The sequence below is a fragment of the Patescibacteria group bacterium genome (genome assembly GCA_024238995.1).
Lineage (GTDB): Bacteria > Patescibacteriota > Minisyncoccia > Minisyncoccales > JANBVM01 > JANBVL01.
The window spans coordinates 1-53,257 of sequence record JANBVL010000004.1 but is presented as its reverse complement, the minus strand read 5'-3'; the positions used below and the strand labels follow the sequence as shown (position 1 = coordinate 53,257).

52 protein-coding genes, 16 tRNA genes and 1 pseudogene are annotated in these 53,257 nt (G+C 32.7%); 22 read left to right on the top strand and 47 right to left on the bottom strand.

The genetic code is table 11. The features are described 5' to 3' along the window. The 22 genes from KJI70_02240 to pilM all read right to left on the bottom strand — a co-directional run. Positions 1-3,180, bottom strand: a 3,180-nt coding sequence (locus KJI70_02240) for a hypothetical protein (GenBank protein ID MCP6718335.1), incomplete at its 3' end; no start/stop codon positions are given. Between the two features lie 229 nt (positions 3,181-3,409). Next, positions 3,410-4,510 carry a rod shape-determining protein RodA gene (locus tag KJI70_02235; GenBank protein MCP6718334.1) on the bottom strand — a complete coding sequence of 367 codons (1,101 nt, stop codon included), beginning with the start codon at positions 4,508-4,510 and terminating at the stop codon, positions 3,410-3,412. Between the two features lie 100 nt (positions 4,511-4,610). Continuing rightward, positions 4,611-6,647: an NAD-dependent DNA ligase LigA gene (gene ligA / locus KJI70_02230; GenBank protein MCP6718333.1), complete on the bottom strand. Its 2,037-nt coding sequence runs from the start codon at positions 6,645-6,647 to the stop codon at positions 4,611-4,613. Positions 6,648-6,759: 112 nt separating this feature from the next. After that, positions 6,760-7,113, bottom strand: coding sequence for a hypothetical protein (locus KJI70_02225; protein ID MCP6718332.1), 354 nt, complete (start codon positions 7,111-7,113; stop codon positions 6,760-6,762). Positions 7,114-7,140: 27 nt separating this feature from the next. Continuing rightward, the gene (locus tag KJI70_02220) at positions 7,141-7,743 is read right to left on the bottom strand and encodes a prepilin-type N-terminal cleavage/methylation domain-containing protein (GenBank protein ID MCP6718331.1); all 603 of its coding nucleotides are present in this window, start codon (positions 7,741-7,743) and stop codon (positions 7,141-7,143) included. 5 nt (positions 7,744-7,748) lie between these two features. Then, a complete protein-coding gene (locus KJI70_02215) occupies positions 7,749-8,336 on the bottom strand; it encodes a prepilin-type N-terminal cleavage/methylation domain-containing protein (protein ID MCP6718330.1) in 588 nt (195 codons plus the stop codon). Continuing rightward, positions 8,326-8,895: a prepilin-type N-terminal cleavage/methylation domain-containing protein gene (locus KJI70_02210; protein ID MCP6718329.1), complete on the bottom strand. Its 570-nt coding sequence runs from the start codon at positions 8,893-8,895 to the stop codon at positions 8,326-8,328. Before KJI70_02210 ends, KJI70_02215 begins: the two co-directional genes overlap by 11 nt. Positions 8,896-8,957: 62 nt before the next feature. Beyond that, positions 8,958-12,515: a PKD domain-containing protein gene (locus KJI70_02205; protein MCP6718328.1), complete on the bottom strand. Its 3,558-nt coding sequence runs from the start codon at positions 12,513-12,515 to the stop codon at positions 8,958-8,960. Between the two features lie 188 nt (positions 12,516-12,703). Next, on the bottom strand, positions 12,704-12,922 hold the full coding sequence (locus KJI70_02200) for a type II toxin-antitoxin system HicA family toxin (GenBank protein MCP6718327.1): 219 nt from the start codon (positions 12,920-12,922) through the stop codon (positions 12,704-12,706). Then, positions 12,915-13,160, bottom strand: coding sequence for a DUF1902 domain-containing protein (locus KJI70_02195; GenBank protein MCP6718326.1), 246 nt, complete (start codon positions 13,158-13,160; stop codon positions 12,915-12,917). Before KJI70_02195 ends, KJI70_02200 begins: the two co-directional genes overlap by 8 nt. 245 nt (positions 13,161-13,405) lie before the next feature. Continuing rightward, positions 13,406-13,705, bottom strand: coding sequence for a hypothetical protein (locus tag KJI70_02190; protein MCP6718325.1), 300 nt, complete (start codon positions 13,703-13,705; stop codon positions 13,406-13,408). Positions 13,706-13,722: 17 nt separating this feature from the next. Further along, positions 13,723-14,511, bottom strand: a complete 789-nt coding sequence (locus KJI70_02185) for a prepilin peptidase (GenBank protein MCP6718324.1) — start codon at positions 14,509-14,511, stop codon at positions 13,723-13,725. An 85-nt stretch (positions 14,512-14,596) separates the two neighbouring features. Further along, positions 14,597-15,085 (bottom strand): type II secretion system GspH family protein, encoded by a 489-nt coding sequence (locus KJI70_02180; GenBank protein MCP6718323.1) that lies wholly within the window; start codon positions 15,083-15,085, stop codon positions 14,597-14,599. A gap of 60 nt (positions 15,086-15,145) precedes the next feature. Then, the gene (locus tag KJI70_02175) at positions 15,146-15,610 is read right to left on the bottom strand and encodes a type II secretion system GspH family protein (GenBank protein MCP6718322.1); all 465 of its coding nucleotides are present in this window, start codon (positions 15,608-15,610) and stop codon (positions 15,146-15,148) included. A gap of 70 nt (positions 15,611-15,680) precedes the next feature. Next, a complete protein-coding gene (locus tag KJI70_02170) occupies positions 15,681-16,883 on the bottom strand; it encodes a type II secretion system F family protein (GenBank protein ID MCP6718321.1) in 1,203 nt (400 codons plus the stop codon). A 35-nt stretch (positions 16,884-16,918) separates the two neighbouring features. After that, positions 16,919-17,986 (bottom strand): type IV pilus twitching motility protein PilT, encoded by a 1,068-nt coding sequence (locus KJI70_02165; protein ID MCP6718320.1) that lies wholly within the window; start codon positions 17,984-17,986, stop codon positions 16,919-16,921. A gap of 31 nt (positions 17,987-18,017) precedes the next feature. Beyond that, positions 18,018-18,434, bottom strand: coding sequence for a response regulator (locus KJI70_02160; GenBank protein ID MCP6718319.1), 417 nt, complete (start codon positions 18,432-18,434; stop codon positions 18,018-18,020). A gap of 70 nt (positions 18,435-18,504) precedes the next feature. Beyond that, positions 18,505-20,217 (bottom strand): GspE/PulE family protein, encoded by a 1,713-nt coding sequence (locus KJI70_02155; GenBank protein ID MCP6718318.1) that lies wholly within the window; start codon positions 20,215-20,217, stop codon positions 18,505-18,507. Positions 20,218-20,219: 2 nt separating this feature from the next. Beyond that, positions 20,220-20,489 carry a hypothetical protein gene (locus KJI70_02150; GenBank protein MCP6718317.1) on the bottom strand — a complete coding sequence of 90 codons (270 nt, stop codon included), beginning with the start codon at positions 20,487-20,489 and terminating at the stop codon, positions 20,220-20,222. A gap of 2 nt (positions 20,490-20,491) precedes the next feature. Beyond that, positions 20,492-21,004, bottom strand: coding sequence for a type 4a pilus biogenesis protein PilO (gene pilO / locus KJI70_02145; GenBank protein ID MCP6718316.1), 513 nt, complete (start codon positions 21,002-21,004; stop codon positions 20,492-20,494). Between the two features lies 1 nt (position 21,005). Then, a complete protein-coding gene (locus KJI70_02140) occupies positions 21,006-21,533 on the bottom strand; it encodes a hypothetical protein (GenBank protein MCP6718315.1) in 528 nt (175 codons plus the stop codon). Positions 21,534-21,562: 29 nt separating this feature from the next. Further along, complete coding sequence (gene pilM, locus KJI70_02135) at positions 21,563-22,642, bottom strand: type IV pilus assembly protein PilM (GenBank protein ID MCP6718314.1); 1,080 nt, start codon at positions 22,640-22,642, stop codon at positions 21,563-21,565. A 19-nt stretch (positions 22,643-22,661) separates the two neighbouring features. Here pilM and KJI70_02130 point away from each other — a divergent pair, with 19 nt between their 5' ends. After that, positions 22,662-23,327 carry a ComF family protein gene (locus KJI70_02130; GenBank protein ID MCP6718313.1) on the top strand — a complete coding sequence of 222 codons (666 nt, stop codon included), beginning with the start codon at positions 22,662-22,664 and terminating at the stop codon, positions 23,325-23,327. Here KJI70_02130 and KJI70_02125 read toward each other — a convergent pair whose 3' ends face one another. From KJI70_02125 to KJI70_02110, 4 genes are all read right to left on the bottom strand, one after another. Continuing rightward, positions 23,328-24,005 carry an HD domain-containing protein gene (locus KJI70_02125; GenBank protein ID MCP6718312.1) on the bottom strand — a complete coding sequence of 226 codons (678 nt, stop codon included), beginning with the start codon at positions 24,003-24,005 and terminating at the stop codon, positions 23,328-23,330. 16 nt (positions 24,006-24,021) lie between these two features. Then, positions 24,022-24,107 (bottom strand) — tRNA-Ser (locus KJI70_02120). 55 nt (positions 24,108-24,162) lie between these two features. Further along, positions 24,163-24,248, bottom strand: a tRNA-Ser gene (locus tag KJI70_02115). 19 nt (positions 24,249-24,267) lie between these two features. Continuing rightward, positions 24,268-25,299, bottom strand: coding sequence for a hypothetical protein (locus KJI70_02110; protein ID MCP6718311.1), 1,032 nt, complete (start codon positions 25,297-25,299; stop codon positions 24,268-24,270). Between the two features lie 73 nt (positions 25,300-25,372). Here KJI70_02110 and KJI70_02105 point away from each other — a divergent pair. From KJI70_02105 to recG, 3 genes are all read left to right on the top strand, one after another. Beyond that, positions 25,373-25,444: transfer RNA gene (locus KJI70_02105), tRNA-Arg, on the top strand. Between the two features lie 21 nt (positions 25,445-25,465). Further along, entirely contained in the window at positions 25,466-25,942 is a 477-nt protein-coding gene (locus KJI70_02100) for an NUDIX hydrolase (protein ID MCP6718310.1), read from the top strand. 6 nt (positions 25,943-25,948) lie between these two features. After that, the gene (recG, locus tag KJI70_02095; protein MCP6718309.1) at positions 25,949-28,039 is read left to right on the top strand and encodes an ATP-dependent DNA helicase RecG; all 2,091 of its coding nucleotides are present in this window, start codon (positions 25,949-25,951) and stop codon (positions 28,037-28,039) included. Positions 28,040-28,075: 36 nt separating this feature from the next. On the opposite strand, the gene valS is transcribed toward recG, so the two are convergent. Continuing rightward, positions 28,076-30,187, bottom strand: a complete 2,112-nt coding sequence (gene valS / locus KJI70_02090; protein MCP6718308.1) for a valine--tRNA ligase — start codon at positions 30,185-30,187, stop codon at positions 28,076-28,078. Further along, the gene (gene tsaD / locus KJI70_02085) at positions 30,184-31,236 is read right to left on the bottom strand and encodes a tRNA (adenosine(37)-N6)-threonylcarbamoyltransferase complex transferase subunit TsaD (protein ID MCP6718307.1); all 1,053 of its coding nucleotides are present in this window, start codon (positions 31,234-31,236) and stop codon (positions 30,184-30,186) included. The genes valS and tsaD overlap by 4 nt, the downstream gene beginning before the upstream one ends. Before the next feature lie 92 nt (positions 31,237-31,328). On the opposite strand from tsaD, the gene KJI70_02080 reads away from it, so the two are divergent. From KJI70_02080 to KJI70_02060, 5 genes are all read left to right on the top strand, one after another. After that, positions 31,329-31,400, top strand: a tRNA-Glu gene (locus tag KJI70_02080). A gap of 14 nt (positions 31,401-31,414) precedes the next feature. Next, a complete protein-coding gene (locus tag KJI70_02075) occupies positions 31,415-32,089 on the top strand; it encodes a helix-turn-helix domain-containing protein (GenBank protein ID MCP6718306.1) in 675 nt (224 codons plus the stop codon). Continuing rightward, positions 32,086-33,618: a glycosyltransferase family 2 protein gene (locus KJI70_02070; protein MCP6718305.1), complete on the top strand. Its 1,533-nt coding sequence runs from the start codon at positions 32,086-32,088 to the stop codon at positions 33,616-33,618. The genes KJI70_02075 and KJI70_02070 overlap by 4 nt, the downstream gene beginning before the upstream one ends. Positions 33,619-33,665: 47 nt before the next feature. Beyond that, positions 33,666-34,391, top strand: coding sequence for a PrsW family intramembrane metalloprotease (locus KJI70_02065; GenBank protein ID MCP6718304.1), 726 nt, complete (start codon positions 33,666-33,668; stop codon positions 34,389-34,391). A 4-nt stretch (positions 34,392-34,395) separates the two neighbouring features. Then, positions 34,396-34,971 carry an Hsp20/alpha crystallin family protein gene (locus tag KJI70_02060; GenBank protein ID MCP6718303.1) on the top strand — a complete coding sequence of 192 codons (576 nt, stop codon included), beginning with the start codon at positions 34,396-34,398 and terminating at the stop codon, positions 34,969-34,971. A gap of 50 nt (positions 34,972-35,021) precedes the next feature. Here the strand turns inward: KJI70_02060 and KJI70_02055 are convergent. The 11 genes from KJI70_02055 to KJI70_02005 all read right to left on the bottom strand — a co-directional run bounded on the left by KJI70_02055 (position 35,022) and on the right by KJI70_02005 (position 43,680). After that, a tRNA-Leu gene (locus KJI70_02055) sits at positions 35,022-35,105 on the bottom strand. 85 nt (positions 35,106-35,190) lie between these two features. Continuing rightward, complete coding sequence (locus KJI70_02050; protein MCP6718302.1) at positions 35,191-35,595, bottom strand: hypothetical protein; 405 nt, start codon at positions 35,593-35,595, stop codon at positions 35,191-35,193. 74 nt (positions 35,596-35,669) lie between these two features. Further along, positions 35,670-36,017 (bottom strand): pilin, encoded by a 348-nt coding sequence (locus KJI70_02045; GenBank protein MCP6718301.1) that lies wholly within the window; start codon positions 36,015-36,017, stop codon positions 35,670-35,672. Positions 36,018-36,022: 5 nt separating this feature from the next. Then, positions 36,023-36,532 carry a class I SAM-dependent methyltransferase gene (locus tag KJI70_02040; protein MCP6718300.1) on the bottom strand — a complete coding sequence of 170 codons (510 nt, stop codon included), beginning with the start codon at positions 36,530-36,532 and terminating at the stop codon, positions 36,023-36,025. Between the two features lie 51 nt (positions 36,533-36,583). Further along, positions 36,584-39,067, bottom strand: a complete 2,484-nt coding sequence (gene gyrA, locus KJI70_02035; GenBank protein ID MCP6718299.1) for a DNA gyrase subunit A — start codon at positions 39,065-39,067, stop codon at positions 36,584-36,586. Between the two features lie 2 nt (positions 39,068-39,069). Then, positions 39,070-39,789 (bottom strand): RluA family pseudouridine synthase, encoded by a 720-nt coding sequence (locus tag KJI70_02030; GenBank protein MCP6718298.1) that lies wholly within the window; start codon positions 39,787-39,789, stop codon positions 39,070-39,072. Position 39,790: 1 nt separating this feature from the next. Further along, positions 39,791-39,864 (bottom strand) — tRNA-Val (locus KJI70_02025). 6 nt (positions 39,865-39,870) lie between these two features. Then, positions 39,871-39,943, bottom strand: a tRNA-Ile gene (locus tag KJI70_02020). 13 nt (positions 39,944-39,956) lie between these two features. After that, on the bottom strand, positions 39,957-40,619 hold the full coding sequence (locus KJI70_02015; protein MCP6718297.1) for a hypothetical protein: 663 nt from the start codon (positions 40,617-40,619) through the stop codon (positions 39,957-39,959). Between the two features lie 86 nt (positions 40,620-40,705). Continuing rightward, on the bottom strand, positions 40,706-42,595 hold the full coding sequence (gene ftsH / locus KJI70_02010) for an ATP-dependent zinc metalloprotease FtsH (protein ID MCP6718296.1): 1,890 nt from the start codon (positions 42,593-42,595) through the stop codon (positions 40,706-40,708). 14 nt (positions 42,596-42,609) lie between these two features. Continuing rightward, complete coding sequence (locus KJI70_02005; protein ID MCP6718295.1) at positions 42,610-43,680, bottom strand: S1 RNA-binding domain-containing protein; 1,071 nt, start codon at positions 43,678-43,680, stop codon at positions 42,610-42,612. Positions 43,681-43,778: 98 nt separating this feature from the next. On the opposite strand from KJI70_02005, the gene KJI70_02000 reads away from it, so the two are divergent. The 5 genes and pseudogenes from KJI70_02000 (at position 43,779) to KJI70_01980 (ending at position 45,807) form a co-directional block, all read left to right on the top strand. Beyond that, complete coding sequence (locus KJI70_02000; protein MCP6718294.1) at positions 43,779-44,432, top strand: MBL fold metallo-hydrolase; 654 nt, start codon at positions 43,779-43,781, stop codon at positions 44,430-44,432. Beyond that, a pseudogene (rplS, locus tag KJI70_01995) lies at positions 44,429-44,791 on the top strand (50S ribosomal protein L19). Before KJI70_02000 ends, rplS begins: the two are co-directional and overlap by 4 nt. Before the next feature lie 163 nt (positions 44,792-44,954). Beyond that, positions 44,955-45,653: a hypothetical protein gene (locus KJI70_01990; protein MCP6718293.1), complete on the top strand. Its 699-nt coding sequence runs from the start codon at positions 44,955-44,957 to the stop codon at positions 45,651-45,653. Continuing rightward, a tRNA-Leu gene (locus tag KJI70_01985) sits at positions 45,618-45,701 on the top strand. Before KJI70_01990 ends, KJI70_01985 begins: the two co-directional genes overlap by 36 nt. A 33-nt stretch (positions 45,702-45,734) precedes the next feature. Further along, positions 45,735-45,807: transfer RNA gene (locus KJI70_01980), tRNA-Val, on the top strand. Positions 45,808-45,830: 23 nt separating this feature from the next. Here KJI70_01980 and KJI70_01975 read toward each other — a convergent pair. Beyond that, positions 45,831-46,811 carry a hypothetical protein gene (locus tag KJI70_01975; protein ID MCP6718292.1) on the bottom strand — a complete coding sequence of 327 codons (981 nt, stop codon included), beginning with the start codon at positions 46,809-46,811 and terminating at the stop codon, positions 45,831-45,833. Positions 46,812-46,918: 107 nt separating this feature from the next. Between KJI70_01975 and KJI70_01970 the strand changes: the two genes are divergently transcribed. The 7 genes from KJI70_01970 (at position 46,919) to KJI70_01940 (ending at position 49,990) form a co-directional block, all read left to right on the top strand. Beyond that, a tRNA-Ser gene (locus KJI70_01970) sits at positions 46,919-47,002 on the top strand. Between the two features lie 32 nt (positions 47,003-47,034). Beyond that, positions 47,035-47,418, top strand: coding sequence for a DUF4446 family protein (locus KJI70_01965; protein ID MCP6718291.1), 384 nt, complete (start codon positions 47,035-47,037; stop codon positions 47,416-47,418). Next, positions 47,419-48,909, top strand: coding sequence for a translation initiation factor IF-2 (gene infB, locus KJI70_01960; GenBank protein ID MCP6718290.1), 1,491 nt, complete (start codon positions 47,419-47,421; stop codon positions 48,907-48,909). Next, positions 48,909-49,277, top strand: coding sequence for a ribosome-binding factor A (locus KJI70_01955; GenBank protein ID MCP6718289.1), 369 nt, complete (start codon positions 48,909-48,911; stop codon positions 49,275-49,277). Before infB ends, KJI70_01955 begins: the two co-directional genes overlap by 1 nt. 4 nt (positions 49,278-49,281) lie before the next feature. Next, positions 49,282-49,353, top strand: a tRNA-Cys gene (locus KJI70_01950). Between the two features lie 70 nt (positions 49,354-49,423). Next, complete coding sequence (locus KJI70_01945; protein ID MCP6718288.1) at positions 49,424-49,903, top strand: HNH endonuclease; 480 nt, start codon at positions 49,424-49,426, stop codon at positions 49,901-49,903. A gap of 4 nt (positions 49,904-49,907) precedes the next feature. Further along, positions 49,908-49,990 (top strand) — tRNA-Leu (locus KJI70_01940). Between the two features lie 57 nt (positions 49,991-50,047). On the opposite strand, the gene KJI70_01935 is transcribed toward KJI70_01940, so the two are convergent. The 5 genes from KJI70_01935 to KJI70_01915 form a co-directional block, all read right to left on the bottom strand. Further along, on the bottom strand, positions 50,048-50,563 hold the full coding sequence (locus tag KJI70_01935; protein ID MCP6718287.1) for a 3D domain-containing protein: 516 nt from the start codon (positions 50,561-50,563) through the stop codon (positions 50,048-50,050). A gap of 116 nt (positions 50,564-50,679) precedes the next feature. Next, a tRNA-Gly gene (locus KJI70_01930) sits at positions 50,680-50,754 on the bottom strand. A gap of 3 nt (positions 50,755-50,757) precedes the next feature. Beyond that, a tRNA-Phe gene (locus tag KJI70_01925) sits at positions 50,758-50,829 on the bottom strand. Between the two features lie 18 nt (positions 50,830-50,847). Next, positions 50,848-50,921: transfer RNA gene (locus tag KJI70_01920), tRNA-Ala, on the bottom strand. Between the two features lie 12 nt (positions 50,922-50,933). Beyond that, positions 50,934-51,005 (bottom strand) — tRNA-Arg (locus KJI70_01915). Positions 51,006-51,110: 105 nt separating this feature from the next. On the opposite strand from KJI70_01915, the gene KJI70_01910 reads away from it, so the two are divergent. Continuing rightward, positions 51,111-52,133, top strand: a complete 1,023-nt coding sequence (locus tag KJI70_01910) for a trypsin-like peptidase domain-containing protein (GenBank protein MCP6718286.1) — start codon at positions 51,111-51,113, stop codon at positions 52,131-52,133. A gap of 50 nt (positions 52,134-52,183) precedes the next feature. Here the strand turns inward: KJI70_01910 and KJI70_01905 are convergent, their stop codons facing one another. After that, the gene (locus KJI70_01905) at positions 52,184-52,393 is read right to left on the bottom strand and encodes a DUF5668 domain-containing protein (GenBank protein MCP6718285.1); all 210 of its coding nucleotides are present in this window, start codon (positions 52,391-52,393) and stop codon (positions 52,184-52,186) included. 229 nt (positions 52,394-52,622) lie between these two features. Beyond that, on the bottom strand, positions 52,623-52,991 hold the full coding sequence (locus KJI70_01900; GenBank protein ID MCP6718284.1) for a DUF1284 domain-containing protein: 369 nt from the start codon (positions 52,989-52,991) through the stop codon (positions 52,623-52,625). Between the last annotated feature and the right edge of the window lie 266 nt (positions 52,992-53,257).

Here is a 53,257-nt window from a genome sequence, read left to right as displayed (position 1 = left end):
AGCAGCAAACAATTGTGTTGAATAGTATTTATTACTGCTTCCTTCATCTAAACCATCTGTAGTGGTTGAATACCAGTTAGATAGCTTAAACCAGTCTGTTGAAGAAGCTGTCCAGATAGGATCAGTTTCTGTATATGAAGTTAGGAATGTAGAATCACAGACCAATCCAGTTCCAGAAGAATAGATACAAGCCTTGGTATCTGTTAATGTTCCTTCATTAACACTGAAAACAGTTCCTGTTAAGTCGATCAAGGTTCCTCCTGCTGAATAAGTAGTGTCTGTGTTAGTGGCATATATAGTTAAACTATTGCCAGTATCATCATAAACCAGATCTACATCAGTCCCTGCAACCAGCAAAGCATTAACCCTGTCATCTGTTCTCTCGTCAGTAAAATATAGGTTACTGCCTCCTTCAGCTAGAGCATTAGTGGTAGTAGCAGCCAGGTCAGCAGCAAACAATTGTGTTGAATAGTATTTATTACTGCTTCCTTCATCTAAACCATCTGTAGTGGTTGAATACCAGTCTGTTAATGACAGGTAGTTACTAGCAGTAATAGTATCTACCAGCATAAGGTCAGTTATGCTGTTATTTGGCAAGAAAACATTTCCTGTAACTTCAAAATTAGTTGTAGTCGCATCGTCAAAAAAAGCTCCTCCATCAACCTCAAATATTGCTAAATCTGAACTTGTGACATTTGCTCCAACAACAACTACACGTGATAAAACACTTGGGTATATCCTTAAACTGTCTGAACTGCTAGCCCATAATCCTGAACCTCCACCCCCTCCTCCACAAGCAACACCTGCTCCTGATACATTACCAGTATTATCTATCTGCAAACATTGAATTGAACCAACGATTCCGCTAATTGAGAAATTAGTTGTAGTTGCGTCAGTAAATAAAGCAGATCCAGCAACTTCTAGATTTGCTCTTGGAGTTGTAGTACCAACACCAATTCTTCCATTTCCTGAATCAACGTACAGGGTGGGTATAGTAGAAGTGCCAAAGCCAGCTGAGCCCCAGACATGGAGTTCGTAGTTAGGCGTTGTAGTGGCAATGCCAACATAGCCACTGCTATTAATCTTTACTCTTTCCTGTCCATCAACAACCAAAATTATTTCATTAGTTGAACTAGCAGTTAAGGTATCACCAGATATGATTTCTGTTGAGCTAGCGCTTTGGATAGTTAAGCTTCCATAATCAGTTGTTTGCCAAACAGAAGAACCAGAGCCTGTTAGATTAAGAGGTCCTGTAGACACTAGAGCAGTACTGCCATTTGAATCAACTGAAAAAGTTGAATAGGTTGTTGAACTATATCCAATAACAAGTTGAGGTTGAGTAGTAGTGGTAATCTTAACGGGTCCTGCAAACGTGGAAGTGGTATAGCCTTGCACATCTAAAATACCTTCAAAAACAGCATTGCCTGAACCTAAGATATTACCTACTACATGAAGAGCTTGACTAGGAGTAGTGGTGGCAATACCAACTCTTCCATTGCCTGAATCAACATATAATGCAAGAGTAGTTGAAGTGCCAAAGCCAGCACTGCCCCAGACATGTAATGGATAGTTGGGTGTTGTGGTGGCAATACCAACATATCCACCAGTGATTATTGCTCCATATCCTGAACCTTGTTGAGTTATTGTTAATAAAGAAGAAGTAGAAGAGGCAGTAATTACCAATGGCCCATTAAGTGATAGACCGCCTATTGATAAATTACCTGTTACTGTAAAGTCACCCACTAATGTAGCTCCTGTATTGTTGACCGTGAATACAGAGCTAACGTCTAATATATTGCCAGTGTATGATTCTGGAGCATTGAGTGTGATACGCTGAGCTGTTAAGGGTCCATCAATTCTTGTTTCGTCAGCCAAGTATATTAAAGGATTAAGTATGCTGGTTGAGTCAATTACTACCTGGCTGCCATGAAGCTGTAATCCTGTGGCTGCTGATAGTATGATATTGCCTGAACCAATGGTTTGAAGTACTATGTCACCATTCTCCTGATATATTTTAGGTGATTGTATTGGTTGGGTGACATATATCTGCTGGGTTATTACTCCCCCTGGGGCATACAATCTATTAGCTAGTTCAGCTTGTACATATTCCATGTCAGCTCTTAACTGAACTAATGATGCTGAATCTATTATTCTTACTTCTCTTGTTATTTCCTTTATTGGTTGGATTTCAGTTATTACTTGTTTTGATGGAATTCCTTCTTGTACTAGTTTGTCGAAGCTTTGTTGGAAGGCCTGGATTAATTTTTCAGTTAATCTTTCTTCTGTCTCTACAAAAATTTTTTCTGTTAAAAGTCTTTCAAAAGAGAAAAAGTTTTTAAGTGTTTTTGGAAAATAAGAAAAAAAGTTTTTAATTACATCAAAGCCTTGTTTTGTACTTTCATCAAAAGAACTATGAAAAACAAAATAAGTTCTTGTGATTTTTTGAGATATTGATTTAAGAGAATTTCCAAGCCAGGAAAAATATGCTCTAAAAATATCACCAACGCCTTCTCCAACTCCTGCAATACTAAACAAAACACTTTTTAATATTGGAGATTTTTCAACTATTGGTAAAATTGAATCGTCTAAAAATCCGCCAACAACATTATGTGTTTTGGCCAAATAAGGCATTAATGTTTTTGAAAAGAGACTCTTTCCGACAAGTGATCCTGAAACAAGCAGACCTATTATTAAAAGCGAAATAACTCCTGTATGGAGTATTCTAAAAATTGGCAAACGCTTAACTACTTCAACGTTTGGTTGAGATTCCTCAGTGGGTAAATTATCTGGAGCAGGTAAAATTCTTACAGCTTTATTTTTGACAACTTCCTGTTTGATTTGCTTTTGATTCTTTCTTAAATATATATCCAACCATGTTTTTTTAGTCATCCAGTTTTTTCCAAATTTCACTGCTTTTAATTTTCCTTGTCTTGCTCTTAAACTCAAGTAATCTTTTGAATAATCGCAGTAGCTTATTGCCTCTTTTAATGAAATATAATTGTTTGGATTTCCTAAATACTCATCTAACCAATTTTTTTTAGTAACCCAATTTCTTTTAATTTTTAAAGCTTTTAATTTTCCTTGTCTTGCTCTTAAACTTAAATACTCTTGTGAATAATCACAATATTTAGTTGCCTGTTGAAGCGTTATAAATTGTTTTTGATTTTCTTTTTTATTCATTTAAAAATATTGACAAAAGAAAAAAATTTGTTATTCTTAAATAAAGAAGGTAACAAAAAAACAGGTAAGAGCGTTTTATTTGGAGCCTTCTTTTTTTTAAATTTCAAAAAACTTTAACTTATCTTATTATCTTAAAAACAAATAGCGCTGTCAAGCGCTATTTGTGAATAACTTATGAATAAATCCGATACTAATGCAGATATCGTTTTTTATCCGATACTTATTTTATTTACTTATTCTGAATATAAATACTCTGTAAAATACCTAGAGCAATAAACATTGCCAGCAGACCCGATCCTCCATAACTAACCAATGGAAGAGAAATTCCAATAATAGGCAAAAGACCAAGATTCATACCCACGTGAATAAAGTATTGAGAAAGCATTAAAACACTTAATCCAGCAGCAAAAAGACGCGCAAAATTGGACTTAGTTTTAATAGCGATTTTAAACATTCTCCAGATTAAAAAAGAAAAAACAACTAATAATACACTAACTCCTATTAAGCCTGTTTCTTCGGCAATAGAAGAAAATATGAAATCAGTCTGAGGTTCTGGTAAAAAGCCGTGTTGAGTTTGAGAACCCTTTAAAATACCCTGCCCTAATAAGCCTCCAGAACCAATAGCGATCTCTGCTTGTCTTTGATTCCAGCCAATTTCAAGAGGGTCCGATAGTTGAGGTTTAATAAAGCTTAATAATCTTTGTTTTTGATAATCTTTTAAAATTGTTGACCAACTAAAAGTTAAAATTAAAACACCCACTAATAATAAAATAAAAAAATGACGAAGTTTAATACCTGAAATAAGTAAAATACCAATCCATAAACTAACTAAAACCAAGACTGAACCTAAGTCTGGTTGGAAAAAAATTAAAACTGAAGGAATTAAAACATAAAGACCAGAAATCATTATGTGAATAACTCTATATATTTCAACATGTCTCATTGAAAAGTATTTTGCCAATAAGATTATCAAAATAATCTTGGTTGGCTCAATGGGATCAAAAGAAACTGGTCCTATTCTATACCATCCTTTAACTCCTCTAATTTCTTCTGTAAGAAAAAAGACTCCAAAAAGAAGAACAATACATAAAAAATATAGAATTAAAATTAGGTAAGAATCTATTTGAAATACTCTCCAGTCAATAAAGCTCACTAAAAACATCAATAAAAATCCTATAAGAGAAAATATGATTTGTTTTTTAAAATTTAAAAAATCATCTCTTCCAAGAGAAGAGCTATAAATTGATAATAGACCAAAACCAACTAGAAAAATGACGGTAGCAATTAAAGTCCAGTCCAGTTTTTTCAAATGAGATAAAAAAAGATTCATAATTGAGCAAAGTATGCTGGTTTAATTCTAACACTTATTTCTTTCGCCTTTTTAAGCAAAAACTCATAATTTAACAACATGCTTTGGTTTAATTTTAGAACTATTTTAGCATTTTTACAAAGTCCTTTTCTTGCATGATTTTAGTGCCTAGTTTCCTTGCTTTTTTGAGCTTTAAACCAGGCTCTTTCCCAACTATTAAATAGCTAGTTTTTGACGAAATAGATCCAGAGACTTCACCCCCTAAAGAACGTATTTTTTCTTCTGCCCCTCTTCTACTTATTGAAGATAAAGTTCCTGTTAAAATAAAAATTAAATCTTTAAATTTTTGATTTTTCCTTATTATTTTTTTTATTTTTATTTTTATTCCTATTTTTTTTAATTTTTTAATAAATTGTAAATTATTTTTATTATTAAAAAAATTATAAATTGATTTTGCCACTATTGGGCCGATATCTTTAATATTTTCAAGCTCTTTCAAGGAAGATTTTTCTAATTTTTCTAATGAATTAAAGTATTCAGTTAAATCCCTAGCAGTTTGCTCCCCTATATTTCTGATGCCCAAAGAATAAATGAATTTTGAAAGACTAATCTCCTTATGAGACTGAATAGATTCAATAAGATTCTTGCTTGATTTTTCAGCGAAACGCTCCAAAGAAGCTATATCCTGCTCTTTCAAGGTGAATAAATCAGCTGGATCAGAGATAATGCCCTGTTCAATCAATCTATTAATAATTTGAGGACCAAGTCCAACAATATCAAATGCTCCTTTTGATACAAAGTGATAAAAATATTTTCTTTTCCTAGCAAAGCAATTCGTGTTTGGACAACGCCAAACTACTTCTTTTTCGAGTTTAACAAGAAGTGTATTGCAAGATGGACATTTTGCCGGCATTTTAAATTTTCTTTCCTTTCCTGTCCGCAGTTCTTTAAACACTTTTTTTATAGCTGGTATCACATCACCCGACCTCACAACAGATACTGTATCATTAATTTTTACGCCTAATTTCTTGATTTCATCAGTATTATGAAGTGTTGCTCGTGATACAACAACACCGCCGATCTCCACTGGTTTTAAAACAGCTACTGGGGTTATAGCTCCGGTTCTTCCAACCTGAATTCTTATATCTTTGATAATAGTTGTTGCTTCTTTCGGAGAAAACTTAAATGCCCTTATGCCCCTTGGACTTTTACCAACAATTCCTAGTTTTTGAAAACTTTTTAAGTCATTAATACTAACCACAACTCCATCTATTTGAAAAGAAAAACTTTCTCTTTTCTGTGAAATCCGTTGCCAATAATCTACGATTTGATCAATGCTTTTGGCAACCTTGCCAATATCTGTTTTAAATCCTAAACAGGTCAAAATTTGATGGCTTTGATAATGTATCTTTTGACCTACATCAGTAATAATGTCATAGGCAAAAAATTTTAAAGGCCTGGAAGCAGCAAGTTTAGGATCCAACTGACGGATTGAACCAGCTGCCAGATTTCTTGGATTGGCAAATGTTTTTTTTCCTTGTTTTTTTAATTTTTTATTTAATTTTTCAAAATCTTTTCTTTCCATATAGACTTCACCCCGAATTTCAATTATTTTATTTTTAATAAATTCTTTTAATTTTATTTTAATATTTTTTTTAATTTTATTTTTTAATAAATTAATCTCTAATTTTAAAGGAATACTTTCTATTGTTTTAATGTTTTGAGTAACATCTTCTCCAATTCTACCGTCGCCTCTTGTAGCAGCGCTTAACAACACGCCCTTTTTGTAAACTAAAGCAACAGCAAAACCATCAATTTTAGGCTCTAAGAAATAATCATCGAAATCACTAATTTTCTTTAAATATTTTTCCCAACTTTCAAGCTCTTTTTTTGAAAAAACATCTTCAATAGAAAGCATTGGCTCTCTGTGTTTTATCTTTTTGAATTTATCTAAAGGCTTACCAGCAACTCGCTGGGTAGGAGAATCAGCTGTAATAAGTTCAGAAAATTCCTGCTCTAATCGGTAAAGCTCACGTTTTAGAGAGTCCAGGGCATCATCAGAGATTTCCTGTTTATTTAAAACATGATAAAGGTAGCGGTGACGATCAATCAGCTCTTTTAACTTATCAACTCTTTTTTTAGCTTCTTGTTTGTTCATATTATTATTATATAGAAAAACCTCGCTTTCAGCGAGGACCTTGATTTTACGAATGAAAACTTCTTTTTAGCAAAAATCTTATTTTCTGCCTCATTTAAATTAAGCAGTATTTTTAGTATTTAATCTCAATAGCACGCTTGGTCCCTTTGTAACTACCAACTGACTTTATACAATAATTAGCTGCATCACAATCAGGATGATTGCTGTCTTTAACAGAAACTTCATATTTACTACCATTTAAACTGGTCTCTGGAATATCAACAGGGTCTGTCATTGACAACACTTCTTCAATGCCATTATCAGCTGCATAAAAAGCAATTGCTGAGTAACCAATTTCTGTTATTGCTTTTATCTGCTTGACTAATATTACACTTACCCCCAAACTAATTGTTAAAATAACACTTAGTATTGATACAGCAAATAAAACTGCAATGCCTTGTTGTCTCTTATATATTTTACTTTTCATTAAATTTATCAAGGTTTAATAATCTTTCTAATACATAACATCTAATTTTCTTTGAGAAATTGTGGTTTGAATTTTAATTTTAGGAGATTCAAGTTCGTTCTTTTTTCTCATTTCAAGGAAAATAACAACTCTTGGTTGAATATTATCACTTTGAGTAAAACCAAATTCTTTGAATTTAAATAAAACGACTTCTAAATCATCAGAAGTTAAAGGAACAGCCCCTGCCCCATCTTTTGATTCTTTCAATCTATTATCAATTGTATCCCAAAAAAATTCCTGGCAAATTGATGGATCTTGAGCATTGTTAAACTTTATTCCTTTCCCCTGATACGTGATTTCATAATTAAAACCATAACCATTGTCTTTTAAACAAAAACATGTTTCTGGTTCCCATCTATCACCACAATTCAGTTCTTTTTTTGCCATTCTTAAGGCTCTGCTCATATACTCAAGAACATGAGAACTATTATCAAGAATTTCTCTTGAACCAAGAATTCTATTTTGGCTTTTCAATGAAAGAATAAAAAGACCTGTTGGTCCTGCAATAACAGTAAAAAAAATTGCTACTGCTATCAAAACTTCAATCAGTGTATAAGCTTTTTGTTTTTTGTTCTGCTTAAAAGGTTTCATGCTTTTTATTGAATGCGCTGTTTATACCAGTTGGTTATATGTTCTATCACTTTAATCTCATGAAGCTTGTTTTTTTCTTTCCACTGAACTATAACTGTGATTTTCATTTTATTCTCATCAATTTCTTCAATAAAAATCTTTCTTTTGAATTTTGTTTGTGTACCAGCTGAATAGCTATAAAACCCACTATTATCAAAGTTAAGATAATGAAGATCACTGAAATCACATCCAGCAACAACAACCAAAGGATCTGATGGAGAAGTATCTGTATTATAATCAGCCTCGCAACAACTTGCAGAAGGCTGGCAATTAATTAAACCGGTTAAACCATCATTCCATAAAGGTTGGGGAGGAATCTGTAAAGATTCACGCTGTTCAAGCCAATTATTGTCTCTTATATTCCTTATTATCTCAATACCCTCTTGGCCTAAATAAATAGCAATTAATCTTGATTGAACTGTTGAAACACCAGCAAGGGTTTGCTGAATTAACATGAATGAGCCTCCAATGCCAACAGTCAAAATAAAAATCGCTACAATCACTTCTATTAAAGTAAAACCATACTCTTTTTTTTGTTTATTCTTAATCAACATCTATTAAGCCAACTGTATTAATGCTGACGGTTTTTGTGTTTCTACTAAATGTTAAACTAATTACTGCTTGATTATCAAAAGGTTGAGGATTTATGGTTATAAGAGGAGTTGGAGGCAAAAAAGTGATTACTAGTGGAGACTGAGGAATTATATTAGAAATCAAAACTCCGGGCTCTAAAGATAAGTCTTGGAGCTTTTCAGGATAAGGATCTTCTACGGTTGCATCAGTACAAGTTGCAGCTATACCTTCTGAATCATATTCATTATCACCATCACAATCTGCAAATAATATATATGAATTTTTTAAATCTTTAAAATAAAGTCCGTATCCTCCTCTTGGGAAACTCTGGTCAAAACTAAGAGGAGTTAATTGTCCTGTCATTGCCATTTCTTGTGTGTCTCTTAAATCCTGAGCCAGATTATGAGCTGACCTATAAAGAGAAAACTGCTTTTCACTAGTATTATAATTTGAAATAACCATTGGGAAAAAAAGGAGAATGATAGTGATCACAATAAGAAGCTCGGCAAGTGTGAATCCTGTGTTATTATTTTTTCTCATATTTTTAAACAATAATAAAAACTTAAAGTTTTTATCCTTTAACATAATTAAAGGGTTCATCATTAAAAAGGAGTAACCTCATACCATTCTGGTAAAGGAATTGTAATCTGTAACTGATAGCTTTGTGTATCAATTCTTCCTGTATCATCTGTCACTTCTAATGTTACTGTACCAGAACTACCATCAATATTAACAAAGCTTGCTGAGGGATTTTGAATATTGCTAGTGGCTGGATCGCCATCTTCAAAAGTCCAGATCCAACTACTAATTCCTGTCGCTCCTTCAGAAACGATAGTAATATCTTGGAATTCCACAATTTCACCTTCAGAAGATACGAAACCATCACAAGACTGCCAGCCACCTTCAGCAGAAGAACATTGAAAATCAGTAGCTATTTCACTTTTAACGTAAAAGTTCTTGTTTTGCTGATCCGTTACCTCAGCTTTATCTTCAACAGTTAAAGCAACATAATAATTTTCACTTGCTGGAAGTAAGGGCATTAAAATATCACAAATTGCCTCATTTTCCTGTGTCTGATCATCATCATTACAAATAACATAAGGATCCTGCCAAGGAGTGCCGCCTTGATAAAAGATTGACCATGTAGATTTTATAATATCATCATTATTATCAGGTGGATTTGTAGAATTAAGATCAGTTGATTGATTTAAGAAATAAAAATCACAATTCCTGTTATAAGCAACCCAGATGCCATCACAAGCTGAACCAGGACCGCAACCAGAGCCGTCACAAGCAACACTAGCAACTGGAGGAGTGTTTTCACTAATGTTTATTTGTTTTGCACAAACATCTGGACAATCGCCAGGAGTTGCACTCCAAACTCCATCATTATCTTTAATTTTTAATTTAGCACAATATGTGCCTGGTGTATTATAAATATGACTAATATTGTCAAACGTTGTAGTGCTTGAACTACCATCCCCGAAAATAAAGCCGTAGTCTATAATTGATCCATCATTATCATGACCTAAACCAGTAAATGATATTTCAACAGGTGCTGCTCCTTGTTCTGGTGCAGCAATTAAAGAATCACATACTGGAGCTTCATTACATCGAAGGTCATCAATAATAATATTTAGCTCACAAGGTTCACCTGGATTAGCTCCAGTATTACAAACACAACTCGCATCACAATCACCAAAATCAGGATAATCATAATAATCTTGACCAACACAAACGTCAGGCAAACATGGACAATCTGGACAATCTGGTCCAACAGTGCATCCTTCACCCCCCTCACAAACTCCCCACTCACAAGTTGATGAACAAATTTGTTCTCCACAATTCTCACAACTTCTAGTACTGTCTTTTACACATTCATTTGTTGGACAACTTGGCCAAGTCCCATCTTGCTGACATGTAATCGTATGAGGACACCCTTGAGGCGATGTACAATTAGTTTGTTGATCAGGAATGCATTCTGATGTCTCTACGTTAATTTCTGTAGTGTCTATAATATTATTTCCATCTCCTCTGTCAATTGAAACTTTTGCAGTATAAATACCTGAAGAAGCATAATTACACAAATCTACTGCAGTAAAAGTTGAAACTGACTGATGCAGTGCTTCAAGCTCCCAATCTCCATTATTAGTGCAGTCAAACCTATAACTAATAGTTCCAGACATTGAACCACTGACAATTGTTGATAAATCAACATTGCTCAGCGAATTAATGCCAAAACTTGGATCAGCAGTAAGACTGACAGAAACTGTTGGATTAGTTACTAGTACACCAAGACTATCATAGGTATGATCAATTCCATCAAAAACATCAACCACAGCATTGTAAGTATTAGCAGTATAATAATAATGAGAAGGATCTTCTTCGTTTGATTCAGGCGCTCCGTCACCAAAATCCCAGGTATAACCTAAAGGACTTCCATCTGGATCATAAGCACTGATGTTAAATTTGATATTGCAATCAGTTTGAGTGGTTGGTTCAGTACAACAAACAAATTGATCAGTACACTGTTGTCCTGGAGTAGAAGAGTGAGAAGTAAAATAACCTAAACTAGTTATGATGGGAGCATTAGTTTCACTAACACTCACCGAAGTAGAAATACCCCAGGTTAAATTACTCGCAGCATCTTGACATGCAAATCTAACACTATAATCTCCAGGGTCTAAAAATTGATGGGTTGTTGTAACAGTACAGCTTGCTCCATTCTCACAAGGAGAAGGTGAAATTGTAATAAACTCAGTGCTTGTTGACTGTCCATCCACATAAAACCAGCAATAAGGAACTCTGCCTACCGCATCAGATAAAGAAGCACTAAAGGTCTGTTCAACTCCTTGTTCAGCAATCACAGGAGAAACTATTCCAACTTCAGGATATGTCCAGTCAATATGATAGTTCTTAATAGAGCCGCTTTCTACACTTTCAGAGTGTTGGTTCCCCGCATTGTCTGTTGAATGAATATTCACCCAGCAAGCATCTTCTGCCTGGTATTTACAATAATCAGCAGTACCTACTGTTATAATTGTTGATAGACTATTGCAGGTTCTTGAAAGCCAGCCTGAAGAAGTCCTTTCTGTTTCAGCAATACCATCTCCATTAGTGTCTTCATAAGGAATAATCTTATACTCACACAAACCATTATCAAGACCTGATCCCAAGTCTTCATCCAAAGTGTCTAATGAGAAATCATTAGAATACCAAGTTCCTGATGAAGGTGATTGTATTTGAGAATTAGGCTCCGTAGTATCTACTCTAACTTTTACTGGGCCACCTTCATCTGCCCAATTCCCGTTATTATCTATAACATGAAGTCCATACCACCAAATACCATCTTGTAAATAATCACTTGTTGAATGAGTGGTAGAACTAGCCCAAAAATCAGAGCCAACTGGAGCATAGTAATTATCTCCAACCATAGTCCATGTGCCAGGACTACCACCAACATCATCCGCTCTCCAAACCTCAACATAATTTAAATGAGAACCTCCACCATCGGTTACTGTCCAAGAAACTGTAAGGTTTGGATCTGCACCATTAATCCAGTTAGGATCAGAAGGATCAGTACCAAAAGAAGTAGCTTCTGGGTCAATAGTATCAATATCTATTACTACTGCATATTGAATTGGTCCTCCACCAGTTGCACTATTAAAACTAATCCAACCAATAGTCTGGTCTGACCAGGCCCAATCCTCAAATTCATTCGTTGAAGAATTACGATAAATCCCATAAGTTGAATTTCTTAATCTTATCCACTCTTGTATGTCTAATGCTTTTGCCCAACCAGAAACTTCATTTGTCTGCAGATTAAGATTAGCCTTACAAGAAGGAAATATGGGCGGACACCCAACAAGATCTGATTCCTCGAAACTAATCCAGCCAATGTTTTCTGACCAAGCATAACCAGAAAAATCTCCTGTTGATGTACTAACCTTGACACCATAATTAGGCGAACAACGAGGCTGTGGCAACTCTGGATTATTGCAATTAAAACTAATCCAGCCAATATTTTCAGACCAAGCCCAACCAGAAACATTATCATTTGTTCCTGCATTTGCTTTTCCAAACACAAAAAAGCTTAAAGTAATAATAAAAATCAATAAGAAAAATTTAATATTTTTCGAAAATATTTTTTTCTTTAACATTCTTTTATTTTACTACAACGAAAAAAAAAGAAAAAGGAGGGTGTATTGAAGAGGATGAGCTAAGCTCATCCTAAATGTAAAAGAAACGCAAAAGAAATTTGGATAAACTAAGTCTGTCCAAAGAAGAAACGCAAGAAAAAACAGCCCTTTGAAAGCTGTTAGAGAGAATAAATCTAACGTAAAGCAATTTATAAATCTAAAAATTCTCGATTTGAAATTTTGAGTTGTCGGATAATTTTCTTTATGATTGGTAAGCCAATATCTTTCCCATGAGGGTTAGGAACGAAAATCTTTTCATTATTTCGTTTCATGTATTCATGCCTGGCAGCTGAGTAGGGACCAGAAAACCCAAGCTTTCTTAATTTCTTTATTAAGATTCTTCGAGAAAGAGGCGAAAGTTTAGGCATGTACTTTAGTGGACAGCTTCTTAAACCCTGGCAAAGAATGTTTTTCTCGAAGACTTACTAGAATATAATCCTCGATTACTTCAGCTAACTGTTCCCTTACTTCTTCTATGGTATTAGCTTGAGCATAAGCTCCTGGTAATTCTTTTATACTGGCGCACCAGCTTCTCGTTTCTTCATCATGTTCATATTCTGCTTTGCGTAAGAGTTTTTCTATATAATTAACAATGTATAGTTTCATAGTTCTTTGCTTTATTCAGAAATTTATGATTTCTAAAAAGCATTACAAAATTAATTCTATTCTTAGAGTATTTTGCTTTACAATTTATGTCAAGCCATAGGCTCAGCCGACCAAATTCTACTGATGAAACGTAAAAAACAGTCCTTAAAGAACGTTAGTGAAAGTAATTCAAAATTAGTAAGATTAACGCTTTAATTTTACTCTTAGTTTCTTAGTAATTTATTTAATCCATTTTTCCTTACAATCTACTTATAAAATAAAGCAACCATTTCTTGAAAATACACATCTGCCTTTTTGGCGTAAGCATCTACTAAAGCTTGTAAATCAGAAAAACTTTTCCTCATTTCTTCTCTAAAATCTTTAAAATCTTCTTTACTAACTACTTCTTCCTTGGTAGGAAAAACCTCTATAAATTTTTGGATGTCTTTATCGTCAAGCATAATTTTAATTTCATTGAAAATGACGTCAAACAAACCAAGTTGGGGATAAGCTAAGCTTATCCCTAGAAACAAGTTACGATAAGCTAAGCTTGTCCAACCAAACAAATTCAAATAAAAAAACGTTAAAAACCATACAAGGAAAGATAAAAACTAATTATCTCGTACTCAAAAAACAATGCTAGAAAAGTTCCAAAAATTAAAAACGGGCCAAAAGGAATTTCTGATTTCAAGGTTTTTTTACCTGAAATCATAAGTATTATTCCAATTACTGCTCCAGAAAAAAACGCTAAAAACAAAGCTACCATAATCTTAGGAAAACCTAAAAACAAACCCATAAAAAAAGCCAACTTCACATCACCCATTCCCATCCATGTGCCTTTAGATATTAAAACTATAAACAAGAAAAAGAGTGATGCGCCAAAAGCAGAATATATTGTATTTAAAACATCATATCCTGTGTAAAAATTAAAAATACCAGTTACCAATATTAAAGGAAAAATCACCTTGTCAGGAATAATGTAATGCTTTAAGTCATAAGCAAAAATGATTATCAAAAAACAAGAAACAATGAATAAAAAGCAAATTTTTAAAAAAACAGCAAGAGAAAAGCCATACAGTAATAAATCAATGTTTTGAAAGACTATAAAAAAGAACAAACCAGCTGTAGCCAATTCCACTAAAATATATTGGATAGATATTGGTTTTTTACAATAACGGCATTTGCCAGCCAAAACTAAGAAGCTTATAATCGGTATTAAATCATGCCATTTTAAATTTGATTTGCATTCCGGGCAATACGACCTGCCAAGTAAAAAACTAGCGTTTGTTGAAAGTCTGTAAATTACTGAATTTAAAAAAGAACCGACAATCAAACCAAAAATAAATATTAAAAAATAGATTAAAAACTGCATTGAAGTATTTTAACATTTTAGGTCTTAAAAATAAAAACCAGCAGGATAACCTGCTGATTCTCTTTTTTTTAATTCAAACTAAAACCTACCAAATAAAACAAGTGCAAGTCAAAGTAGTACCTGGCGCAGCAGCTAAATCTAGTTTTCTACTTCCCATATGAGTGGAAACAAAATAAATCTCGTTGCCGCTTATTGCGCTATCTTCTTCTAGAGTTGCATAAGCACAAAACCACTGATCTAAAATAGCACTATAATCATCATTAGTACAATCTAAAGCCCCTGTATTATTTGCCCACGTATAACTTTGTGAACTTAAAGGATCGCTCACAGCTTGTAAGTAGGTAGAAATTGCAGGAACACCACCAGTGCCGACATCTGTAAAATAGGCATCATTGTCTGAATAATATATTTCTTGAGCAGTAACGATCTGACGCATATCAGACTGTCTTACTGCATCCCTTGCTTTTTCTCTTGCTCCACCTAAAGAAACTAAAACAATGCCTGATAAAGTCCCAATAATTGCAATCACTACCAATAATTCAACTAATGTAAATCCTTTTTTATTTTTCAACATATTTTTGACAACTATTTATTAAAGGAATCGACCTTTTTCTAATTTTTTTTAAAAATCATTTTATTGAGTAATATCAATGCCACAGCAATCAGTATTTGAAGGCGTATAACCTGCTGATTCTTTTGAAAAAACTCCTTTATCTGAGGAGCAAAACCAAGTATCAGTTAATGATTCTGCTTTTGTATAAAGACAATAATAATAAGTTTCTCCAGCAGTCCAGGTATATTGGTATGGAGATGTGTCCACTGGATCACGGGGAACTGCAATTATAATATTGCCAATTGCGCTTAAAGTATTTGCTCCTGCGCCAGGAACAGGATACTGATTATCTCCAGCACCACAACTAGTTTCATTATAGCATACTTCCATAGCAGTGCTAATCTGTTTAAAATCTGCTCTTCTCTTAGCATCTCTTGATTTTTTCCTAGCAGGACCCAAAACAACAAAAACAGTGCTTGCTAAAACAGCGATCATTGCAATTACAACTAAAAGTTCTATTAAAGTGAATCCTTTTCTCTTCTCCACAATATTTTAAAAATTATTTTTTCTAATAATACATTTTAACACCTTTTTTAGAAAAAGTAATTCACAGAACTTAAAAAGTAATTACTTGATAAAGAGGCATTAAAACTGCAAGCATCATACCGCCAACAACAAGACCTAATACCATAATCAATGCTGGCTCTAAAAATGCTAAGGCATTAGTAATACCTCTTTCAACTTCTTTTTGATAGAACTTTGCAATACTCATTAAACTGTTATCTAAACTCCCTGTTTTTTCACCCACCAAAGTCATTTGAACAAAAACCGGAGGGAAAATCTCAGGAGAAAGCGCTAAAACAGAGGAGATTGGAGTTCCCTTTCTTACCTCATCTCTTACATTAAATATTGCTTGCTTATAAACTTCATTTCCAACAATATCAGCAGAAAGTTCCAATGACCTAGTAATCAACAGCCCGCCAGAAATTAAAGTAGCAAGACTTTCAGCAAACCTGGTAAGATAGAGTGTTTTTATTAGTGGTCCGAGAACAGGAATTTGAAGAGAAAATCTGTCAAAAAAACTTTTTCCTTTTTTTGTTTTGTAATATCTAATAATTGCGAAAAAGGAAAGGAAAATAACTGACAATATGACAAGTCCATTTTTCCTTACAAATTCAGAAGTTGCAAGCACCGATTGAGTAACTTTCGGAATTTCAGCAGCGCTTTGTTCTATAACAGTTTTAAGCTGGGGAATAATAGAATAAACCATTAAAAATAAAATGGCGAAAACAAGCAATAAAACCATAGAAGGATAAATTAACGCTCCCTTGGTTTTTGAGCCAAGTTCATATTCTCTTTCTAAATGATCGGCTAAATAAGTTAAGGATTCTGAAAGATTACCAGAAACCTCTCCCGCTTTAACCATTGCAACATAGAAATTAGAAAAAGTTTCAGGATAACGCGCCAAGGCTTTAGAAAATGGACTGCCTCCTTCTATTTCTTTTGACAAAGTAAAAATCCTTTCTCTTAATTTTAAATTCCTTGTCTGGCCAGACAAAACCCTTAAAGATTCTGCTAAAGGAACTTCTGAACCAAACATCATTGACAGTTGTCTGGAGAACAAAACAATATCTCTTGAAGAAACTTTCCCAAAAGCCTCAATTCTTTTTGCATAAAAAGGAACATCAGCTTCTTTAAGATAAGTAACAAAAAAATCATATTTTTGTAGTAAAGTCATCGCAGATTCCTTAGAAGCAGCTTCTATTATTCCAATCCTAACCTCTCCTTCTTTTGTTCTAGCTTGATAATTAAATTTCATTCACTAATAAATATTAGAAATAATATTTAAGATTGCTATCTAGTAAGCATTCTCAACTCGCTTGGCGAAAGAGAATAATTAAGCGCATTTTCCAGTGATACCTCTTTTCTTTTTACCAAATCAGCTAAAGAACGGTTTAAAGCTATCATTCCTCTTTCAAGGCCTGTCTCAACAACCATTGGAATTTCATGAATCTTATTCTCTCTTATTAAATTAGCAATGGCAGGAGTTGCAAGCATTACTTCACAGGCCGGTATTAATCCTCCTTTAATCCTGGGAATTAATCTTTGGGAAACTACTCCTAATAAAGAACCTGATAATTGAGCCCTAACCTGATTTTGCTGTTGGGGAGGAAAAGAATCAACAATTCTATGGATTGTTTGAGAAGCAGAATTTGTGTGAAGAGTTGCAAAAACCAAATGCCCTGTTTCAGCAGCAGTAATAGCTGTGGCTATTGTTTCTGAATCTCTCATTTCTCCCACCATAATTACATTAGGATCCTGACGGAAAGTAGAACGAAGCGCTCTGGCAAAACTCATTGTATCCTGGCCAACTTCTCTTTGGTCAATAATAGCCTTGTCAGCAGTAAAAATATATTCAATAGGATCTTCAATAGTTACAACGTGGTCAGCCCTAATATGATTAATCTCATCAACTAAAGCTGCTAAGGTTGTTGATTTGCCCTGTGAAGACGGTCCACATATTACAACAAATCCTTGGGTTGCTTTTGTAAATTCGTGCAAAACAGGAGGAAGATTTAATTCTTCAACTGTCCTTATTTTGGCTGGAATTAGCCTTAAGGCACAAGAGATATTTCCCTTTTGAAAAAAAACATTCGCTCTAAAACGAGCCCTATCTTCGAAATTATATGAAAAGTCAATTTCTTTTTCTTTTAAGAATTTTTCTTTTTGAAACTCACTCATTAAAGAAAAAGCAAAACCTTCGGTATCAGCAGACATAAGTTTTGCCTCTTTAAGCAAAGGAACAAGACTTCCTGAAATTCTTAAAACAGGAGGATGCTCAACAGATAAGTGCAGGTCTGAAGCCTGCTCCTTAATTGTTAAATCAAAAAGTTTGCTAATCCTATTTTTATAATTTGCCATAATTATTTTTTAATTAACTATAACTAAAATATTATTTCAATACCTTTTTAATTTCCTCTATGACTTCTTGGGGGGTGTAGTGCGCTTTAATAAGATATTTAATAGCACCTAATTTTAAACCCTTTTCAACTTCTTCTTTTTGCCCAAGATTAGAAAGAACAATAACTTTCAAGTTTTTAAACTCTTCACTCTCATTAATCTGCTTTAAAACTTGCCATCCATCAATATGAGGCAAAACTATATCAAGCATTAATAAGTCAAAATTTCCTTCTTTTAATTTTCTCAAACCATCTTTTCCGTCATTAGCAACATCAATTGAAAAACCAAGGTCTTTTAATTTGGTTGTATAAATATCAACAAGAAACGGATCATCTTCTATAATAAGAACCTTCTGCTTCGCAGAAGAACCTTGATTTTTCGTTTTGTTCGAAATTAAAATATTTTTCATATTTTTCTAAAAAAAAGCAAGAATTATTCTCTCTACTTGGCTCTACAATTATTTTTGAAAAACCAAGCCCTTACTCTTCTTGGGTTACTCTTAAAACTTCTTCAATAGTAGTAATGCCTTGTAATACTTTTAATATGCCGTCTTGCCTGATAGTTGTCATTATTTGCTTTTCTGCCTCCTCTTTTAATTGTTTCTCAAAAAATCCTTTTAAAACCAGCTCGCCAAGCTCATCAGTCATTTTTAAAACTTCAAAAAGACCAATCCTTCCAGAAAATCCCTGATCATTACAATTCTTACATGCTTTTGACTCCCAGACAAATATGTCTCTTGTATTAATATCTTTTTTAATTTCTTTTGGAAAAAGTTCAATTTCTTTTAAAATCAAAAGTTCAATCTGTTTTTTAGGCTTTATCTTCTTTTTACAATCATCGCACAATTTCCTTACTAATCTTTGAGCTATAATCAAGCTTAATGTTGAAGGAATTAAAAATGGCTGAACCCCTAAATCAATAAGCCTTGGAATCACGCCTAAAGCAGTAGAAGTATGAAGCGTTGATAGTACAATATGGCCAGTTAAAGCGGCATGGGTAGCTAAAGAAGCAGTTTCTGAATCTCTTACTTCTCCAACCATAATTATATCAGGATCCTGCCTTAGCATGTGGCGCAAACCTTTTGCAAAATTATAACCAATGTCTGGTCTGATCTGAGACTGATTAACACCTTCTATAAAATACTCAACAGGATCTTCTAATGTAACTATATTTACTCCTTCCTTATTTAAAAGCTGTAAAATTGTATATAAGGTAGTTGTCTTGCCAGAACCAGTGGGCCCGGTTGCTAAAATCAGCCCATAAGGCCTTTGTACCATTTTTTCTACTGTTTTTCTATCTCTTTCAGATAATCCTAATTGTTCAAATTTTTTCAAACCAATTAAAGGATTCAACACCCTTATTGCCACTTTTTCACCTAAGGTTGTTGGAAAAGTTGCAACCCTAAAATCAATACTCTGACCCTCTACTCTTGCTGAAAAGCTTCCATCTTGAGGCATCCTTGATTCATCAATTTTTAAATTAGATAAAACCTTAATTCTTGCTACTACTGCTTGATGAACCCTTTTAGGTAAAAAAATAGAAGAATGAAGTAAACCAAGTAATCGAAAACGAATTCTAAGCTTGTCTTTCGTTGGTTCAATGTGAATATCAGATGCTTTTCCTTCAACCGCATACCTTAAAATAACAGCCACTACTTTTGCAATTGGAGCTTCTTCAACCAGTCTTTCTATTTCAGACTTGCCAACAGCTTTTTTTGTTTTCATCTCTTCTTCTAACTCTTCTAAAGCTTTACCAACCTCTTTTCTTAAACTTTGATGCTGTTTTAAAAGTTCGGCAAAAGTAGAAAAATTGATTAAAAAAACCTTGTAATCAAATTTTCCTCTTCTTGCTAAAAATTTCAGAGCTTCTTGAGCATCTAAATCTTCAGGATAAACCATACCAATATCCAAAACATTGTTTTTTCTGCTCAAAGAAACCATTTTGTAATTGTTTGCAGTTTCCTGGGGAATAAGCTCTAAAACCTCTAAAGGAACTGATTTAGGATCAATAGTTTTTAGAGGGACTTCCAGATATTCTGATTTTAATTGAAATAGAAAATCTTCAGAAACTATCTGTTTCTCTAAAAGAACAAGCTCTTCTTTTTTTAAAGAAGTTTTAATTTCTTTTTCTAGAGCTTCTGCTTTTTGCTTGTCTAAAACTCCTTTTTTTACTAATTCTTTTAAAAGAGACATAATTAAAAAGGAATAAATGGATTTTCTCTTCCAAATTCACCTTCAAAACTTGGGGTTTTGTCAATTAATTGAAATTGTTCCAGCAATGGATTATTAAAAATATTGAAATTAATTTCAATACTTTTTAATCTTTTTGAAATTAAAATCTCTACAGGTTCTTGATCAACTTTAAATCCCGACCAAAGAACAAAACCAGCGATCAAAATCAAGACAATAAAAAGAATTATTAAATTTCTTTGCTTTTTTACCTGTTGTTCAAATTTTATTGCCATAATCAATACGAATAAGCTGTGATTTTAATATTAAATCTAAATTCATCAATTTTTTCAGGATAAGAAAAATGAATCGTATCAATATCAATAAGTCTTGATGAGTTTTCAATAAAAGAAAGGAATTTCTTAAAACCATCATAATCTCCTGTCACAATGAAATTTACTTTTGTTTTTTTAATTTTCTCATCCACAACTGAAGAGCCTAAACTTATGCTACCCAGGGCAAGACCTGACTGGGAAGCTGATTTTTGGACAAAAGCTAAAAGTTCCGGCACCTCAGGACTTAAGGGCAGTCCAGTTTCTATTTTTGCCAGCAAATCCTTGTTTTTTTCCAGCTTTTCAGCAATTTCTTGAAGTTTTTGAAAATATTCTTCCTGCGATCTTAAGTCTTGTTCTTTTATTGTAATTTCTTTTTGATATACACTAAAAGATTGGTAATTTTGAAAAACAAGAAACAATAGCGATATTATTATCACTGCAAAAAAAATCATTAAAAAGGAAAAATATTTTCTCATTTTAGTATATAAACATTTTTTTATTTAAAGATATTTCCAAATCGAAATCAATGCCTCCTGCTTTATTTATTGAAGTATTAGTTAAAACTACATCTTCAACCAGCAATTCTTCATTTAAAGCTGTAAGCTGTTGGTCTAAAGTTGAAAAACTATCAGTGCTCCCAGATAATGCTATTCTTACCTCTTTTGCAGTCAAATTAATCTTAGAGAAAAAAATGCGAGGATGAGTTTTAGCTGATAAAAAGTCGAAGAACTTTGAACTTAGAACATGAGCATTCAAAAATGGCGCAATGGCTTCTATTTTATTTTTGTAATAAATATTTTCTTCTTCTAATTCAATCCTTTCTTGAGTTCTTCCTTGAGTAATCTTTATTCCAAGTTCTTCGGAATAGACTTGAGAATTTTGAATTAAATTAGCTAAAAGAAAATAAATGATAATTAAAACAATAACAATAAATATTAAAAGATAAAACAGGGTTTTCTGCCACTTACCTGCTTGCTCAACTGGCCTTGGTATTATGTCAACCACAATATTTTTTTAAAAATTTAATTATTAAATTATATTCTTGTTCCTCTTAAAGCTGCCCCAACAGCAATAGCATATGAAGGCCCCATTTCTTTTAAAGTTTGTTCGAGTATGGGTGGAAAAAAGATCTCTGAAAAAGGACTGGCAATCTCAACTTCTTTTTTAAAATAATCTCTAAATGAATCCATAAGGCCTGGAAGCATAGCAACTCCGCCAGCTAAAATTATCTTTACGACATCTTTTCTTTTTTTCAAATAAAACTCTTTAAACACTTTATCAACCTCTCTAATTATCAGTGCGATTAAAGGCGTTAAAACTTCTTTGATGCTTATTTTTTCTGAATTATTTATAAGAGAAGAAATACCGTACTCTTTTTTAAACTCTCTTGCTTTATTATAATCAATAGAAAGTGCTTTTGAAATCCTTTCTGTTAGAATATCTCCTGAAATATCAAAACTGTGAGAGACTTTCAAAGCCCCTTTATCAATTATACTACAAGTGGTACTTCTTGCTCCAATATCAATTAAAGAAATTGTTGATTTATCCTCTTTTTTTACCAAAGACCTTATCAGGCCAAAAACTTCTGCTTCTAATCCAATTAGTTCTAATTCTGCGTAACTGGCAATCTCTTTGTACTGATTAATAACTTCATTAGGAACAGTAACAAGTAAAATTTCAAATCTTTGACCCTTTCTCCTTGTTTCTTTATTAAGTATCTGCCAATCAAGCGTTACTTCTTCTAAAGGAAGAGGAACATAACGTCTGGCTTCAGATCTTACTGCTTGAGACAATTCTTCTTCGCTCATTGATGGTAACTCAAAAGAAGTAAAGAAAGTTGAAAAATCAGGAATTGCAAGAACAGACTGCTTGGTTTTAATGTCTGCTTCTTTTAACACAGCTCTTATTGCTCTTGAAATATCTTTGCTCAAAAGAGAAAGCGTGCTTTTTTCAAAAGTTCTAAAAGGTTCTTTGTATAAAACTGAAGCTGAGATCTCACCGTAATTTTCTAATTTATTCCTTCCAGCCCAACGCGACAATTCTACGATTTTAATTGCAGAAGTACCAATATCAATACCCAAAAACTTTTTTGGAAATAATCCTAAAAACTGCATTGTATGATATTATACCACAATGAATAACAAACTAAAACGATTTTTTCTTGATTTATTGTTTCCAAGAGCGTGTTTTGGCTGTAAAAAAGAGCAAACCTACTTATGCCAAGATTGCGAAAGTGTTTTAGAAGTATTTTATACCCATCAAAAATTCAAAAACCCGCAATTAGATGATTTATACTTTGCAGTTTCTTATGAAAAACCTTTAATAAAAAGATTAATTACCCAATTTAAATGCCAACCCTTTGTAAAAGAGCTTTCACAAAATCTTTCACAATTAATAATTAATCACTTTCAATTAATAGAGTTCAACAATCATGAATTTAATAATTTTTTAATTGTGCCTGTCCCTTTATATATTAAAAGATTAAAATGGCGGGGATTTAATCAAGCAGAGGAATTAGCAAAATATTTATCAGAGTTTTTTAAAATTCCATTAATCAATGATGTTTTAATAAAAAATAAGCAAACTAAACTCCAGGTGGAACTTCCAAAAGAGAAAGGAAAACAAAACATCATAAATGCTTTTAAGTGTATTAATAAAGAAAAAATTCAAAACAGAAATATTCTGCTTGTTGATGACATTTATATAACTGGCTCAACGGTAACAGAATGCGCCAGAATTTTAAAAAACTCTGGCGCTAAGAAAATCATTGGAGCAGTTATTGCGATAGCCCAACCTTAATTATTCCAATCCCTGAATCTCTTTTTCTAGCTTACTAAAGAATATTTTTGAAAATTCTAATCTTTTTTTAGCGATTTCTTTAGCTTTATTAGTATACAAATAATCTACAATATGCTTGTCTTTGGTTTCCCAGTTAAGCTGAGGACTATGCTTCGTTCTATCTTGAATTCTTCCATTTAATCTTCCTCCAAGGTTTTCTTTAGCATATTCTTCAATATCTACCTTCTTATAAATATGAGCATTATTTTTTCCAACCCACACAAAAGCTCTAGCAATACCAATTGCTCCAGCAGTATCTAATTTATCTGCATCAAAAACAATCTTAGCCTCTAAGGTCTTTGGTTTATTTTGAGTCCTGTACCTATGAGAAATGATACAACCTTTAATATGGTTAATTTTGTCTTTTGAATATCCTAATTCTTTTAGAAACGGCTCAGCAAGCTTTGCGCTTTCAATGGCATGGTCAGTGTTTCCTGACTTATCTTTTCTTTCCTTAATTCCCCCAATGTCGTGTAACAATACAGCTATTTTTATAACTTCTAAATCAACATCTTCATTTTCAGCTAACTTCAAAGCATTAGCATAAACTCTCATAACGTGATCCATATTATGAGCTGAGCATTTTTCTTCTTGAAGATATTTTTCTGCAAATTGTTTAATTTGCTCTAATTTATCCATATTTTAGAAAATAAAGCGGAAGGGGTGGGACTCGAACCCACAAGCCCCTTACGGGGCGCTGATTTTCAAGACCAGTTCCTTACCAATTCGGAGCACCCTTCCATTTCATACAAAATACTATAACTAGGATAGGCTAAGCCTGTCCTATAAATGTGGGCGGAGGAGGTGAGATTCGAACTCACAAGCCGCGTTTAAGCGGCACAGTTTAGCAAACTGGTGGAATGACCATTATCCGACTCCTCCTTATTTTATGTATACTACCTTAACTTTTGTACCTTTTCAAATGCTTTACATTATGAAAACTAAATATTTGGAGATATTTTTCCATGCTTTCTTTACTATCAAGCCACACATCTATATCTCTAGATATTCTAGCTCTTAACCCATTCTGCTTGAGAGTGTTAAACACAAATTGAACAAGGGGCTTAGAATAATTTGTAAAACAAAGTTTCTTATAACTATAGTATTTTCCACCAACTTTATAACGATGAGTAAAAACACTGCCATCAGTATCAATCAAACCTCTGGCACAAGAAATACTATATTGTTTATTTTTTTTAATCCACTCAGGAACATCTACTTGTTGTTTTACTTTACTTCCCTGTTTTAATCCAAGCCTTTGAACACAAAATCTAACTAATTTACTTCTAGAAAGAATATATCTTACTGCTCTGCATTTTCTATCATAAGAAATACCAACATGAATCTTAAATAACTTTTTCGCTAATTTATATACAAAATCGCCGTATTCTTTATCGGTTTCGCTATTTAACGTCACTATAATTTGCCTTTTGCTAATTCCTCCATCGCCTAAAACAATCCCTACGAATTCTGCAAGCTCTCTAGAAAAATCAGGCTTGTTAACTGGTTTATACGCCCCCAAAAAATTATATTTATATTTTCCCTCTCTTTTCCACCACTCATACCATTTTTTCTTTCGATATTCGGGGTTTCCGCCTACATAGCCGTATTTTTGAATACAGGCTATCGCGCCAAGGTTAGCACCTATTTTACTGCCTTTATCAACGTACCAAAACGGATCTTTAATTTCTATATCAGTTGGCATTGTCATCTTTGCAATATTAGATATCCTCTTTACTACATCAAGGGGCATAGAATATTCTTCTCTTTTCCAGTCATTTAATGTTCTCTTATGCACTTTAATTTTTTCAGCAAGCTCAAGCCAAGAAACATCTAAATTATTTAACGCTTTTAACAAAAATTTCTGTTGTTTTCTAGGAAGAAAAATAACCCTTTTTTCAAAATTCTTATTTCTTTTTAAAGATTCGCTCATTATTCCATTTTAATTCTCTGAACTAATAAAGTCAATTGATTTAAGCTTAATTTTATGATATTTTTATCATATAGTCCCCATAGCTTAATGGATAAAGTAATTGCTTGCGGAGCAATTGATAGAGGTTCGACTCCTCTTGGGGACACATTAATATAAAATAATAAATATGATTACTTGTTTTTTCGAAAACAACAATAAAGCATTTTTAAGACACATTACTGTAGATAATATTGTTATTAAAAACAATGAAATTCTTCTTGTTAAACGCGCTTCTGATACACCAGCTCATCCTAATAAATATGCCTTGCCAGGAGGCTATTTAGATAGAAATGAAACCATAAGCCAGGGTGCTTTGAGAGAATTTGAAGAAGAAACTGGTTATAAAGGAAAAATAGTTTCTTTATTTAGAATTAATAGTAATCCAGACAGAAAAGGAGAAGACAAACAAAATGTAGATTTTGTTTATTTAATTGAAGCAAAAGAAAAAGTCTCTGAACCTGATAATGAGATAAGTGAAGTGGTTTGGTTTGATCTCAACAACTTGCCGAAGCCTGAAGAATTTGGTTTTGACCATTATGAAATCATTAAGCTTTATTTAAAACACAAAGAAAAACCTTTCTCTTTGCCAATTTTTAATTTATAGTTCTTTATGAATCTATCAACTCCTATTGAGAAAATACCACACGTTGGTCCTCAGTATCAAAAAAAATTAAACAAATTAGGAATTAAAACTATTTCTGATTTATTATTTCATTTTCCTCATCGCTATGAGGATTTTTCTGATTTAACACCAATAGCCGAAGTTAAAGCTGATGAAAAAGTTTGTATTCAAGGCAAAATAACAGATATTCAAAATATTATCACAAGAAAAAGGCGGTTTGTTTTAACAAAAGCAACAATTGAAGATGATTCTGGAGAAATAAAAGCAATCTGGTTTAATCAACCCTATTTAGTTGACAGTTTAAAGCCTGGTGCTTCAGTTTGCTTAGCAGGAAAAATAGCTTTAAATAAAAAATATTTTCCCGGAGTTTATTTATCGAGCCCAGTTCATGAAAAATTATCTGAAGATGAACAAAAAAACCTAATTCACACAGGAGGATTAATCCCAGTTTATCCAGAAACAGAGGGGCTATCATCCCGCTGGCTAAGATATATTATAAGACCGCTTTTAGCTAATTTTAAAAATAAAATCAAAGATCCTTTGCCTGAATTCATCCAGAATGAAAATCAATTACTGCCTTTAAATAAAGCTCTTTGGCAGGTTCATTTTCCAGATTCCAATGCTTTAGCTGAACAATCAAGAAAAAGATTTTCTTTTCAGGAAATATTCTTCATTCAGTTAAATGTTTTAATGGAAAAATTAAAATTAAAACAAAAACAAGCCGTACAAATTCCATTTAATTTAGAAACAACTAAAAGCTTTGTTAAGAGTCTGCCATTTAAACTTACTACTGCTCAAAGAAAATCGAGCTGGCAGATTTTAAAAGACTTAGAAAAACCAAGGCCAATGAACAGATTATTAGAAGGAGATGTTGGCTCTGGAAAAACAGTTGTAGCTGTCATTGCAGCTTTAAACACAGCTAAAGCTGGTTTTCAAACTGCTTTTATGGCTCCAACAGAAATATTAGCTGAACAGCATTTTAAAAACATTTCAAATGCTTTGAAAAAATTTAATCTTAAAATCGGATTATTAACTAGAACTGGCTATAAGGTAATTAACAAAAAAACAACAAAGAAAAAGCTTATAGAACAAATTAAAAGCGGAGAAATTGATATTCTAATTGGAACGCATGCTTTAATTCAAGAAAATGTAAAATTCAAAAACTTAGCTTTAGTAATTTTAGATGAACAGCACCGTTTTGGAATTGAACAACGGGCTAAATTATGTCAGCAAAAAAACATTGTCCCCCACCTGCTTTCAATGACAGCTACTCCAATTCCAAGAACTTTGACTTTAACAATTTATGGAGATTTAGACTTGTCAATTTTAGATGAACTGCCAAAAGGAAGAAAAAAAATCATCACAAAGCTAATCAAACCAAAGGGCAGGCAAAAAGTTTATGAATTCATTAAAAGTGAAGTTAAAAAAGGAAAACAAGTCTTTGTGGTTTGCCCGCGAATAGAACCAAAACAAACAAGTGGTGATTGGTCAGAAGTAACAGCTGTAAAAGAAGAATATGAAAAATTATCACAAAAAATCTTTCCTAAACTAAAAGTGCGAATGCTTCATGGAAAATTAAAAAGCAAAGAAAAACAACAAATAATGAAAGGTTTTAAATCAGGAAAAACCAATGTTTTAGTTTCAACTTCAGTAGTAGAGGTCGGTATTGATATCGAAAATGCAACAATAATGATTATTGAAGGAGCTGAAAGATTTGGTTTAGCCCAGCTTCACCAGTTCAGAGGAAGGACAGGAAGAGGGGAAGATCAATCCTATTGTTTTCTATTTACCAGCACTTCAGAAATAGGAACTACCCGGCGCTTGCAAGCGCTACTTAAATCAAATGATGGCTTTGAATTAGCAGAAAAAGATTTGGCTATAAGAGGACCTGGTGACATGTTTGGTATTCGGCAATGGGGAATTCCTGATTTAATAATGGCTTCTTTAAAAGATGTAGAATTAATTGAGAAAACACGCTTTTGGGCAAAAGAAACTTTAAAACAAGACCCAACTCTTAAAAAAAATCCGCTCTTGGCAGATAAGATTAAGCAATTTGGGAAAACAATTCATCTCGAATAACCTATCAAACCTGTGCTCGATTAAAACAATCACACATTATACTGGCCACTCCTCTATCATTAGAGACTCTTTTTTCTTTTTAATAGGAAGATTTTGGTAAATTTCTTCAGTAATAAACGGAATAAATGGATGAAGTAATTTCAAAGAAGAAATTAAAGCATAAAGCAACACTTTTTTTGTTTTTAATTTTTCTTTTTCAGTTTTTGCTTTAGTTAATGTTTTTTTAGAATCTTCAATGCACTTATCACAGAATTCACGCCAGAAAAAATCATACAAAGCTTGTGATGCCTGACCAAACTCAAATTTATCTAAATATTTATCAATAGATTTAGTTGTTTTTTTAATTGAACTTAAAATCTTTTTTTCATTCTTTGAAAGTTTTAATTTTGAAATTTGAACTTTGGTCGGAACTTGTATCTCTTTATCTCCAACCTGCATTATTACAAATCTTGTTGCATTCCAAATCTTATTGCAGAACTTTTTGCCCATAATAATTGTATCTTCATTAAACCTAACATCTTGTGCTCCAGTTAAAATCCAAGACAAACCAAATCTAGTGGCATCAGCTCCATATTTATCAATCAAATCCAAAGGATCAATACCTGTTCCCAATGATTTGGACATTCTTCTGCCATCTTTAGCTAAAATTGTTGGATGAACGTATACACGATCAAAGGGCTTTTTCTTCATAAATTCCATTCCAGAAAAAACCATTCTTGCCACCCATAAATTGATAATGTCTCTTGCGGTTGTTAAAACATTTGTCGGATAATATGTTTTTAAATCTTTTGTTTTTTTAGGCCAGCCAAGTACTGCAAAAGGCCATAAGGCTGAAGAAAACCATGTATCCAATACGTCATCTGAACCTTTAATAGGAACTTTATGCCCCCACCAAATCTGTCTTGAAATGCACCAATCATGTATATTGGACAACCAATCAAAATATGTTTTTTCAAATCTTTTAGGATAAAACTTGATTCTTCCACTTTTAACTTCTTTTTCAGCCATTTTCGCCAATTTATCCATTTTCATAAACCATTGATTAGAAGGGACAATTTCAATAATTGAATTACAACGATAACATTTTGGAACCTGATGGATATAATCTTCTATTTTTTCGATTAAGCCCAATTTATTTAAATCATTAATAATTTTTTCCCTTGCTTCTGAAACCTTAAGACCAATGTAGTTTAAAGGAGCTTTGTCACTCATTTTATTCTCTTCGTTAATCACTTTTATCATTCTTAATTTATGAGCAATTCCCATAATATAATCTTTTGGGTCGTGAGCTGGAGTAACTTTCACTGCCCCTGTGCCAAATTCAATATCAACCATTCTGTCAGCAATAATCGGAATTTCTCTGCGCACAAAAGGCAAAATCACTGATTTGCCAATAAACTTTTTGTATTTTTTGTCTTTGGGATTTACTGCTACTGCAGTATCACCTAGCATTGTTTCAGGCCTTGTTGTTGCAACTGTAATATATTCTTGTTTTTCACTTTTTATTTTTTTATCCTGTTTAATCGGGTATCTTATATACCAAAGCTTTGAATCTTTTTCTTTACGTTCCAATTCAAGATCTGATAAACTTGTTTTACATTTAATGCACCAATTAACAGGTCTTTCTGCCTGATAAATTAATCCTTTTTTATGATAATGTAAAAATGTTTTTTTAACTGCTTTAGAGTAATCTTCATCCATTGTAAATCTTATTCTTGACCAATCCAAAGAACAACCCATCCTTTTAAATTGATTTAAAATAATGTTTCCGTATTTTTCTTTCCACTGCCAAATACGTTCAATAAACTTCTCTCTGCCCAATTCTTCTCTTGTTTTACCCTCCTTAATCAGTTGTTTTTTAACCTTAGCTTCAGTTCCTATGCCAGCATGGTCTGTTCCAGGAAGCCATAAAGTCTTATAGCCTTTTAACCGCTTCCACCTGATCAAGATATCCTGAATAGTGGATTGCAAAGCATGGCCCATATGGAGATTGCCTGTTACGTTTGGCGGAGGAATAGTAATACAATATTGTTTTTTTCTTTTTCCAGGTAATTTATCAGGATTAAAAAAACCAGTTTTCATCCAAAACTCATAAATTCTATCTTCAACATTTTTAGGATCGTATGTTTTTGCTAGTTTTGATTTCATAATCTCAAATTAGCATTAACACTGATTTTTTTCCAGCTTTTAGTCTTAGAACCCAGCCATCTATAATAAGAAACTATTGCTATCATTAAAGCATTGTCTGTTGAATATTTTTTATCTGGTATTTTATATCCAACACCTGTTAACTCTCTTTTTATTTCAGCTTTAAATTGCTTGCGCAACTGACTATTTGCAGAAACCCCGCCTCCTAAGATTATCGTTTTAACTTTATACTCTTTGGCAGCCTTAATGGTCTTATAAACTAAAACATCAATAATAGCACTTTGAAGTTCATAAGCCATTGCTCTAATATATTCTTTTGATTTTTTGATTTTTGGCTTTTGGTTTTTAAAATGATATAAAGCTGCTGTTTTTAAACCAGAAAAACTGAAATCATAATTTTTTTGATAAATCATTGGTCTGGGCAGATCAACTTTAATTTTTGATTTTCTTTTATCGTATTCTTTTGCAATTTTTTCAATTATCGGTCCTCCTGGATATTCTAAGCCAAGCATTCTGGCCACTTTATCAAAACACTCACCAGCAGCATCATCTCTAGTTTCACCTAGTATTTTATACTTACCAAAACCTTTTACTAAAACAATTTGAGTATGGCCACCAGAAACTATTAGCGCCAAGGCTGGAAACATTTTTTTAAAATCTTCTGAGTTTAAATTTAAAAAATTAGCATAAATATGAGCTTCAATATGATTAACAGGAATGATAGGAACTTTTAAATCTTTAGCTGTTTTTTTGGCAAAATTAACACCTGACCAAAGGCATGGCTCTAATCCTGGACCAGTTGTTACAGCTATTGCGTCAACTTTCGGATTTTTAGCCTCTTTTAAAGATTTTTCCAAAACAACAGGCAGATTTTTTTCATGCTCTCTTTTGGCTAGTAATGGATAAACGCCTCCATATTTTTTATGGATTTCAACTTGTGAAGACACAATATTTGATAAAACTTTGATTTTTGGCTGTTTTCTACCACTGATTCTGATTACAGAAATACAAGTATCATCACAAGATGTCTCAATTGCTAAAATAATCATAATATTGCTTATTTTATCATTATTTTTTAAGAATAAAAGGGTTGATTTTTTAAGATTTTGATATAGAATATAGTAGTATTAACAACAATTAAGGCCCCATCGTCTATCGGTCAGGACTTTGGATTTTCAATCCAACAAGGCGGGTTCGACTCCCGCTGGGGTCACTAATTAAAATTATATGCATCTACAACATCAAAACGTAATTGATTTAAGATTAAAAGGGGAAAGCTATAGAGAAATTTCAAAAATTACAGGTGTATGTAAAAGTTCAGTTAGTAGATGGTGTAAAAACTTAAAACTACCTTTAAAAATACAAAGAATTCTTAAAAAAAAGACCAAAGCCAGTCAATCTTTATTGGTAGCATACAATAAAAAACGACACCGTATCGTACAACTTGAAAATAAACAAATTAGAAAAAAATCAGCAGATCAAATTCGTTTACTGTCGAAACATGAATTATTATTGATCGGTACTGCTCTCTATTGGGGAGAAGGATATAAAAAACAACTCAAAAGTAAAAGCCCTTATGTTGATTTCGTAAACTCTGACCCTTATATGATTATTTTATTTCTTCGTTTCCTACAAGAAATTCTTGAAACTCCTGAAGAGAAAATCAAAGTATCTATTCGAATTCACCCAAATATCAATGAACAATCAACTCTTAATTTTTGGAGTACAACTACAAACATTTCTCCAAGTCGTTTCCGTATCACGCGTCAAATAAGTAAAGCAAGTAAAGGAAAACGTTCAAAAAATTCTCTTCCTAATGGAGTGCTTAGCATACGAGTTTATAATAGACGTAAATTCTTCCAAATAAGAGGCTGGATTGACGGATTGATCCAACGAACATGAACAAAAACTATTTATCTCTTTCTAAAGCCGAAGATTTAGAAAATCCCAAACAAAGAGTTATATATAGATTTTTGGAAATCCTTCCTGGACTTTTGTCCTGGTTAACCTTACTAGGCTCTTTTTTCTTTTCATGGCTATCACCAATAATAGTAGCAATCTTTATAATCCTTTTTGATTTTTACTGGCTTTTGAAAATAGGTTATTTATCATTTCACCAGATAGCAAGTTTCAATAAAATGAAAAAAAATCTTGGAATTGACTGGTTTAAAAAAGTTTCTCAAATTAATGGCTGGGACCAAATTTACCATTTAATAATTCTTCCATTTTATAAAGAGAATAAAGAGATTATTGAAAGTTCCTGCCAAGCAATGTTAGATTCAGATTATCCAAAAGAAAAAATAATGATTGTATTGTCAGTAGAGGAAAGAGCGGGAAAAGAGGCGCAAATTATAGCAAGCCAAATGAAAGAAAAATTTTCTTCAAAATTCTTTAAATTTTTAGTTACAACTCATCCCCAAAATTTAGAATCTGAAGTAGCTGGCAAAGGATCAAACACAACTTGGGCAATTAAAAAAGCAAAACAAGAAATAATTGAACCTCTTGATATGGACAAAGATAATATTATTGTCTCAACTTTTGATATTGATACAAAACCATATCCCCAATACTTTTCATGTCTAACATATCATTTTTTAACAGTTGAAAATCCACAACGTTGTTCTTACCAACCTATTCCGGTTTACAATAATAATATCTGGAAAGCACCGGCATTTTCCCGGGTTATTGCTACTTCAGGCACTTTCTGGCAGATGATGCAGCAGGAAAGACCAGAAATACTTGTTACCTACTCATCCCATTCAACGCCATTTAAAGTTTTGGAAGAAGTGGGTTATCCAAAAAATGTTGTTTCTGATGATTCAAGGATTTTTTGGAAATCCTATCTTTTCTATGATGGCGATTACAGGGTAATTCCTTTGTATTATCCTGTTTCCATGGATGCAGTATTGGCCAAGAATTTATTTAAAACAATTATTAATCAATACAAGCAACAAAGAAGATGGGCCTGGGGCTGTAATGACATTCCATTCATGATCTATGGATTTTTAAAAAACAAAAAAATAGCCCTTTCAAAAAAAATCTCATATTCATTTAATGTTTTAGACGGATTTTGGTCATGGACAACTGCTTCTTTTTTAATCTTTTTTCTGGGTTGGCTTCCTTTAATGCTTGGAGGTGAAAAATTCAATGTAACAATGTTGTCATATAATCTGCCTAGATTTACAACCAACTTAATGAGAATATCTATGATTGGAATGATTGTATCTTCAATAATCAGTCTTTTGATTCTTCCTAAAAGACCAAAAGGGACCAGTAAGTTCAAAAATCTTTCAATACTGCTTCAATGGTTGTTTTTGCCTTTAACTTTGATTTTTTTCGGAGGTATTCCTTCACTTGACGCCCAAACCAGATTAATGTTTAAAAAATATCTGGGCTTTTGGGTAACTGAAAAAGAAAGGGGGGAAGCCTAAAAATTGGTTATTTATTTTTTCCATTGTATAATTAATTTATCTAAGTTATGAATGATTTTTTAAATTATCCTTTATATATTTTCTTTGGAATACTGCCCAGCATAATCTGGCTTTTATTTTATTTAAGAAAAGATTCTCACCCTGAACCAAAAAAAATGATTTTAAAAATCTTCTTCTATGGAGCTATTATTACAATTCCTGCAATTTTATTTGAAACACTATTTTTTGAAGTAGTTAAAATATTAAACTTACCAACTTTAACTGCATTTATTTTAAATATCTTTTTAGGAGTTGCCTTAATAGAAGAAGTTTTAAAATATTTAGTAATAAAACAAAAGGTTTTGAACAATCCTGAATTTGATGAACCAGTTGATGCAATGATTTATATGATAATTGCAGCGTTGGGTTTTGCTGCAGGAGAAAATTTGTTAATTTTATTTCCGCTCCAAAATCCTTTTTTATCAGAAATATTTGAAATTTCTTTTTTAAGATTTTTAGGAGCAACATTTCTTCATGCATTAGCTTCAGCCATAGTAGGATATTTTATTGGTCTTTCCTTTTTTGAAAAACAAAAAAGAAATAAGCTGATTTTCATAGGGCTAACAATAGCAATATTGTTGCATGGTTTCTATAATTTCTTTATAATAAAAATTGAAAAAGGCTTAAATCTTTTAGTGGCTTTTTCTCTCTTAATAATTACAGCTGTTTTTGTTTCTTATGGTTTTAAAAAACTTAAAAATCTAGCTGGAACAAAAACAGATTTAATAAATTAAAAATATGGCATCATTTTTAGAAAAACTTAAAAAAGGAATGGGCGTCGAGGAATTAGAAAGCACAAAAACTCCAACGCCAAAAAAAGAACCCAAACAAGAAAAAAAAGAAACACCAGTTAAAAAAACAATAACTAAAACAAAAGTGAAAAAAGCAACTCTAAAGCCCGAAGTGAAAAAGGAAGAAAAAGTTGAAAAAGAAACCACTCAACCTGCTCCAGTTTTAACAAAAGAAAAAAAAGAGCAATGGCCTCAATTAGAAGGAGAATTAGCTGTTGATGTTTATCAAACTGATTCAGATTTAATAATTCAATCAGCTATTGCCGGAATAAAACCAACAGACATTGACATTTCAATCGATGATGATGTCATAACGCTTAAGGGTGAAAGGAAAAGGTTAGCTGATGAAGAAGGTGATTACTTTTATCAAGAATGTTACTGGGGACCATTTTCTCGTCAAATAATTTCTCCTGTTGAAATTGACTCTGAAAGAGTTGATGCAACTTTAAAAGAAGGAATTCTAACAATAAAGATTCCGAAAATAACAAGGAATAAAAAATCAAAGATTGTTGTAAAAGGATAAATATGCACTTAAAAACTAAAACCGCTTGGAAAAGCGGTTTTAAGTTATTGTGCCGAAGGTGGGAGTTGAACCCACAAGCCATAAATGGCATGAGGTCCTAAACCTCACGTGTTTGCCAGTTTCACCACTTCGGCACGTATTAACAACTCAATTCTATCTTTTTTAACACACAAAATCAATCCCAAATTAGGATTGATTTTGCTCTTTTTAAAATTAATATTAACCAACAATTGCTACTACAATTGATGGAACTGCTCGAGACAATAAGGCAACTGCTAAACCAATCATTGCATACATTATTCTCTCTCGTCCTTTCTTTACTTTCTCTGGGTCACCTGCTGCTGTTAAGATGTCAAAAGCACCTAAAATCGTGAATAAAGATACTACTGCTATCAAACCAAAAAATATCCAATCAACAACAGTATAAACTGTATTTAGTAAGCAGCACATTCCCCAAGCATCTACCGAATCAGTTATTGCGCCCACTGTACAAGCAGATTCGAAATCAGCTACTTCGGTATGAGTTATCTCACAACCAGTTACTGGCTGTGCTGAAACTATCATAGGCACCACAAGCACTGTTAATGAAGTTATTGCAATTAAGCTTAAAAATACTTTTTTCATTCTTTTTTATGTTCAAATCTTTTTTTAAATCGACCTTTCGTTTTTTTTAATAATTGATAATTTAATGCTCGTTTCTAACTGACTCCTAAAAGATTCATTATCATTCCCATTATACCTCTTGCAAGCAAAATTACAAAGAAGCCAACAGCTGTCCAAATAATGATGTTTTTAGCTCTTTTAATTTGCTCTAAATTACCCCCTGCTGTAACAAACAAAAATCCAGCCATAATAACCATGAGAGGCGCTAGCACAGTAGCAATTTTGAAAATAAAATTAATGACATTATTAATAATATCTTCAAACTCGTCACTGGCTAGAGGATTTTTAATCTCTATGGTATCAGCACTTAATGTGCCAGGCATCATTGTTACTGCAACCAAACTAATTAGGAAAAGTAAAATAAAATATCTTGTTTTTTTCATATACCTCATTTTACAATAATTAAGCCCCAGTGGTAAATACCTGCTTTGAATTCTTTTTTAAATTGAAATTCAAGCTTTTGGGCAATTTGTTTCACATCATCAGCTGAAATCTTTTTTTCTGGTCCTAAATTTGAACCATCCAGCCAATCAACAATTAAAACCTGACCTTTTGGCTTTAAAACTCTTTTTACTTCCTGTAAAATCTTATCAATATCTTCAACCCCAAATAAAAGATTTGTCAGTAAAACCAAATCACAGGATTCACTAAGAAGTTTTGAATGTTTTTCCACGTCTGCTTGTATAAGTTCAATATTCAGAACTTTAAAAGTTTTCATTTTGCTTCTTAAGGCAGAAAGCGGTTCTTTTAAAATATCAATTGCATATACTTTTCCGTTTTCAAGCATTTTTGCCAAAGGAAATACCCATCCTCCAGAACCACAGCCAAAATCAGCTGCAATAAAATTCTTCTCAACATTAAGCTCATTTAATACTTTTTGTGGATCAAGAAATGACATAATAAGCCTTTAAAGTTATTTTACCTAATCAAAGATATTTTTAAAAGAAAGCTAAATGCAAGCAATAGAAGCAACCTTATCATTGGGTTTGAGCCTCATAATTCTTACTCCCTGGGTTGCTCTTTTTTGCTTTGAAATAGAACGAATCTTAATCCTTATAACCTGAGCCTGGCGGGAAATAACAATTAAATCTTCTTCCTGCTGATTTAAAATCCTGGAAGCAACCAAATCCCCTGTTTTAGAAATAATATTAGCAGTTTTTATTCCTGTACCTCCTCTTTTCTGAAGCCTGTATTCTTTAATATCAGTTCTTTTTCCATAGCCATTTTCACTAACAATCAGTAAATATTTTTTAACCTTATCTTTTGTTTTTTCTTGTTTGATTTTTTGAATTACGTCCATACCAATTAATTCATCCTGTTTTTTAAGCCTTATACCTGTTACGCCAGCAGCAGGTCTGCCCATTGGTCTAATATCTTTTTCTTTGAATTTAATTGACTTGCCTTTTTTAGTAACTAAAATCACATCATCATCACCAGTTGTCTTACAAACTTTTTCAAGTAAATCTCCTTTTTTAAGTGAAATTGCAATCAACCCTGAACGTCTGACATTTTTAAATTCTTTAAGGCTGGTTTTTTTAACTACTCCTTTTTTAGTTGCCATTACCAGAAATTGTGCATGATCATTGTTTTTCTCTTCTTTTCCTAAAGGAATGATTGAAAGCACTTTTTCATGGTTTGATAATTCCAAGAAATTAAGAAGGCCTCTTCCTTTAGCAACTCTTGAGCCCTTTGGGATTTCATAAACCAATGTTTTAAATACTTTTCCTGAATCAGTAAAAAACAACAACTCATCATGAGTATTGGCAATTAAAAAGTGCTCCACAATATCTTCTCCAATAGTTTTCATGCCAAGCATTCCTTTTCCTCCTCTTTTTTGAATTTTATATGCTTTAGGGTCAATTCTTTTAATATATCCACCTTGAGTTAAAGTAATGATTGCTTCTTCTTTTGGAATTAAATCTTCCTCAGAGATTATTTCCATTTCAGAAACAACTAATTTTGTTCTTCTATCGTCTCCAAAAATATCCTTTATATTTTTTAATTCTTTTTTAATAATAGTTTTAATTTTAACAAGGCTTTTTAAAATAGAGGTAAATTCTTTTATCTTTTCAAGTAATTCCTTTAATTCATCTTCAATCTTTTTTCTTTCTAACTTTGCCAAAGCTGCTAATTTAGTATCTAAAATTGCATTTGCCTGGATTTCAGTCAGTTTAAAACGCTTTATCAAATTGTTTTTTGCATCTTCTCTGTCTTTTGATTTTTTAATTGTATCAATAACAGCATCAATCTTGGCAAGACATTTTTTAAGACCTTCTAAAATATGGGCTCTTTCTTTTGCTTTATTAAGCTCATATTTTGTTCTTCTTACAATCACTTCTTTTCTGTGCTCAATAAAGTATTTTAAAATATCAAGCAAATTTAAAACCCTTGGCTGAGTGCCATTAACTAAAGCCAAGATATTTAAGTGGAAAGTGCGCTGTAAATCTGTAAATTTATAGAGCTGGTTTAAAATTCTTTGAGGAATTACATCTTTTTGCAGTTCTATAACAATTCTCATTCCGTCTTTATCCGATTCGTCTCTAATGTCCTTAATTCCTTCTATTCTTTTTTCTGAAACAAGCTTTGCAAATTGTTCTAAAAGAGATGATTTTTGAACCTGATAAGGAATCTCTGTAATTAAAATTTGTGTTCTTTGTTTTTTATCTTCAATTATTTCAGCTTTTCCCCTTGTTAATATTGGGCCTTTGCCCTGAGAGTAGGCTTCGATAATAGCCTCTTTATTATATATAAACCCTCCTAATGGAAAATCTGGCCCTTTTATAAACTTAAATAAATCCCGGGTGTCTGACTTAGGATTATCAATTAAATAAATTAAAGCATCGCAAACTTCGTTTAAATTATGAGGCGGAATATTTGTTGCCATTCCAACAGCAATGCCCAAAGAACCATTAAGTAAAAGCTGGGGAAGAGGTGATGGTGAAACCACAGGCTCTTTCCTGGTGCCGTCATAGTTATCAACAAAATCAACAGTATCTTTTGAAATATCTTTGAGCATCTCTTCTCCTTCTTTTGAAAGCCGCATTTCTGAATACCTCATGGCAGCATATTCGCCTGGATCATCAATTGAGCCCATGTTACCCTGCCCCTGAATTAATGGATATCTTAGGGAAAAGTCCTGAGCCATTCTTACTGCAGCACCATAAAGCGCCTGATCAGAGTGGGGATGATAACGACCCATTGTTGAACCAACAACAGTTGCTGATTTTCTAAATTTCATATTGTGCCTCAGTCCATCTTCAAGCATAGTATAAAGTATTCTTCTTTGAACTGGCTTTAGACCATCTCTCACATCAGGTAAAGCACGAGAAATTATCACTGACATTGCATAGTCAATGTATGACTCTTTCATTTCCTCAACAATTTCTCTTGGCTTGATCTTTCCAATAATATTTTCGGGTTTTTGACTTCTCATTTTTAATATTCTTTTAAATTATCTAAAGCTTTTTTTAAATCTGTTGCTAATTTTGAATTAAATTCTTTTTCTTTATTATTTAATATTTTAATTCTTAAATAAGCTGCATGCAAAAATTGTCTTTTTAAATCTTTTAAAATTGGCTGGTTTTTAAAATTGTAGATTTTATCCCCAACAATTGGATGATTCAAATACTGAAAATGAACTCTGAGCTGATGTTTTCTTCCAGTAATTGGAATTGCCTCAACCAGAGTATACTTGTTTTCTTTTTCATCAATAAGTTTTTTCAAAATTTTGTATTTTGTAACTGCTTTTCTTTTGTTTTTTGAGCCTGGTTCAAAAGGCAAATAAACTTTTTGTTTTTTTCTGTCTTTTTGCCCACGGCCAATTAAAGTTTCAATTATTCCATCTTTATTTTTAACCTCGCCATCAACTAAAGCAGTATATTTTTTAACAACTTTTCTTTCTTTAAATTGCTCTTGTAAAAAAGCTAAGGATTTATCATTCTTAGCTACCAGCAGCAACCCTGAAGTGTCTTTGTCTAGTCTGTGAACTATTCCATATCTTGGAGGCTTGCCAACATTCTTTAAATCTTCATTTTTTTCAATCAATAAATTAATCAATGTTTTTTCTTTAATTTCATCTTCTGAAAAAACTACTATTCCTGCAGGCTTATCAGCAACCAACAAATCATTGTCTTGGTAAATAACATTTAATTCCATGTGGGCGATATAGGACTCGAACCTATGACCTTCACAATGTCAATGTGACGCGCTAGCCAACTGCGCCAATCGCCCATAATGTGCGCACGGCTGGAATCGAACCAGCGACCACAGACTTATAAGATCTGTGCTACTACCACTGAGCTACGTGCGCTATTAAAATCTCTTTATTTGTATTCATCGGCAATTGCCTTTAATCCCATAATAATTTTTTCTGCAAGAAGAACACTATTCACTCTTAAATTACAAGTTCCATGACCAAAACTTCCTTTATGATTAATCCTTTCGCTTAAAGTTTTTTTAATATAAGGACGACTAAATTGTTCTAAAGGAATTTTAATCGTTTTCGACCAGTATTTCATTTCTCTGTCTATATGCATGTCGCTATATAAATGCATCACTACTCGCATTTTCTTTTTAGGTACTTTAAGGCATTTATTGAGCCAATAAATAAAAAATTGGATCATAGAAGGGTCTGTATTTGAGAGGGATAGATGGTCGGCTCTATACTTTGATCCATCTGCCCAGTAAAGAAACAAACCTGCAATAAAAGCCTCTCGCTTGCTTAAAGGCAAGATTAAATTCTTCTGAAGTTTATAAGTTTTATCAAGTCTCTTTTCCTTCTTTTTTCTCATCGTATCTCTGAACCTTTCTATTCTTCGTTCGTTTCTATCTCTTAACTCTCTTATTCTTTTTTTAGACAAAGGATGATCTCTCAGCCAAACACTCAGAGTGCTTTTACTAACCCTTAAAACATCTTTTATCTGACTATAGCTCATTTCCTTTTTCCTTAAAGCAAGGGCTTTTTCGTGATCTTTTAAACGGGCCATAGTCGAACAATTGAATTATCGTTATTGAAACTAATATTCATTAGTTCATTTTAACACAGATATTTTAATGGAACAAACAATAAATATTATACCCGCTTCACACTCACTTTAACCTGCTTACCTTTTTTTGGTTTTGAAACAATCCTTTTTTTAGAACTCTTCTTTCCAATCAAGCTTTCAAACTCTTCTTTTTCAATAATTTCTTTGTCAATTAAAGTTCTAGCAACCTTATCAAGCAATCTTTTCCTTTTAGTAAGAATCTTCCTGGCTTTACTCTCAGCTTCTTTTATAAACTTTAGAATCTCTTTGTCAATTAAAGTAGCTACTTGTTCTGAATAATTGCGCTGCTCACCTAATTCTTTTCCCAAGAATATTAATTCTTCTTTTTCTCCAAAAAAGACTGGCCCCAGATCACTCATTCCATAGTTTTTCACCAGCCTTCTCGTTAAATCTGATGCTTGTTTCAAATCATTGGAAGCTCCGGTTGTAATTTCTTTAAATTTCAGTTTTTCAGCAACATATCCGCCAAGTAAAGTTGCCAATTCTGATAAAAACTCACTTTTTGTTTTCATTCTTTTTTCTCTTTCTGGCATTTGCAAGGTATAGCCTGCTGCCATGCCCCTGGCAACAATTGAAATCTTTCGTATTGGATCAGTGTTTGGCAAAGATGCAGACACCAAAGCATGACCTGCTTCATGATAAGCTGCTATTTCTTTTTCTTTTTCACTTAAAATATGACTTTTCCTTTCAGGCCCCAGTAAAACCTTTTCAACTGATTCCAATAACTCTTGCTGGAAAATCTCTTTTTTATTCCTTCTGGCAGCTAAGATTGCAGCTTCATTCATAAGATTTGCTAAGTCTGCACCAGAAAACCCTGGAGTTCTTTCAGCAAGTTCTCTTAAGCTTGCGTTTTGATTTAATGGTTTTCCTCTTGAATGGATTTTTAAAATCTGTTCTCTGCCATCTATATCAGGCAAGTCTAACATTATTCTTCTGTCAAATCTGCCGGGACGAAGAAGAGCTGAATCTAATATATCGGGGCGATTCGTTGCTGCAAGAACAATTCTTGTATCATTTCTTTCAAAACCATCCATTTCAACAAGTATTTGATTTAAGGTCTGCTCTCTTTCATCATGGCCTCCGCCAACACCAGCGCCTCTCATTCTTCCAACAGCATCTAATTCATCAATAAAAATTATTGATGTTCCAGCTTTTTTAGCAGTAGAAAATAAATCCCGGACTCTGGAAGCCCCAACACCTACGAAAAGCTCTACAAAAGTTGAACCAGAAGTGTGAAAAAAGGGAACATCAGCTTCTCCAGCAACTGCGCGCGCTAACAATGTTTTTCCAACTCCAGCTGGACCTACTAATAAAACTCCTCTTGGAATTCTAGCTCCCATTTTCAAAAACTTTTTTGGGTGCTTTAAAAAATCAACAACCTCCTTTAATTCTTCTTTTGCCTCCTTGAGCCCTGCGACATCTTGGAATGTTGTTTTTTCTTTTCTTCTGTCATCTGCGCCAAATAGTCTGGCTCTGGATTTTGTAAAATCAAGGGCCTGCATTGCACCAGTTTTACTTTGTTTAAAGATTGACCAGAAAAAGAAAACTAAAATAAGTACTGGAACAACAGAAAAAAGAAGCGGAGCCAGCCATGTCCAAGCTCCACCAACCTCTTTGATTTCAATATTAACTTTTACTAATTTCTCTTTTGCAACTCCATAGTTAAGCAATGATTGAGAAAGAGAAGACTCGCCTTCTTTTCTTGAGCTTGCCTTTGAATCATCTAAATAAACAACATCAAGTTGATTGCCAGCAATAATAATGCCTTTAATTTTATCCTGGCTTACTTCTTCTGCTAATTTAGTAAATGATATTTCTTCTATCTCGCCAAAAGGCTGATAAAACAAACTAAAAATTGCTGAAATAAGTAAAAAAATTAACAAAATTGTTAGAAAGTTTTTTGCCAAATTCTTCATTTTTAAGAGGTGTTTTACTCTTTTATGAGTTTCAAGCTCATTTTATGTTCTTTTTCTTCGATTGAGAGAATTTTGAATTTATAAGTTTTCTCAAGCTCTAAAATCTCTTCCATTTTCTGATTTTCGAATTCAGAAACATGACAAAGTCCCTGGATCTCTTTATCTAGCTTTACAAAAGCGCCAAAAGGATTAAGCTTTGTCACTTCGCCCTTAATAATATCTCCTTTTTTATACTTTTCATTAATTCCTTTCCAAGGGTCTTTTTTTAAGGCCTTCAAAGAAAGCCAAACCCTATTGCCAGATATTTCAATTATCTGCGCCTTAATTTTATCCCCGACTTTAACAATATCTTGAGGGCTATTAATGATTTTCCAATCAAGTTCAGATATATGAACTAAACCTTCAAGCTGTTCAATGTCTTTCTTCGTTGATAAAGGAAATTTAATGAAAGCTCCAAAATCAGTTACTCCAGTAATTTCTCCTTTAACTTTATCTCCTATTTTAAACTTTTTTAATTTTTCCTTTGTTTTTTCCAAATCTTTTGCTTTTTCTGAAAGAATAACTTGTTCTTTTCTTTCAAATAAATCAAGTATTTTAACTTCCATATCCTTACCTACAAATTTCTGAAGCTCTTGTAATATTTTTGATCTTTCACCTCCTTCAACTTTTGGATAATTCTCATTTGATAGTTGAGAAACAGGCAAAAATGCAGAAAGACCAGAAACTTCTGTGACTAATCCTCCTTTATTAGCTCCAAGAATTCTTACTGTTACCAATTCACCATCTTCCTTTTTCTTTCTCAATTCTTCAAAAGTCATTTCTCTTGTAGCTCTTTTCATTGATAATTCAATAAATCCATCATCAGTTTCTATATCAGTAACTTTTGCAAAGACTTCGTCGCCAACTTTAAGTTTTTTCAATTTATACTTTGCATCATAAAACTCTTTGCCATAAATTATTCCTGTACCAACTGGCCCCAAATCAACAAAAACAGAAGATCGTCCTTTTCCAACCACCTTGCCTTCAACAAGTTCGCCAATTTTTATTGGCCTTAATAATTCATTTTTTTCTAATAATTGTTTCATAAATATAAGTTTAGTTTACACGTTTTATTGATTTTTTCAAGAGTTATGATATAGGTATTATATAAAGCAAAAGCGAATAAATTCAACAAATCATTCTTATGAATATAGTTTGGCAAGGACATGCCTTTTTTCAAATAACAACAAATCCGCAGAAAAACAGCTTAATTAAAATAGCTATTGATCCTTATGAAAAAAACTTAGGATTAAGGCTTCCAAAAACTGAAGCTGATGTATTGTTGGTTACCCATCAACACTATGACCACAATAATATTAAAGCTGTTTCAGGAAACCCTTTCTTAATTGAAGGCCCAGGAGAATATGATGTAAAAAACATCTTTGTGCATGGAATCCCAAGTTTTCATGACGAAAAGCAGGGCAAAGAAAGGGGTGAAAATACAATATATGTTATTGAAAGTGAAAATTTAAAAATCTGCCATATGGGAGATTTTGGCCAAAAAGAATTGACTGACGAGCAATTGGAAAAAATAGGAGAGGTTGATATATTGATGATTCCAGTTGGAGGAACCTATACTATTTCAGCTCAAGAAGCTTTAAAAATAGTATCTCAGATTGAGCCCCGCATTACAATTCCAATGCATTATAGTTTGCCAAACTTAAAAATTAAATTAGACCCAGTAAGTAAGTTTTTAAAAGCTTTTGGACTGAAATCTTTAAAGCCCATTAAAAAGTTATCAATTAAAAAAAGAGATTTAGCTCAAGATGAAGCAAAAATCATTATAATGGAAAAATGAAACAAATAAAAGAATTAATACAACCATTTTTAAAAAAGAAAATTCCTGATATAAAGCCTGGTGATACAGTAAAGGTTTATCAAAAAGTAAAAGAGGAAGCAAAAAAGAAAGGAGAAGAAGCAAAAGAAAAAATCCAGACTTTTGAAGGAATAGTTATTGCAAAAAAGCATGGAAAAGAAATCGGAGCAACAATTACAGTGAGAAAAGTAATTAGTGGTGTTGGAGTTGAAAGGATATTCCCTTTACACTTGCCATCTATTGATAAAATAGAGGTTTTAAGAAGAAGCAAAACAAGAAGAGCAAAGCTTTATTTCTTAAGAACAGCGAAAGGTAAAAGAGCAAGGTTAAAAAGAAAAGAATTTGTTGAAGTTGTTGCCGAAGAGCCAGAAAAAGAGGTTGTTGATGAGCAGTCAGAGATAAAACCTGAGTTAGCACAAGAAACTCAAGAATCAAAAAAACCAGTTGAAAAAACAGAGCCAACTACAGAAAAAAAAGCTGAACAAACTTCTCAAGAAAAACAAAATGAAACCCAAGAGAAAACAACCAATTAAATGGTCTCCGGAAATTGCTTATGCTGTTGGCCTTATAACAGCGGACGGGTGTTTATATAATGATGGAAGGCATATAGATTTCACTTCAAAAGATAAAGAATTGATTAACGCCTTTAAAAAATGTGTTGGCATTAATAATAAAATAGGATGGAAAACTAGTGGTTTCACAGAGAAAAAATATCCTAAAGTTCAATTCAGCGACGTTGTTCTTTATAGATGGTTAGTTAGTATTGGATTAACCCCAAATAAAAGCAAAACAATAGGAAAACTTAAAATCCCTAATCAATACTTTTTTGACTTTTTAAGAGGTCATTTTGACGGAGATGGAAGTTGTTATAGTTATTGGGATAAAAGATGGAGAAGTAGTTTTATGTTTTACACAACATTTACAACAGGAAGCTTGCTTCATCTGAAGTGGATACAATCTAAAATCAAAAAACTTTTAAAAATCAATGGATACATTACTGCTGGCAAAAGATGTTGGCAATTGAAGTATGCCAAGAAAGAATCAAAGGTATTGATTTCAAAAATGTATTATAAAAGAAATCTACCCCACCTGAAACGAAAATATATAAAATTGAAAAATATAATAAGGATTGACAATGAGGAATTGGATAGAAAATTAAGATTAAATGGGCGAGTGCTGGAATCGGTAGACAGCTTGAACTGAGGCTTCAAGGGGATTTTTCCCGTGGGAGTTCGATTCTCCCCTCGCCCACTTTCAAAGACACGTCCATAAAAAAATAAATAGGGGCAATTAGCTCAGTGGCTAGAGCGCGTCGCTTACATCGACGAGGTCGTAGGTTCAAGTCCTACATTGCCCACAAAATTAACTCTTAGAATCATTTTAAACTCGTTTTAGAACGAGTTCATTGATCGGAGTATTAACTCCGATAGTCTTTCCTAATTTAACAACAGCGCCATTATAATATTCTATTTCATCTAAATCCTTTGCTTTTTTTTCTCTTCCTTTAGAAATAAATCTAGCTAAAATGTTGCGAATAGGCACTAAAAAAAACATTGGAATTAAATCAATTAAAAAACAATATGTTTTTACTGGATAGTTTGAGAAATTAATAAATCTTCCATTAGATTTTTTAACAACCCTGACGTATTCTTTTAAAACTTTTACTTCTTGTTGAAAAATGTTTTTATCTTTAAAGCCATTTTTCACTGACAAATTATGGGAAGCGCTTACCATTCCGATTAAATTCAAAAATAATTTTGAAAATTCTAAATTCCTGGCATTTTCCTGTGGAAATTCCTGAATTTCAAAACCAGCATTTTTAAAAGTTTTAAAAACATCTTCAACGTTTAACTTCCCTTGTGCTTTTGAAACAGCAATGCGTATTGGCAAAGAATATTTTACATATATATTGCTGTTTTCTATTTTAATATCTATTGGATTAAATAAAACAGACCTAATAATAGTAATATCTTTTGCTCTCTGACCATAAATATCTTGCAAAGCTTTTTTTGCGTCATTTAAAGCATCGATGCCATTCTGGGAAAGAAAAAGAACAGGCGTCTTATCATTTTTAAATTTTTCAAAATAATATTTAACAACACTGTAAACTGGGTTTTTTGTTGTCACGAAAATAATGTCTGGAGCTAAATCAGAATTGAAATCACTATCTTTTATAACCTTGCAGTCAAACAACTGAGGCTCTTGTTCTTTCCTCTGAATATATAATTTTTTCTGCGCTATCAGTTCAATTTCTTTTTCCTTTGCCACGCCTAAAACACTAGCTCTATTTTTAAGTTCAAAAGCAAACATTGTGCCAGTTCTTCCTCCAACTCCAATAATAGCTACTTTAATGTTTTTCATGTTCTATGAGTATATCACTATTCATCTCCTTAATAAATTGATTTTAAGTGTATTCTGTGATAAATTTAAACATATTTTATTTAAGATTATCTATTAATTCTGCTACTGGTGGGGTGTTCCGAATCGGCAAGGAACCGCTTTCGAAAAGCGGCGGGTGAAAACCTATGCGAGTTCGACTCTCGCCCCCACCGCTTCTTGTATAATTAATCTAATAACCCATACTATGTTTGAACTTTTTAAAAAAGAAGATATTGATCCTAAAAATTGGAAACAAGTTATTGGAGAGTTTAAGTCTTTAAAAAAAGAATTTAGAAAAGTGTCCAAAGAATTGGATTATTTGAAAAAAGAGTCTGTGTTTTCTGTTCAAAAAATGGGAGTTGTTAGATTTAATCCTTTTAAAGATTTAGGTGGAAATCAAAGCTTTTCTATTGCACTTTTAGATGGGAATAATAATGGCGTGGTGATTACCAGTTTTTATAGCAGAGAAGGAAACAGGATGTTTGGCAAACCAATCAAAAAAGGCCACTCACATCACAGTCTGTCTGAAGAAGAAAAAAAAGCAATAGAAATTGCTAAAAAAACGAGAATTAAAAGAAAAGAGATTTAAATGACAAAAGAAAATGAAAATTTAATAACTAGACCTCCGGTCGTAGTAATCTTGGGGCACATTGATAGCGGTAAAACAAGCTTATTGGACCAAATAAGAAAAACTAAAGTTACTGAAAAAGAATCTGGTGGAATAACCCAGCATATTGGTGCTTATCAAGTTCGAAAAAATAATAAAAAAATTACCTTTATTGATACTCCTGGACACGAGGCTTTTTCTCAAATGAGGTCTCGTGGAGCAAAAATAGCTGATATTGCTGTTTTAGTAATAGACAGCACAAAAGGAGTTCAAGTTCAAACCAAAGAAGCTATTGAACATATTAAAAATTCTAAAGTGTCTTTAATAATTGCCTTTAATAAAATGGATAGGCCAGAAGCTGATCCCCAAAAAGCAAAAGGGCAGTTAGAAAAACAAGGAATTATTGTTGAATCTTTAGGAGGAAAAGTGCCTTCAGTTAATGTTTCTGCAAAAACAGGTCAAGGCATTGAAGACCTTTTAGATATTATACTTTTGATAGCTGAAATGGAAGAATTAAAAGCTGATAATTCAAAACCAGCTCAAGGAGTAATTATAGAGTCATATTTAGACAACAAAAGAGGGCCAATAGCAACCTTGCTCTTAAGTCAAGGAATATTGAAACCAGGGAATATAATTGCTACACCTTCAACAACTGGAAAAATCAAAAGTTTGGAAGATTTTCAAGGAGATCAAATCCTCCAAGCTGCTGCCGCTGATCCAGCGGTTGTTTTGGGATTAGATCAAGCGCCAAGAGTTGGTGAAACATTTAAAGTTTTTGAAAACTTAAAACAAGCAGAAGCATATATTAAAACTCCGGAAAAAGGAGGGGTTGAAAAAAGAGTTGAACTCCAAGAAGGGCAAAAGGCATTGAATTTAATTATTAAAACTGATGTTTTAGGTTCAATTGAGGCAATACAAAATATATTAAAACAACTTCCTCAAGAAAAAATTGTATTGAAAGTTTTAAAATCAGATGTTGGTCAAATAAATGAAAATGATATTCAGTTTGCAAAAAGTGGAAATGCTCTGGTTTTAGGATTCAGAGTGAAAGCCAACTCTACTGCCAATAGGCTGGCAGAAAAAGAAAAAATCAGGATAATGAATTTTGAAATCATTTATGATCTGGTTGAGGAAATCAGAAAATACATGGAAAAAATCTTAGAGCCTGAAGTAGTAAGAAATAATTTAGGTAAATTAAAAGTATTGGTAGGTTTTTGGGGCGAGAAAAAACGCCAAATTGTCGGAGGAAGAATGACTGAAGGAGAAATTACTAAAAGCGTTTTAATTGAAGTAACAAGAAACGGAGAAGTAATTGACCAAGGAAGATTGATTAATCTTCAAAAAAACAAAAAAGATATTGAAAAAGGTTCTAAAGGAGATGAAGTAGGGATACTTTACGAAGGAGAAAAAAAGATTGAGAAAGGAGATGAATTAATAATTTTTAAAAAAGAAAGGAAAAAAGGAGAACTCTAATGTCAAAACGAATTGACAAAGTCAATAAACTTATAAAACAAACTGTCTCTACTCTTCTTTTGAAAGAAGGGTATTTTGAAAAAGATATTTTAGTAACAGTTACTCAAGTAAAAACTGCTCCTAATTTTAATCAAACCAATGTTTTTATTAGTGTAATACCAGAGGAAAAATTTGATTTAGTTATCAAAGTGCTCAATAAAAACATTTATGACCTGCAGCAAAAACTCAATAAAAAACTGGTGATGAAACGTGTTCCTAAAATTATCTTTCGACAAGAGACAAAAACAAAAGAAGCTGATAGGATTGAGAAGCTTTTAGATGAGTTGAAAAAGCAGAAAAAAACAGATAATATTCAAACTGAAGAATAAATTTGGCGTGGTAGTCAAGTGGCTTAGACCTCGGTCTGCAAAACCGATTACGTGGGTTCAATTCCCACCCACGCCTCAAAACTTGATTAAGGCAAACAAATAGATATTATTTTGCTTTTACGTCTGCCATATATTATAATAATATAATGGCGAAATATAAAAGAAAAAGGAGCTGGACAGAAAAACAGCTAAAAAATGCTGTGAAAAAGTCAAGGAGTATAAGACAGATTTTGGGTATTCTTGGGCTTAGAGAAGCTGGAGGTAATTACAAGCAAATTAGAAAATATATTAAAGAATATAATATCGATGATAGTCATTTAAAAGGAAAAGGCTGGAATAAAGGATTAAAAGGTATAGGAAAACCGCGTATACCTTTAAATGACATTTTAGTAAAAAACAGTACATTTCAAAGCTACAAATTAAAAAATAGATTATTTAAAGCTGAGCTTAAAGAACAATATTGTGAAGATTGCGGATGGGCAGAAAAAACTAAAGACGGCTTTTTACCACTAGAGCTAGATCACATAAACGGAGATCCTTATGATAATAGCTTAAAAAATCTTAGAATCCTTTGTCCTAATTGCCACAGCTTAAAACCTGGACATAGAGGAAGAAAAAAAACTTAGTTTTGCCCGGGTGATGGAACTGGTATACATGCGACACTTAAAATGTCGTGGTCTTTGACCATGTGGGTTCAAATCCCACTCCGGGCACTAAACACAAAAACCACTGTATTAAATGCAGTGGTTTTTGTATTTTTCTTAATTAAATTAGCTTTCCAAAACTTCAATAATAGCTCTTTTTGCTCCAAAAGATTTTGCCTGCCAATAGTCAGCATACCAAATATCAATATGATAATTCCCTTTTCTTCTGTGCATCCTGTCTTCAACAGTAAAAATTTTATCGCCATAAACATCTGGAATTCTGATTCTTGTTCCAAAAGGCAATAAATTATTTGCTACAATCCCGTCTCTCACATAAGAGCCGGATGCAGTGATAAAAGGAGTATCATCTGTCTGAGACACCGTGCTTGAATAAGCAGTTATAATTACTGGCAGTTTTTTAACAACTTTTGGAGGAGGGTTTGCTGGATTTGATAAAGAAGTTAAGCTGTTATTCTGAACAACAATAAAATTAGGTATTACTACTAAGTCTGATGTGTCCTTGTTTTGTCCTATCGCAGAATAAACCTGTGATACAACTCCAAAAACAACTAGAAGTATTAAGGTTTGAATCACTAATAAAATCAAGCGTTTATTGTGATTTTTTATAGATTTCTTAATCATATTAAAACCCCTTGTTCTAAGGGATTTTGACATAATAGCGCTATCAAAACCTTGTGTCAAGGCCTTCAAAAACCGCTTTAAAAAGCGGTTTTTAGCAATTATGAATAAGTTTTTTCTGGAGCGGGCGAGCGGAATTGAACCGCCGTCCTCGACTTGGCAAGCCGATATAATAGCCACTATACTACGCCCGCATGTGCCGCGGAGTGGAATTGAACCACCTACCCTTTCTTTTTCAGAGAAATGCTCTACCAATGAGCTACCACGGCGCGTATTAATCCTTTATGTGGACCCAGTGGGATTCGAACCCACCACCCCTTGTATGCCATACAAGTACTCTAGCCAGCTGAGCTATGGGCCCATATTCACATTGTGTCCCCGACAGGAGTCGAACCTGTATTTGCAGCTTAGGAGGCAGCCGTTCTATCCATTGAACTACGGGGACAGACATTTCTTCGGGGATGAATAGCATTTTATCAGCTTTCTCTCTTGTTGACAATACAGGTTAATGATAAAATGATGACGTATTAAACTTAAAAAATTAAAGAGTATGCAAAAATCACCAATAGTTGAAATTGCTAAAAAGGTTTCTCCGGCTGTAATAACTGTGGTTGTTTCAAAAGATCTGCCCAAAATTGAAGGATTTTATTTTCTACCTTTTGGAGGAAGACAATTTATTGTTCCTAAGATGGGCAAAAACAAAAAAGAAGAAACTAAAATAGGAGGAGGTTCAGGGTTTATTGTTTCAAAAAACGGCTATGTTTTAACCTGCAACCATGTCGTTAAAGATCCAACAGCAAAATACACTGTTATTGTTGAACCAACAAAAAAATATCCTGCTAAGGTCTTGGCTAAAGATCCATTAACTGATGTTGCTATTTTAAAAATCCAAGATCATGGTTTCCCATATTTAGAGATGGGTGATTCAGGAAAAATTGACCTAGGAGAATCAGTAATTGCGGTAGGAAATCCCTTGGGAGAGTTTGAAGACACTATCTCAGCAGGCATTGTTTCAGGACTAAGTAGAAAGATTAAAGCTTATCAAGGAGGATCAAAAGCAACAAGCTTAAGAGGTTTAATCCAAACTGATGCTGCGATTAATCCAGGAAACAGCGGCGGGCCATTGGTTGATATGGAAGGAAATGCGATTGGAATTAATACTGCAATGGTAATGGGAGCACAAAATATTGGCTTTGCTATTCCAATTAATTACGCGAAAAAAGATTTAGAAGAAATAATGAAATTTGGCAAAATTAAAAAACCTTTCCTGGGTGTAAGATACTTTATTTTAAATGAACAAATTGCAAAGAATAATAAGCTTCCAATTAACTATGGTGCTTTGATCGTAAGAGAAAATCTAGGAGAAAGAGCAATAGTTAAAGGCTCTCCTGCAGATAAAGCAGGATTAAAGGAGTACGATATCGTTTTAGAATGTAATGGAAAAAAGATTAATGAGGACAACCCTTTAGCTGATCTGCTTCAAGAGAATAAAATTGGAACTGAAATAACTTTAAAAGTTTTAAGAGAAGATAAAAAGATTAATTTAAAAATAAAGTTAGGAGAAAAAAAATAAAGGCTTTTAGACAAACACACTAGTTATATAGCTAGTGTGTTTTTGTTTGATTATCCTCTTTGGCTTTCGTCTTCTTTATGTCCACAATTACAGCACCAACAACCATGCCCGTGTCCATGCTTTTTCTTTTTAAGCATGAATTTCAAACCAACAATAATCCAGATAGATGGCCAAATAATATTCCAAATTCCCATGTCAATATATCCTAAATTCCTAAGAAGTAGAACTATACCAATAATTAAAATGATAAGACCTAGCATTGTTTTTTAAAAAATATATTACTGATTAAAACGTGCGACCTTTTTAAATAATATTATTGACTCTTTTTTATTCATGTCTCTTATTTTAGCATTCTAACAAGCTTGACGTAAATAAAAAAGCCCACTTGAGTCTCATTCTAATGGGTCTCATACGAGACGTATTTAGAACTATTAACTGGATAGAAATAAAAGAAAATCTTAAAGATTTAGAATCTATTACGATATCAATCTAGCAACAATAATCTAACCACTCGCATTCTTTACATATTCCTTTAAGTTTTTCTAAATTGTGATCTACTAAATTCCTGGCTTCCATTATTTTAATTTCTGCATTTGGTTTAATTTCTAAATATCTCATAACCTTATTATCTTTTTCTTTTATTTCATTCTCAAAATTAGGACCTTTCTTAATACATTTTCCGTTATCATTATGCGGACAAGCACTACAAATAATATCTGTACTATCAATAACTCTAACTACAGGATTATCTTTTAAAACTTTCATTACCTCACAGAAATTCAGTACAAATTCTTTACTGTATCCTTTCTTTTTAAAATACTTCATACAAAGCAAGTGATGAGCTCTAATATTTATCATTGTTATTGAATCTTATATTTTAAATAAATTTATATGCTTATCGTATCAAAAAACCGCCTTTAAAAGAAGGTGATTTTTTGTTTTTTTGAGTGGGTCAACGACCAAATATTATTATAACTAACCTCTTAAAAGTTCTTGAAGATTATGATTATATCAAAAGCTTAAATCAGAAATTTGAACTAATAAAGAATTTTGAGGTATAATTAAAATATATAATTAATTAATAAAAAATTATGATAAAAAAACTTATTGCAGTCGCATTATTA

Excerpts from the sequence above, each read along its gene's own strand:
- KJI70_02235 (MCP6718334.1), bottom strand. The coding sequence starts at position 4,510 with ATGAATCTTTTTTTATCTCATTTGAAAAAACTGGACTGGACTTTAATT.
- KJI70_01975 (MCP6718292.1), bottom strand. The coding sequence starts at position 46,811 with ATGAAAAACATTAAAGTAGCTATTATTGGAGTTGGAGGAAGAACTGGC.
- KJI70_02045 (MCP6718301.1), bottom strand. The coding sequence starts at position 36,017 with ATGAAAAAAACAAGATATTTTATTTTACTTTTCCTAATTAGTTTGGTT.
- KJI70_02155 (MCP6718318.1), bottom strand. The coding sequence starts at position 20,217 with ATGTCTCTTTTAAAAGAATTAGTAAAAAAAGGAGTTTTAGACAAGCAA.
- gyrA (MCP6718299.1), bottom strand. The coding sequence starts at position 39,067 with ATGAGAAGTCAAAAACCCGAAAATATTATTGGAAAGATCAAGCCAAGA.
- KJI70_01955 (MCP6718289.1), top strand. The coding sequence starts at position 48,909 with ATGTCAAAACGAATTGACAAAGTCAATAAACTTATAAAACAAACTGTC.
- KJI70_02005 (MCP6718295.1), bottom strand. The coding sequence starts at position 43,680 with ATGAAACAATTATTAGAAAAAAATGAATTATTAAGGCCAATAAAAATT.
- KJI70_01990 (MCP6718293.1), top strand. The coding sequence starts at position 44,955 with ATGAAACCCAAGAGAAAACAACCAATTAAATGGTCTCCGGAAATTGCT.
- tsaD (MCP6718307.1), bottom strand. The coding sequence starts at position 31,236 with ATGATTATTTTAGCAATTGAGACATCTTGTGATGATACTTGTATTTCT.
- KJI70_01900 (MCP6718284.1), bottom strand. The coding sequence starts at position 52,991 with ATGATAAATATTAGAGCTCATCACTTGCTTTGTATGAAGTATTTTAAA.
- KJI70_02075 (MCP6718306.1), top strand. The coding sequence starts at position 31,415 with ATGCATCTACAACATCAAAACGTAATTGATTTAAGATTAAAAGGGGAA.
- KJI70_02185 (MCP6718324.1), bottom strand. The coding sequence starts at position 14,511 with ATGCAGTTTTTAATCTATTTTTTAATATTTATTTTTGGTTTGATTGTC.
- KJI70_02210 (MCP6718329.1), bottom strand. The coding sequence starts at position 8,895 with ATGAGAAAAAATAATAACACAGGATTCACACTTGCCGAGCTTCTTATT.
- KJI70_02170 (MCP6718321.1), bottom strand. The coding sequence starts at position 16,883 with ATGAAATTTAATTATCAAGCTAGAACAAAAGAAGGAGAGGTTAGGATT.
- KJI70_02205 (MCP6718328.1), bottom strand. The coding sequence starts at position 12,515 with ATGTTAAAGAAAAAAATATTTTCGAAAAATATTAAATTTTTCTTATTG.
- KJI70_02195 (MCP6718326.1), bottom strand. The coding sequence starts at position 13,160 with ATGAAACTATACATTGTTAATTATATAGAAAAACTCTTACGCAAAGCA.
- KJI70_02060 (MCP6718303.1), top strand. The coding sequence starts at position 34,396 with ATGGCATCATTTTTAGAAAAACTTAAAAAAGGAATGGGCGTCGAGGAA.
- KJI70_02165 (MCP6718320.1), bottom strand. The coding sequence starts at position 17,986 with ATGGCAAATTATAAAAATAGGATTAGCAAACTTTTTGATTTAACAATT.
- KJI70_02180 (MCP6718323.1), bottom strand. The coding sequence starts at position 15,085 with ATGTTGAAAAATAAAAAAGGATTTACATTAGTTGAATTATTGGTAGTG.
- KJI70_02130 (MCP6718313.1), top strand. The coding sequence starts at position 22,662 with ATGAATAACAAACTAAAACGATTTTTTCTTGATTTATTGTTTCCAAGA.
- ligA (MCP6718333.1), bottom strand. The coding sequence starts at position 6,647 with ATGAACAAACAAGAAGCTAAAAAAAGAGTTGATAAGTTAAAAGAGCTG.
- KJI70_02065 (MCP6718304.1), top strand. The coding sequence starts at position 33,666 with ATGAATGATTTTTTAAATTATCCTTTATATATTTTCTTTGGAATACTG.
- KJI70_02160 (MCP6718319.1), bottom strand. The coding sequence starts at position 18,434 with ATGAAAAATATTTTAATTTCGAACAAAACGAAAAATCAAGGTTCTTCT.
- KJI70_01945 (MCP6718288.1), top strand. The coding sequence starts at position 49,424 with ATGGCGAAATATAAAAGAAAAAGGAGCTGGACAGAAAAACAGCTAAAA.
- KJI70_02000 (MCP6718294.1), top strand. The coding sequence starts at position 43,779 with ATGAATATAGTTTGGCAAGGACATGCCTTTTTTCAAATAACAACAAAT.
- KJI70_02015 (MCP6718297.1), bottom strand. The coding sequence starts at position 40,619 with ATGGCCCGTTTAAAAGATCACGAAAAAGCCCTTGCTTTAAGGAAAAAG.
- recG (MCP6718309.1), top strand. The coding sequence starts at position 25,949 with ATGAATCTATCAACTCCTATTGAGAAAATACCACACGTTGGTCCTCAG.
- pilM (MCP6718314.1), bottom strand. The coding sequence starts at position 22,642 with ATGCAGTTTTTAGGATTATTTCCAAAAAAGTTTTTGGGTATTGATATT.
- KJI70_01905 (MCP6718285.1), bottom strand. The coding sequence starts at position 52,393 with ATGCTAGGTCTTATCATTTTAATTATTGGTATAGTTCTACTTCTTAGG.
- KJI70_01910 (MCP6718286.1), top strand. The coding sequence starts at position 51,111 with ATGCAAAAATCACCAATAGTTGAAATTGCTAAAAAGGTTTCTCCGGCT.
- KJI70_02040 (MCP6718300.1), bottom strand. The coding sequence starts at position 36,532 with ATGTCATTTCTTGATCCACAAAAAGTATTAAATGAGCTTAATGTTGAG.
- pilO (MCP6718316.1), bottom strand. The coding sequence starts at position 21,004 with ATGAGAAAATATTTTTCCTTTTTAATGATTTTTTTTGCAGTGATAATA.
- KJI70_02150 (MCP6718317.1), bottom strand. The coding sequence starts at position 20,489 with ATGGCAATAAAATTTGAACAACAGGTAAAAAAGCAAAGAAATTTAATA.
- ftsH (MCP6718296.1), bottom strand. The coding sequence starts at position 42,595 with ATGAAGAATTTGGCAAAAAACTTTCTAACAATTTTGTTAATTTTTTTA.
- KJI70_02225 (MCP6718332.1), bottom strand. The coding sequence starts at position 7,113 with ATGAAAAGTAAAATATATAAGAGACAACAAGGCATTGCAGTTTTATTT.
- KJI70_02050 (MCP6718302.1), bottom strand. The coding sequence starts at position 35,595 with ATGAAAAAAGTATTTTTAAGCTTAATTGCAATAACTTCATTAACAGTG.
- valS (MCP6718308.1), bottom strand. The coding sequence starts at position 30,187 with ATGAAATCAAAACTAGCAAAAACATACGATCCTAAAAATGTTGAAGAT.
- infB (MCP6718290.1), top strand. The coding sequence starts at position 47,419 with ATGACAAAAGAAAATGAAAATTTAATAACTAGACCTCCGGTCGTAGTA.
- KJI70_02215 (MCP6718330.1), bottom strand. The coding sequence starts at position 8,336 with ATGTTGATTAAGAATAAACAAAAAAAAGAGTATGGTTTTACTTTAATA.
- KJI70_02070 (MCP6718305.1), top strand. The coding sequence starts at position 32,086 with ATGAACAAAAACTATTTATCTCTTTCTAAAGCCGAAGATTTAGAAAAT.
- KJI70_02030 (MCP6718298.1), bottom strand. The coding sequence starts at position 39,789 with ATGGAATTAAATGTTATTTACCAAGACAATGATTTGTTGGTTGCTGAT.
- KJI70_02220 (MCP6718331.1), bottom strand. The coding sequence starts at position 7,743 with ATGAAACCTTTTAAGCAGAACAAAAAACAAAAAGCTTATACACTGATT.
- KJI70_02110 (MCP6718311.1), bottom strand. The coding sequence starts at position 25,299 with ATGAGCGAATCTTTAAAAAGAAATAAGAATTTTGAAAAAAGGGTTATT.
- KJI70_01965 (MCP6718291.1), top strand. The coding sequence starts at position 47,035 with ATGTTTGAACTTTTTAAAAAAGAAGATATTGATCCTAAAAATTGGAAA.
- KJI70_02125 (MCP6718312.1), bottom strand. The coding sequence starts at position 24,005 with ATGGATAAATTAGAGCAAATTAAACAATTTGCAGAAAAATATCTTCAA.
- KJI70_02200 (MCP6718327.1), bottom strand. The coding sequence starts at position 12,922 with ATGCCTAAACTTTCGCCTCTTTCTCGAAGAATCTTAATAAAGAAATTA.
- KJI70_02100 (MCP6718310.1), top strand. The coding sequence starts at position 25,466 with ATGATTACTTGTTTTTTCGAAAACAACAATAAAGCATTTTTAAGACAC.
- KJI70_01935 (MCP6718287.1), bottom strand. The coding sequence starts at position 50,563 with ATGATTAAGAAATCTATAAAAAATCACAATAAACGCTTGATTTTATTA.